Here is a 57671-nt window from a genome sequence, read left to right as displayed (position 1 = left end):
AGTGGGGTGTGCACAGAGATACGCATGGTCGGTCTCCTCCCTCCTACGGCAGGGTCCATTTCTGGTTGGCGTCGGTGTGGCAGGTCCACAGGTGGACGGCCGTTCCGTCGTTCCAGGTACCGCCCGACGCGTCGAGGCATTTGCCGGACTGCGGGTTGCGGACGGTGCCGTCGGGCTGGGCGGCCCAGGTCTGGGCGCCCGAACCGTTACAGGTCCACAGCTGGACCTTCGTGCCGTCGGCGGTGGCTCCGCCGGAGATGTCCAGACACTTGCCGAGCGCCTTCAGCGTGCTGTCGCTCCCGGTGGTCCACTTCTGGGCGGTGGATCCGTTGCAGGTCCAGATCTGGACCTTGGTGCCGTCGGCGGTCTGGGCGTTGTCGATGTCCAGGCACTTGCCGTTCACGCCCTTCACCTCACCCGTGCGGGTCGCGCCGCCGGAGGTGGTGAAGGAGAACTCGTCCACGTCGAAGAGCGCGCCGCTGCCGCCCTTGAAGACGAGGTGGAGGGAGGTGGAGCCGGTGGGCTGGTTGCTCAGTGCGGCCGTCACGTCCTGGAAGGTCTCCCAGCCGCCGGTCACCGGCACGGTCGCCGTGCCGAGCAGGGTGCCGGTCGTGGAACCGGCGCGGACCTCGATGGTGCCGCCCGCGCCCGCCGAGGAGACCCGGGCGGTGAACCGCGTCGCGTTGCCGAGGGCGTACGGCTCGAAGGAGATCCAGTCGTTGTTCTCGATGTTGCCGACGGTCTTCCCGCCGTGGGCCGGGCCGTGGGAGATGACGTCGACGCCCGCGGAGTCGCCGTAGTGCTCGCCCTGCCGGTGGCTGGGCTGGACGACGTGCTGGTCGTGCGCGGTCAGCGCGGGCTGGCCGCCGGCGCCCTTGTCGGTGTACTCGGCGTCCAGCACGCCGAAGATGTTGGCGTTGGGATCGTGCTCGCCGTCCGCCAGGGTCTGCAGCGTCCCGGTGCAACCGGTGGTCGAGGTCTGCGGATGGCCGTGGCTGTCGTGTCCGACGATGAAGGTGACCTTCACCTTGGAGCAGTCGATCGTGCCGTCCTCGGGGTCGGTCACCGTCACCTTGAACGGGATGGCGTCGCCGAAGTCATGGATGCCGCCGTCCAGGGGCAGGTCGAGCTTCACCGTGGGCGCGGTGTTCCCCACCGTGATCTGCACGGAGGCACTGCCGGACTTGCCGGTGCTGTCCGTGACCGTCAGCGTGGCCGTGTACTGGCCGTTGGTCGCGTAGGTGTGGGAGGGGTTGGCGGCGGTCGAGGTGGAGCCGTCGCCGAAGTTCCAGGCGTAGTCGAGGGTGTCGCCGTCCGGGTCGGTGCTGCCGGCCGAGGAGAACGTGACGGCCAGCGGCGCCTTGCCCGAGGTGACGTTCGCCTTCGCCTGCGCGGAGGGGGCGAGCCCGCCGGTGACATGGTCGATGCGGTACAGCGCGGAGTTCGCGTCGCCGTTGAAGTAACCGGTGCCGTAGTCGAGGACGTACAGGGCGCCGTCGGGGCCGAAGGCCATGTCCATCACCTGGGTGCCGGTCCAGGGGACGGAGTTGATCGACTGCACGGTGCCGTCGCCGCTGGACTCGATGCGCTTGATCCAGCGGCGGCCGAACTCACCGGCGAAGAAGTCGCCGTCGTACTCCTGCGGGAACTTCACCTCGGAGGTGGAGTCGGCGTCGTAACGGTAGACCGGGCCGCCCATCGGGGACTCGGAGCCGTTGCCGAACTCCGGGACGGACGCGCCGTCGTAGGGGATCCAGGCGGGCTGGACCGGAGGCAGACTGGTGAGGCCGGTGTTGTTCGGCGAATTGTTCGTGGGTGCCGCGCAGTTGAAGGCGGACCCGGAGGTGCCGGTGGCGAAGTTGTAGTCGATGTAGGCGTCGTTCTTGCCGGTGCAGTACGGCCAGCCGAAGTTGCCGGCTTTGGTGATCCGGTTGAACTCCACCTGCCCGCCGGGCCCGCGGGTGGGGCTGGCGGTGCCGGCGTCGGGGCCGTAGTCACCGAGGTAGACGATGCCGGTGGCCTTGTCGACGCTCATCCGGAAGGGGTTGCGGAAGCCCATCGCGTAGATCTCGGGACGGGTTTTCGCGGTGCCGGACGGGAAGAGGTTGCCGCTCGGTATCGCGTACGAACCGTCCGCGCTGACCTTGATCCGCAAAACCTTGCCGCGCAGGTCGTTGGTGTTGGCCGAGGAACGCTGGGCGTCGAAGGCGGGGTTGCGGGTGGCGCGCTCGTCGATGGGGGTGTAGCTGTCCGAGGCGAACGGGTTGGTGTCGTCGCCGGTGGACAGGTACAGGTTTCCGGCCGCGTCGAAGTCGATGTCGCCGCCCACGTGGCAGCAGAGACCGCGGGAGGCCGGTACGTCGAGGATCTTCTTCTCGCTGGCCGGATCGAGAGTGCCGTCGCTCTTCAGGACGAACCGGGACAGCCGGTTGACCCCGTCGAAGGGGGCGAAGTCGGCGGCGCTGCCGTCGGAGGGGGCGTCACCGGCCGGCGTGCTGAGCTTGGGCGCGTAGTACAGGAAGATCTGCCGGTTGGAAGCGAAGCCCGGGTCCACGGCGACGCCCTGCAGCCCTTCCTCGTCATGGCTGTAGACGTCCAGCTTGCCCGCGACGGAAGTGGTCCCCGCCGCGTTCGTCAGCCGGAGCGTGCCGTCCCGGGAGGTGTGCAGGACCGAGCGGTCCGGCAGCACCGCCAGGGTCATGGGCTCACCCGTCTCGGCCACGCCCTTGGCGAGCGTGACCTGCTGGAACTCGACGGCCGCCGCCTTCGGTTCGGCCACCTTGCGTTCGCCGGCGGGATCCGCGGGGTGCGCGGCGGCCGGGGAGATGGGCAGCAGACAGCCGACGGCACAGGCCACGGCGGTCAGCAGATGACGGACACGTCTGTGTCCGAGCGGTTTCGTGCGCACAGAGGTCTCCCAAAGTGGGGTGGGATGACGGCAGTCCTCACGGACTGCCAAGCGGTGCACAGGCGCGCGCCGTCGCGCCGTCGTGACCGGTCGCAGCTCTATGACCGGTTCATTTCAAGGAAGTTAGCGAGCTTTGTCGAACGCCGTAACCCATCGAGCAGAAGTTCCCGACACTTTTTCCCCACCGAGGACAAAGTGGCTCACGCCGGTCGGCGCTTCGGGTGGGGGCGCTTCGGGAGGGGCGTGGCCCCGACAACCCGGGCGACGGCCTCGCGGTCACACTCGAACTCATGCTCTATGAGGACGTGCTGGTCGTCCTGAACGGCGGCGACATCGTCTCACTGCTGCCGCAGAGCGGCGACTGACGGCAAAAGCCTCAAGCGCCGTGCGCAGTGGGAAGCCGGCCCGGCCCCACACCTGTGCGAGCGGTGCGGTCAGTTCGGCACTGGACCGCCCGGCCAGACCGATGACTTCGCCCCGCCCGTGGACGGCCGGCACCGCACCGCACCGCCTGCCGTACCCACCTCCCACTGCATGCTCGACAACTCAGGAACAAGTCTTCAGGCCTCAGGAAGAGGTTTTCAGGCGTTGCGCGAGCAGGGGCGTGGCCTCGGTGGGATCGATGTCGCAGATCAACAGGCCGGGCTTTCCGTAAGGCTGATGGCTGAGCAGCGTGCCGTCCGGCCGCACTACGGCGGATGTCGTGGGCGACCCCGGGCTCGCGCAGTTGACGGCCGCGATGTAGCAATTATTCTCGGCGGCGCGGCATAGGAATGCCTTCTCGTGGAAGGAGTTTTTCGGGTCGGCGAATTCAGTCGGCTGGAACGCGCCGGGTTCTGCTTCGCTGTAGTGCGGGTGGAACACCAGCTGGGCGCCGTTGTGAACAGCCCAGCGTACGGTCTCCGGATAGCGAAAGCCCTCGTGGCAAATCACGATGCCGAAGCGGAAGCCGTCGACTTCGAATATGCGGCGATCGCTGCCCGCCTCGTAGATGGCATCTTCTTCCGGGGCGAGCTGCACCTTGTCCTGATAACCCGCTCGACCGCCGTCGGGCCGAAGCACGAGCGTGGTCAGACGTGGCTTGTCGGAAACGTACCGCTCCGTACCGAGCACCACGTGGATGTGACTCTCCCGCGCGGCCTGGGCGATGCGCTCGTGCGCGGCTTCCAGGAAGGTGGCGCTCACGGCCTTACGCGATTGCGGCGGCCATGGGTAGCCCGGTATGTACGCTTCCGGAAAGCACACGATATGCGCGTCGGCAGCGGCGGCGGCTCTGACCGCGCGCTCGGCTCGCACCACGGAGTCTTCTGGATTCTCGGGAATTTCGAGGTTGGCGAGCGCGATACGAAGTTTTGTCATGCGACTCATTGTGCTGCACAGCTCGGACACCCGAGGGCGAGTCGGCTGCACTACCCAGCGGCCGAACCAACGCCTTCGGTAATGGTTCGTGCCGCGGCCGGCTGGGGTGCGGGGCTGTGAGTTCGTGCGGCCAGGGCCCGCGAGGGGCGCGGGGAACTGCGCGACCAGCCCTCACCGGCCCGCAGAGCCGCGACCACCGAATCGCACCCACCCCGGGCGGAGCCCTACCCCAGGTGGAGCCCTACCCCAGGTGGGGCCAAACCCCGGGCGGGGCCCTACCGGGGCGGCGCCCACACCGCCCCCACCGCGGCAGCGATCCGCGAAACCGCCTCCGGCCCCACCCGACAGCACCCCCCGATCAATCGCGCCCCGGCACGCTCCCAGCGGACCACCTGCTCCGGCGCGAAGGTGGAGTGCCCCCGCCAGGTACGCGCCCCCGCGTCCCAGGTCTCCCCGCTGTTCGGATAGACGACGACCGGCTTGCCCGTGACCCGCACGGCGGTCGCCACGGCGGTGTCCACGTCCTCGGGAGCGCAGCAGTTGACACCGACCGCGATCACCTCGTCGGCGTCGGCGGCCACCGCGAAAGCCTCCTCCAGCGGCTGCCCGGCCCGCGTCCGCTCACCGGCGACGCTGTACGACAGCCACGCCGGTACGCCGAGTCCGCGCACCGCCCGCAGCAGCGCCCGCGCCTCGTCGACGTCCGGCACGGTTTCCAGGGCCAGGACATCAGGGCGAGCATCGGCCAGTACCTCCACACGGGGCCGGTGGAAGCGCTCCAGCTCCGCCACGCTCAGCCCGTACCGCCCCCGGTACTCGGAGCCGTCCGCGAGCATCGCCCCGTACGGACCCACCGACGCCGCCACCCACAGCGGCCGGCGCGCGCCCTTCACCCCGGCCTGCCGAGCCGCCTCCCGGGCGAGTTCGACACTGAGCCCGAGGAAATCGGCCGCACGCTCACCGGAGATGCCGCGCCGGGCGAAGCCCTCGAAGGTCGCCTGGTAACTGGACGTGATCGCGACGTTCGCGCCGGCCTCGAAGTAGGCGAGGTGCGCCTCGGTGATCGCCTCCGGTCGCTCCACGAGCAGCCGCGCGGACCACAGCTCGTCGCTCAGATCGTGCCCGGCGGACCGGAGCTGATTGGACAGACCGCCGTCGAGAACGACGGTGCCGGCGCCGGTGGCGAGGACTTGGGCGAGGGGGTGGGCCGCCCCGGGAGAGCTGTCGCTGGTCATGCGTCGACGCTACGCGCACCTAGGCTCTGGGCTCGCCGCGCGGACCGCCGTCGTCGTCACCCCGGTAGGCGTGGAGCCCGGCGCGCAATAGTTCCCGGCACAGCGCATCGGCCACCTTGGTGCGCTCTGTGATCACATCCGGCTCCGCGTGGGGTGGAATGCGGAAGCCGTGCTCGTTCGGGGTCAACTCAGGTCCGGCCAGTTCAGGAGGTTCTCCAGGGTGGTGCGGTCGCCCTCGCTTCGCAGGGTGTCCAGGGGGAGGCGGCCGTGCAGGGTGAGCAACAGCCCGCTCGCGGTGCCGTGGAGGGCGGCGTCCGCGCCGCGTTGGCCGTCGGTGACGAGGTGTGACCCCGACTCCGATATGTCGAGCATCCATGACTCGCCCTCAGCCGCGTGCAGGCTGATCAGGGTCGGCTCGTGCGGCCAAGGACCGGCGGTGCCGTGGCTGACGCCGATGAACTCGGCGACGCCGTCGAGTGCCACAACCACCGGTACGGGCACGGGAGTTCCCGTCGCCAGCTGGGCGTCGAAGGCGTGGACAGCGGCCTCCTGCACCTGATGGCGCGCCACGGCACCGCTGTTCGTCGGGACGTCGGAGTCACCCCACCACGTCCAGCAGTCCACCGCGGCACCCGCGGCTCGCAGGGCGGCGATCAGTTCCTCGGTGGCCGCGGCCGAACGCGCCAGGAGGTCGGCCGACAGCGTGTCATCGCCCGACACAGCGGCCTGTGTCACGGCCTGTGTCATGACCGGCGCCACGGCCGGAGGCTTCTCGCTGGGGCCGGCCGCGACCGCCGCCGCCCAGAACCGGTGCACCTCGGTCACGTGCTCGACGAGTTCACGGAGCGACCAGTCGGGACAGCTGGGTACGCGGACATCAAGGTCGAAAGAACCGGCGACGCTGTCGCGCAGGGCGGCGGAGCGGTCCTCGATCAGGGCCAGCAGGTCTTCGAAGGAAGGTGTCTGGGTCATTCCTGCTTCCTATCACCCGCCACTGACAGTGGTGTTGCCGTCACCGGATCCGAGGCCGACTCCGGCAGAGGGTTTTCGGATCGCCGCCGGATCGCGCCGGATAGTGGCGGATCGCGCCCGATCCGTTGACCTCCTCGTAACACGCCCTTACCTTTTCGGCGTTCGGGATGACAGATGTTGTGCGAAATGCCGAACATTTCTGTTCGCTTTTGTGTCCCCCCACCCCGAGAGGCAGTCAGCATGAGCCGCGACGACGATCTGCCCGAGACTCCGGGCCGCAGACGGGCGCTGAAGGGCGCCCTGGCCGCAGGCGCCCTGCTCGCCGTGCCCGGCATGGCCGAAGCCCAGGCCGCGGACCCGACGGGCCGCCCCGCGGACCCGACGGGCACCCCCGCCGACGCAGTGGGCGCCCGGTACCGCAACCCCCTCGTCCGCAACCGCGCCGACCCGCACATCCACCGCCACACCGACGGCTTCTACTACTTCACGGCCACCGCGCCGGAGTACGACCGGATCATCCTGCGCCGCTCGCGCACCCTCCGCGGGCTCGCGACCGCCACCGAGACCGTGCTGTGGACGAAGCACCCGAGCGGTGCCATGGGCGCTCACATCTGGGCGCCCGAGATCCACCACATCGACGGCAAGTGGTACATCTACTTCGCCTCGGCGCCCGCCGAGGACATCTGGGCGATCCGCATCTGGGTCCTGGAGAACTCCGGCCCCGACCCCTTCAAGGGGACCTGGGTCGAACGAGGTCAGCTGAGGACTGCCTGGGAGACCTTCTCCCTCGACGCCACGACCTTCACCCACCGTGGCAGCCGCTATCTCGCCTGGGCGCAGCACGAGCCCGGCATGGACAACAACACCGCGGTCTGGCTCTCGAAGATGTCCGACCCGATCACACTGACGGGCCCTCAGGTGCGGCTCACCACACCTGAGTTCGGCTGGGAACGCGTCGGTTACCGGGTCAACGAGGGCCCGTCGGTGATCAAGCGCAACGGCCGTCTCTTCATGACGTACTCGGCGAGCGCCACCGACTTCAACTACTGCATGGGCCTGCTCACGGCGGACGCCCGCAGCGACCTGATGGACCCCGCGAACTGGGCCAAGTCGCCGACCCCGGTCTTCACCAGCAACGACACGACCGAGCAGTACGGCCCCGGCCACAACTGCTTCACGGTTGCCGAGGACGGCCGCACCGACGTGCTCGTGTACCACGCCCGCCAGTACAAGGAGATCGTCGGCGATCCGCTGAACGACCCCAACCGGCACACCCGCGTACAGCGGCTCGGCTGGAAGCGCGACGGCACCCCCGACTTCGGCATCCCCGTGGCCGACGACCGCCCCGTGCCCGACGCCCGGTCCGCCACCGACGCCCGGTCCGCGACCGACGGCCACCCCGCGACCGCCATCCCCCCGAAGGAGCGTGCCTGAGATGAGACGCCTGTACGCCGTACTCCTCGCCCTCTGCCTGGCCCTCGCCGGCGCCCTCGTCACCGCGGGCCCGGCCCAGGCCGCCGCCCAGACCGTCGTGAACGGCACGCAGTTCACCGACACCAACGGCAGCCCGGTGCACGCCCACGGCGGCGGAGTCGTCAAGGTCGGCTCGTACTACTACTGGTTCGGGGAGAACCGGAACTCCGACAACACCTTCCGGTACGTGGACGCCTACCGCTCCACGGACCTGAAGAACTGGGAGTTCCGCAACCACGTCCTGACCGAGGCGAGCGACCCGGAGCTGGCGACCGCGAACATCGAGCGGCCCAAGGTCATGTACAACGCGTCCACCGGCAAGTTCGTGATGTGGATGCACAAGGAGAACGGCGTCGACTACGGCGAGGCCCGCGCGGCGGTCGCCGTGTCGGACACGGTCGACGGCAACTACACCTGGCAGGGCAGCTTCCGCCCGCTCGGCACGCACATGTCCCGTGACATCACGGTGTTCGTCGACACGGACGGCGCGGGGTACATGGTCTCGGCAGCCCGCGAGAACTACGACCTGCAGATCTACCGGCTGACCGCCGACTACACCGGAATAGCCAGTCTGGTCGCCGACCCCTGGCACGGCGGTCACCGCGAGGCGCCCGCGCTCTTCAAGCGCAACGGCGTCTACTTCATGCTGACTTCGGGGGCGACGGGCTGGAGCGCCAACCAGCAGCAGTACGCCACGGCGACCTCGATCGCGGGCCCCTGGACCGCGATGGCGAACGTCGGCGACTCGACGACGTACAACTCGCAGACCGCCTTCGTCCTGCCGGTGCAGGGGAGTTCGGGTACTTCCTACCTCTACATGGGCGACCGCTGGGGCAACTCCTTCGGCGGTACGGTCAACGACTCCCGTTACGTCTGGCTGCCGTTGGGCTTCCCCAGCTCGACCACGATGTCCATGTCCTGGTCGCCCGAGGTCACCGTCGACACGGCCGCCGGGACCGTCACCGGGACGAGTGCCACGTACAACTCACTGATCGCCCGCCACTCCTCCAGGTGCGCCGACGTCACCAGCCAGTCGCTGTGGGCCGGCGCCCAGATCAAGCAGTACGCCTGCAACGGCGGCGCCAACCAGAAGTACTGGTTCAAGTCGGTCGGCAGCGGCTACTACCAGCTGGCCGTGCGGGGCAGTTCCCTGTGCGTGCAGGAGAACGCGAACACTGTCACACAGGAGAACTGCAGCGGTTCGGCGACCGCCCAGCAGTGGTCGCTCACCACCACCGGCTCCTATGTGAACATCAAGTCCCGCGCCACCGGTGAGTGCCTGGACGTGAACGGCGCGTCCACCGCGGACTCCGCCGCGCTCATCACGTACACCTGCAACGGAGCGACCAACCAGCAGTGGACCAGGGGAACGTGAAACCCGCTCCCGCCCTCTAGAAAGCGCTTGCCATTCGGGGTACGGTCCAGCCGTCGCCAGGGCCCGTCCGGTGCACGACATGCCGGACGGGCCCGCCACGAACCACCCCACGCACCACTCCGCGAACCGCACCCTCGCCGCAAGCGCTGGACCCGATGGACCTGTTGGAGGAGTCGCGTTGAGACGCACGACGATCACCCTGCTGGCCGGGCTGACCCTCGCCTCGGCCCTGTCCGCCACCCCGGCCCTGGCGCAGAGCCCTGGCGCCGGTGACGGCTCGGGGCCAAGGTTGGGGCTGGGGTTGGGGCTGGGGTCGGATCCGGGGCTGGAGCCGGGGATGGGGCTGGAGAACTGCACCGCCGGCGCCTGCCACTTCGATGTGCCGCCCGGCACCTACGACGTACGGGTGCGGCTCGGCGGTGAGGCCGCGGCGAGCACCGGTATCAGCGGTGAGACCCGGCGCACCCTGCTGGCCGAGACGCCCACCGTGGCGGGTGAGCCCGTGACCCGCGGCTTCACCGTGAACGTCCGTACTCCCGAGGGTGAGCCCACCGGCCCCGACGGCACCGCCGGACTGGACCTGGCCGTCGGTGGCTCGGCGCCCGCGCTCGCCGACATCCGCGTCACCCCGGCCGGCGGACGGCACACCCGGCAGATCTTCCTCGTCGGCGACTCCACGGCCTGCGACCAGCCCGGCGAGCCCTACTCCGGCTGGGGCCAGCAGCTTCCCCAGTACCTCCGCAAGGGCGCCTCCGTCGCCAACTACGCGGATTCCGGGGAGAGTACGGTCACCTACCTCGCCAATCCGCGGCTCTTCGCGACCGTCCAGCCGCTCATCCGCAAGGGCGACCTGGTCCTCATCCAGCTGGCCCACAACGACAAGCAGACGGACGAGCCGACGTACCGCGCGAATCTCGAAACGCTCGTGGCAGGCGTACGGGAAGAGGGGGGACGTCCGGTTCTGGTCACTCCCATCGTCCGTCGCTGGTTCAACAGCGACGGCACACTGAACAACGGCACAGCCCTGCTGGTCAACGGCCTCGGGGTGGACCACCCGGCCGTCACCCGCTCGGTCGCCGCGGCCCACGAGGTCCCCCTCATCGACCTCACAACCAGGACGAAGACCCTGGTGGAGTCGCTGGGCGTCGAGGGCTCCAAGGCGTTGTACCTCTACGACGAGAAGCGCGACAACACCCACACATCGACGCGGGGCGCGACGGCGTACGCGAAACTCGTCCGCGACGAACTCCTTGCTCAAGGCCTGGTGCCCGAGCGCCTTGTGAGGTGAGCTGGACGCCTGGGGCGTCCCGACCGGAACCGGGGCGTCTCAGGTGTACATCCGTGGGGCGCCCCACGGATGTACACGCCCGGCCCCGACAGGGGTGCGGTTGTTGTGACGACGTGCGGCAGGTACCCCGTCAGGGGGTGAGGTTGCGACTGGGCGGGGCCGGGTTCCGTCAGGGGCGCGGGCGTTGTGACCTCGTGCGGCCAGGGCTCCGTCAGGGGCGCGGGGAACTGCGCGACCAGCCCTCACCGGCCCGCAGAGCCGCGACCACTGATCGCACCCACCCCCCGGGCGGGGCCCTACCCCAGATAGGGCCAACCCCGGGCAGGGCCCCACCTGGGCGGCGCCTGCATCGCCCCCAGCGCGACGACCCCGATCCGCGAAACCGCCGCCCCACCCGACGGCCGCGGGACCGCCTCCGCCGGACGGCGTGGCATCTCGGCGTGGCATCTCGCGGGGCAGCCGGAAGAACCGCCGCGCGCTCCGGACGAAACCGTGTTCCCGTGTTCTCTCCTGGCCTGTCATCCCACAGCCGACCGGAGCCCGTCGGCCGGCCCCGTCCGACGGGGCCCCGCGCGAAGGCCGGAACGCTTCGGCCGGGGCCGAAGCGTTCCGGCCCTAGCGTTGCGCCATGGATCCCACCTGCGCCGCCTTCGCCGCGCTCCATCACTCCGACGCCGACGCCCCGCTGCTCCTTCCCAACGCCTGGGACCACGCCTCGGCGGCGGCCCTGGCCGCGCAGGGCTTCGCGGCGATCGGGACGACCAGCCTGGGCGTCGCCGCTGCCGCCGGCCTGCGTGACGGCTCGGCGGCGACCCGAGACGCGTCACTCGCGCTGGCCCTGGCGCTGGGACAGGGCCCCTTCCTCCTTTCGGTGGACGCCGAGGGCGGGTTCAGCGACGACCCGGCCGAGGTCGCCGAGGTGGCCCGCGAGCTCGCCGCCGTCGGGGCGGTCGGCATCAACCTGGAGGACGGTCGCGCCGACGGCACCCTGGCCCCCGTCGAACTCCACGCGGCAAAGATCACCGCGGTGAAGGCCGCCGTGCCGGGGCTGTTCGTCAACGCCCGCACGGACACCCTCTGGCTGGGCGACGGCGACGGCGACGGCGACGGCGGAGGACGCGGACGCGGACGCGAGACGATCCGTCGCCTCGACGCCTATCAACTGGCGGGTGCCGACGGCGTGTTCGTCCCCGGGCTCGGCGACCCGGCCCGGATCGCCGGCCTGGTCAAAGCCCTCGATGTGCCCCTCAATATTCTCTACTCACCCAAGGGACCGCCCCTTCCGGACCTCGCCGAGCTGGGCGTTCGCCGCGTCAGTCTCGGGTCTCTTCTCTACCGGCGTGCCCTGGGAGCGGCCCTGGAGGCTGCCGCCCTGATCAGGGCGGGGCTGCCCGTCGAGGGGGCCGCCCCGGCGTACGGGGAGGTGCAGGCGCTGGTTCGGCCGGGCGGCCCCGGTCTGCGCGGCCCCGGCCCCGGTCTGCCCGGCCTCGGTCTGCCCGGACCCGCCCCGTCCGAGGGGGCTTCCTGGTAGCGTTGATGCTTTCGTGGGTATGAAGCTCTGTGGACTCCGACCGGCGAGGGACCCAGGAATCATGGACATCCCCGGTAGTACGGGCAACACGGGTGGGAAGCGACTGGCCGCGGCCGTCGTGATGCGCGAGGGCCTCGTCCTGCTGGTGCGCCGCAGTGAGACCGAGCGGTTCCTGCCCCGGGTGTGGGGCGTGCCCTGCGGGAAGCTGGAGCCCGGCGAAAGCTCCGAGGACGGTGTGCTGCGGGAGCTCAAGGAGGAGACCGGGCTGCTCGGCGAGGTCGTCCAAAAGGTCGGCGAATCGTCCTTCGTGAGCGAGTACCGCGGGCAGGAGATCAAGAACTGGCAGGAGAACTTCCTGGTCAGGCCGCTCTCCCGGCAGATCACCCTTCCTGAGCCGGACCAGGACCACCGCTGGCTGAGTCCGGACGAGCTGCACACCGTCGACATCGACGACTACAACGTCGACATCGTGCGTCAGGCCCTCACGAACTCACGAACCTACGAACTTACGAACTTCTGAGCAGCTCCGCCAGTGCGTCGAGCTCGCCCAGGTAGTCGTCCACGTCCAACGGCACCTTCGGTACGGTCCCCGGGTGGGGCCCCGCCGCCGTGAACACGTCGGTGTGCCGCCGCCGTCCGTTCCCCGTCTCCAGGAAGAGCGTCACCGTCGGCTCGGCCGAGTCGCACCACGCCCGGTGCAGGGTGTGCGCGGGCAGGGCGTAGGTGCTGCCCGCCGCGTACTCCGCGACCTGGGTCAGCCGCAGCCGGGCCGGGCCCGTGGGCTCCAGCAGCCAGTCCGCCGAACCGTCCGCCAGGGACTCCTGGTAGCGGTCCGCCTCGATCCCGCCGTCGATCGTGCCGGCGCTGCGGGCGTCACCGCGAGCGTCGATGCGGGCGTCGATGCGGGCGTCACCGCGGGGCGCGTACAGCTCCATCGCCAGACGCCCCCGTACGACGGCAGAGGCAAGCGGGGAACGGTGGTTGTGGATGTCCTCCTTGCCGATCGCGCCGCGGCCCGGATGCCACAGATGGGCGCGCAGCATGTGACGGGGGCCGTCGTCGATGAGCAGGAGCTTGTCGAAGCCGAGGACGTGGCGGTACGAGAGCCGGGCACAGCCGTGCGGATCGCCCTCACCGGAGGCGAGTTCGGCGGTCAGTTCCAACAGGCGCTCCGGGGTGCCCAGTTCGGCTACCACCGAGCGGGCCGCCGACAGCCGTGCGTGTTCCGGCAGTTCGCCGTCCAGCGTCTCGGTCAGCAGTTGCCGTGCCACCAGGATCTGTCGGCCACCCATGCACGTTCCTCCCGGCTCAGCCATTCGGTTGGTGGATCAACGGTTGATACATCCATACGGCATGCGCCCGCAGTGCCGAAAGGCCTTGATAGGTCATCCACATGGGGCGGCGCAGCTCATTGGTGTCGTCGCGCACCCAGGTCCATATGCCGTCGCTCTGCCCGGCGTACACGGCGCTCGCCGCGCCGTTCAGCCGCTCGCGCCACTCCTCCTCCATGCCGTCCTCGCGTGCGACGTCGCGGGCGCCGGGGGTGAGCAGGGCGCGGACGATCCAGGAGGCCGTGAAGTGCCGTACGTTCAGGACCTCGTGGCGGGTCGGGTCGTCGGTGCGCGGCCTGCGTACGTCCTCGCGGAGGTTGGACAGGTCGAGGCAGGCGTCGTGCGGGGCGTCCGGGCAGGCGAGTAACCAGCGCACGCCGTCCTCGCGGGCAGCGCACGCGTTGACGCTCTCACTGCCCAGGACGCGGGCGGCGCGGTCCAGGGCGACCACCGCCTGAGCCGTGTGCAGCGGGGACGGCGGCCCGTGGAGGGGCGCGAGCCGGTAGCCCCAGCAGCGGTGGTGCCGACGGCGCGGATCGGTGACCGCGCCCTCGACGAGGGCTTCGCGCAGCAGGGGCAGCACCGGGGAGTCGGGCGCAGCGCGCAGCAGACCGCGCATCACGGTCGTCAGGACGTGCGTCAACTCGCGGCCGGCAAGATCGAGTTCGTGGGTGAAGCGCGTCTCGCAGTGCGCCACCTCCTCGGCGAGTCGCTCCTGTGAGGCTCCGGCTCTGGCCAGCGCGCCCAGCACCAGGGCGGTCACCTCCGGGCGGGCCTGGGAGCCCTGCGTACGCGCCGACCAGCCGCCGTCCGGCAGGCGCAGCCGCCAGAGCGTGTCGATCAGATCGCCCGCGCCGACCCGCCCCTCGGGCATTCCGAGGTCGAGCATGATGTGCAGTCCGTACGCGGTGCCCATGGAGGTGGGCCGGCCGGGACCGCTCTCACCGAGGGAGTGCGGCCAGCCGGTGAGACGTCCGCGTACGGGGTCGTCGACCACGCAGATCTGTCCGGCGAGCGTGCCGTACGCGGCGGAGAAGAGGTCTGGCAGCGGTCCGGGGCCCGAGAGTGCCGACTCGGACGCGTGTAACTGGCCTAGGGCTACGGGCGTGTTGCCTTCGCTCCTGGACCGGAGCAGCGCCGCCGAGAGCCAGGCCGCCAGGGCCGTGCCGAGCCCGCTGACCGCGGCGATGGTGTAACGCGCCGTCTGTCCACCGATGTTGTCCGGCAGGACACCCACCAGGGACTGGAACACGGCGTAGCCGGCGGCGGCGGCGCCGAGTCCGCCCAGCCATCGGACGAGGCGGGCGGGGCGTGGCCCGTGCGGTATGTGCGGCTCGGGGTCCGGTCTCAACGAGCCGCCACGGGCATGTGGTTGGGACATGGTCCGCTTCCTCCCCCCGAGGCGGCACGTGGCATCTGCGAAGCTTTCAGTCTAAGTGGTTGGCGGGACGTGTGGGGTCGCTCTGCCGGGCGCCGAGAAGACGGTCAGGGTGTGGGACTGCCTGGTCGGGAAGCTGTCCGTCCGATCGCCAGGCGGTCCCGGGCTACGGCGCCTGGGGCGATGTGGGCTCTTCGCCGGGCGGCTCTTCGCTCGGTGACTCCTCGTGTGGCCAGTGCTCCAGCGTGACGTGGAGGGCGTCGACGGCACGGTTCCATGACGTCCGTACGTCTCTGGAAGCGCCGAAGGCGCCGGTGGCCTCCAGGGCGCAGTAGCCGTGGAAGGTGCTGCGCAGCAGGCGTACCGCGTCGGTGAGGTCGGGCTCTTCGAGGCCGTACGCGCGCAGCATTCCGTGGGTGACCTCGGCGGTGCGGGCGAAGGCGGGGGAGGTGGCCGCGAGGCTCTGGTCGATACGGATCTGGGTGGCCGCGTACCGACCGGGGTGCTCCAGGGCGTACTCGCGGTAGGCGCCGGCGAAGGCGGCCAGGGCGTCCTTGCCGGCGCGTCCGGCCACCGCGTCGGCGATCCGGTCGATCATCTCGCCGCCCGCGAGGAACGCCAGCCGGGTCCGCAGGTCGTGCAGGTTCTTGACGTGCGAGTACAGGCTCGCGTCCTTGACTCCGAACTTTCTGGCCAGTGCGGAGAGCGAGACGTGCTCGTACCCGGCCTCGTCGGCGAGGTCGGCGGCCGCTGCGACGACCCGCTCGGTGGTGAGTCCGGCACGGGCCATTCTCGGCAACCCCTTCCAGGGGTGTCTGGGGATGTCCGGCCAAGAATAGCGATCACGGCCTCTGCCCGTCCCGCCACCGCATGGGGGCTCCGCCCCCGAACCCCCGTCGCGCAGTTCCCCGCGCCCCCAGGTACCCGGGGGCGCGGGGAACTGCGCAATCCATTAGTGCCTGACGCTGACGCTGTCGGGGATCTCGGTCACGACCAGGGATCCGGGTGGTATCCGCCTATGTTGCCGCCCACAGGAAACAATGACGCGGTCCAGATGTGTGAGGCGGGTCAGGCTGAACGGGGTCAGCACGCGGTGCACGTGGAGGGCGCCAGCCGCACCAGGTGCGCGATGCGGGCCGGTTCACAGCGGTGCAGGACACGAACCCTGATGATGCGGTGCTCGGTGAGGGTCGGGGTCCGGCCCGGACTGGTGTGCAGGCGGGAGGAACGGTCGCGATCCCGCCCCGGCCGAACTGCTGGTAGCGGCTCGCCCAGCGCTGGGCGGTGGTCGGCGAGACCTGGAAGTTCCGCGGCCCGGCGCAGCGGCCAGCCGTCCGTGACCACGCAGCGGGCCAGGCGCAGGCGTCCGGTCTCGGTCAGGGGTGCATGACGGTGGGGCACGAGGGCCCCTCTGTTGCTGTTGCTGGTGCAGAGATCGCAGTCCACACCAGGCAGAAGGCCCTCACCCATTGCAAGATCGATCAGCCGTGCGACCTGTCACCGTCCGCAACATCCCGGAACAGAACAATTAGACGTTGGCCTGGCAGGCGGCTTGGGCCAGCTTGGTGCGGAGGGTCCTGCTCCGCTCCGCGGGCTTGAGCGCGGTGCTCCGCGGAAGGCCCTTCGGGGTGATGTCGTAGCGAGCGAGGTCACCCTTGGAGATCTCGTCGGGCAGGTTGTTTCCGATGCAGGGGATCGCCATGAGGACGATGTGCGCCGACCCTTCGTGGCCGGGCAGCAGACGGGCGCGCAACGCCTCGCTGTAGGCCCAGGTGATCGTTTTACGATTGCCGCTCTTCGGCGAGACACGGCCCGGGTTCTGCGGAGCGGCCAGGGACTCGTCGTACAGGGGGAAGACCATCCCCTTTTCGCGGAACCCCTCACCGGGCGGCAGGTACACGGAGAAGCCGATGTTGACGGCGTGGTCCGAGGTGGCGGCCAGTTCGGTGCTGGGCTCTTCGACCCCCGGGTAGCGCTTCCGCGTAAATGTTCCCAATTTAGCGCGCTCGGCCGGGAATTGCGGGCCGCACACCTCCTCACTCGCCAATTCCAGGCCCTCGTAATTGGTCGCCGGAATAACGAAGGCGTCGGCGATGAACTGATTGCCGCTTTTCTCGTCGGAGAGCAGGCCGGCCACGTCCCGCCGCCAGTCGGGCGGCTGCTTGATCATGCGCAGCCAGCGGCCGGTCACCCACTCCTGATGCTCGGTGGAGCCGGTGTCGTCGAGGATCGGATCGCCGAGGCAGTAGTCGGTGAAACCCACTGAGCAGTCAGCCGGGAAGCGACCATTGGCGGGAAAGGCACGCCCGGGTCCGCTTCGACTGTTGTTGCCCAGCTTCCCTGACGTCATGCCGACGTACGGGGCGCCCTGGGTACGGGCGTTGGGGCACGCCGCCTTGGGCAGACCAGGTCTGTCGACGGGGGAGAAGAGACTCACCACAGAGACGATCAGGACCAGCAGGCCGAGTGCGCCGGTGACGATGTTCCATCGCTCGGGCGCGGCCACACTCTCTGTTCTCGGCGCACTTCCGGCGGGCCGGTGCGCCAGACCGAAGGCGAGCGCGATAACCGCGACGGCAGCGATCATGCCGTCAACCCTCAGAACCTGCATACGGCCGTATAGAACACCTTGATCGACGAGGAAACCCCGGGCGATCAGTGCGGCGAGCGCTAAACAGGTCAGCACTGCAACCGGCCACCACCTGCGTAAAATCCGATCCATGGCCCACCCCCGAGTCCAAGGCTCACGCTCAGCGCAAGCAAGGGGCAGAGGCTAGCAGTGAAAACCCTTTCTATGTGCCGAACGTATGGCAGTAATTCAATTACGGGCCACGCCGTCCGGATTGACGACTCCGGAAAGCACCGCCGCCCGCCGTGTAATCACCGCGGGAAACCCATGATCGGCTGACGCGGTTTCGGACATGACGGTGCAGGATGCGGGCTGCGACCCAAGCGCCAGCGTCCCCCCGGCTTGCCGTCCCGCGGGATACCACTCCTCGAAGTCCTAGTCGCTCCACAGGCCGTTGTGATGGTCGCGGATGGCCATGGCGCCATGGCCGTGGTGCCCCTGGGGTTGCTCGCCCGGGCGACCCGCACGGTCAACTCGGGGATTACGCGGCCGGTACGAGGGCGAGCACACATCTCGGGGCCTCCGGAGTCCCGGGGCGCCAACCGTCCCATCCGTACAGATCGCCGAGCCCGCGATTCCCGGTACCGCAGCTACGAACGAGTGAACGCCACCGCCACGTCAGCCACTCCAGTCCCATGGGTAGCGCCAGTCACGAACGAACCCTTCGCCCAATGGTCACCGACTCATCGGGGCCACGATCAGCGGGCTGACTGACTCGCCAGTGATGCTCTGAACAGGGACAACGCCATACTTCAGCAGCACATCGCCCATGCTGGACAAGTCTCATTCTCAAGTTTTCCGACAGCGTCAGGCACTTTGGCCCGCCCTCACCGGACCCGCAGACGAGACAGTGCCCCGTCCCCGCCCCTGGGGCGGCGTCAGCCGATTGGCGCGTACAGCACACCCAGTTTGTCGATCTCCGTGCCCGCCCGGCCGCTGAAGCCGGCGATCTGCCAACCGGTCGGGGCCGTGTACGTCACCGCGTCCGCCGTGGCCGAACCGGCCGACATCGTACGGGACTTGTCGGTGGTGAACGCCGCCGAGAAGATCCGCGTCCGACCGTCCTTCTGCCCCTGTGTGAGCTTCACCGAGGTGAGGTGTTCGCCGGCGGCAAGGGTGAGGGAGGCGGCCGTACCGCTCGTGCCGCCGTGGGTCAGCGACGTACCGCCGTCGAGCGTGAGCGACACCGCGTCCAGGCGCGAGCCGCCTCGGAGGGTCAGCGTGCGGGGCGAGGGCGTGGCCGGGAGGTCGTCCGCGTCGTTGAAGGCCGTGCCGTGCGGGCCGCCGAAGAAGTCGCTCGCCCGGAGCTTCGCGGGCAGGGCCCAGGAGAAGTCGACGGTGTGCGGGAAGTGGTCGGACAGGTTGCCGCCGGCTGAGTCCAGGAACTTCGCCCACTCGTTGTTGTAGCGGGTGGCCGAGAGGTTCACCAGGCCGCTGCCGCGGTAGAGGACCTTGTCCACCACCTCACAGGTGTTGGTCGGCGCGGTCGTGGGGCAGACGATCGCGTCGCTGCCCTGCGTGGGCGCGCTGCCGCCGCGGGCCAGCTGGACCCACGCGTCGGTCAGACCGTTCTCGCTCGCGAGGGTACGGATGTTGTCGCCCGAGCGGGTGTAACGGGTGTTGGTGTCACCCATGACGACGACCGCGTTGCCCGCGGAGTTGGCCTGCACGAATTCCGAGAGCTGCTCGATGTTGGCGCGCCGGGCGGCGAGGGCGTCGTCCGTGTCGTCGGCGTTCGTGTGTACGTTGTAGAGGTCGACGAAGACACCCTCCGCGAGCCGCACCCGGGCCAGCGAGAAGCCCTTGGGCGTAAGGCAGTTGGTGCCGGTGCAGTCGTTCCACCGCACCCGCTCGAAGTCCTCGAAGGTGTAGTCCGAGAGGGTGTTCAGACCGTCGCCGAAGGGCACACCGCCGCTGGTCGCCGTGCGGTACGGGTGGTTGTCGCCCGCGTACAGCGCCGCGTGGTAGTTGAAGTCCTCCTGGACGTTGACGATGTCGTACGCGCCCAGCCGAGGGGCGAGCAGCGGGGTGTTCACCTCCGGATTGCCGGAGCTGAGCCCTTCGGGGAGGCCCGCGACGTTGTACGTGAGGACGTTGAAGGTGCCGGAGGAGGGGGCGGCGGCAGCCGCTTGAGCGGGGGTGGCCGTAGCGGTGGTGGTGAGCCCGGTGACGGCCAGCGCGGCGGCCATCAGGGTGCCGATGAGTCTTCTCATGGTGGGGGTGCCTCCAGTCGGAGGGTGCGTGGGAGGAGTGTGGGGACCGGTGCGACGTGGGGGAGCCTCAAGACCAACTAGTGTGACGTACAAGGGTAGTTGTGGAAACTGTGGGAGCAGAGGCGAGCCGCCGTGCCGGAGTCGCCCGGACATCACTCCCATGTCGTCCGGTGTTCATGTTTCACATCGAGTCTCCATAGCGCGCGACCGCACCGGCGGCGCTGGACACAGGAGGCCGACATGGGGCACGGACACAGTCACGGGCACGGGCATCACCACCACGGTCACGACCACCAGGGTCACGACCACGGCCACGAGAGTGCCCCTCTCCCCGCGGCCTTCGACACCTCCGTACCCGACGAGGCCCTGACCCCCGAGCAGCAGTCACGCCGTTCCATGCTCCGCCGCGCGGGCCTGCTCGGTGCGGGTCTGGCGACAGTGGGCGCGTTCGGCGCGGCGGCGAGCGGGACGGCCGCCGCACAGACGTCGGCAGGGGCCCGGACGTCGGCCGGCGCGCGCACCTCTTCCGGTGGCCGCAAGGGCAACGGCTTCCTCTGGCTGGCCGGTGACCACCACATCCACACCCAGTACAGCAGCGACGGCAAGTACCGCGTCGTCGACCAGGTCCGGCAGGGCGCACGGCACGGCATGGACTGGCTGGTCATCACGGACCACGGCAGCGTGGCGCACGCCAAGATCGGCGTGGACAAGGTCAACCCGGACATCAAGGCCGCCCGCGAGGCGTACGAGGACACCCTCGTCTTCCAGGGCCTCGAATGGAACATCCCCGGCGCCGAGCACGGCACGGTCTTCGTGCACCCCGGCAAGAACGAGGTCTCCGTCCTCAAGCAGTTCGAGACCGACTACGACGGCAGCGTGAAGAACGCCTCCGACTCGACGCCCGCCAACGAGGCGCTCGCCGTCGCGGGGCTGGCGTTCCTCGGTGAGCAGGTCCAGCGCCGCAAGGTCAAGGACGCGCTGATGCTCGCCAACCACCCGGCGCGTCGTGGTGTCGACTCCCCGCACGAGATCCGCGCCTGGCGCGACGCGACCTCCCCGAGCCACCAGATAGCCGTCGGCTTCGAGGGCGCCCCCGGCCACCAGGCCGCCGGCCTCCCCGCCCCCCTCGGCATGGGCCGGGCGCGCGGCATCTACGACAACAACCCGAGCGCCAACTCGTTCGCCGGCTACCCGCTGGAGAGCTACCGCACCTGGGGCGGCTTCGACTGGATGACCGCCACGGTCGGCGGCCTCTGGGACAGCCTGCTCGCCGAGGGCAAGGCCTGGTGGATCAGCGCCAACTCGGACTCCCACCAGGTCTACGCGGACACCGCCGCGCGCGGTGGCGGCGACTTCAACACCGACGGCCGCTACGGCGACCCGGTGTACAGCGGCCAGATCGACACCACCCAGGGTGACTACTGGCCCGGCCAGTACAGCAGGACCCACGTCGGCGCCGAGGACTTCTCGTACGCCGCCGTGATGGACGGCATCCGCGCCGGACGCGTGTGGGTCGACCACGGCCAGCTCATCAGCGGCCTCGACGTCCGGGTCTCCGGCGGCAGCCGCTGGGCGACCCTCGGCGGCGCGCTGCACGTCAAGAAGGGCACGAACGTCACACTGACCGTGGACATCGCGCTCGCCCAGGACGCGAACTGGGCCGGTTTCATCCCGAAGCTGGCCCGCGTCGACGTCATCCAGGGCGATGTCACCGGCCCGGCCGCCGACAAGGACACTCTCGTCGCGCCGACCACGAAGGTCGTCAAGTCGTACGAGGTCGACAAGACCACCGGCACGGTCCGGATCACGTACGCCCTCGGCCGCGTCGACCGCCCGCTCTACCTGCGCCTGCGCGGCTCCGACGGCAAGCGGTCGGCCGTCGGTTCGCGGGGTGCGGCCGTCGACCCGGCGGGCCCCGCGATCGACGTCGTCGGCGACGCGGACCCGTGGAAGGACCTGTGGTTCTACTCGAACCCGGTCTGGGTCCTGCCCGCGTGAACCGTCCGGCTCACATCAGCACGATCGACGCCGATGTACGTGAGCTGCGCGCGGCCGACCACCTGCTGCTGGAGCTGGCAGCCGAATTCGCCCTCCTTGAGAGCGCGTTCGGCTGCACCCACCTGGTACGCGGGGAGCGACCGAGGGTGATCCTGTCGTTCACGACATCGACCGAGGACACCGCGCGACGCCTCACGGCGAAGGGGTACGAGGTGACGGCCGGCGCTCCCGACGAGGTGGGCCGCGCCGTCGTCTACCCGGGCTCACCCGAGCTGACCGGCACCCTGACGATCGCGGAGCTGTTGGCTCGCTCCGCGATCAGCAGGGTGGTGGTGCTGGGCGCCCCCGGCGAGCCGCCGCCTTCGCAGCCGGTGGTGACCCGGGACCACGTACGGCCGCAGTGGCAGGACGGCGAGCTGGTCCTGACCCTGCAGTCGGCCGTGGGTGGCGTACTGGTCCCGTTCGAGGTACCGGACCCTACGCCGTGCTGCGCGGACCACTGAGGTCGAGAACGAAGTCCGCCCACGCGGTGGGGGAGAGGGTGAGCTGCGGGCCGCGGGTGTTCTTGGAGTCACGGACGTGAATGGTGGCGGGGCAGGCGGCGACTTCGACGCAGTCGCCCTGGCTGCCGCTGCTGTACGTCGACTTGTGCCAGGCGAGGGCTACCTCTACGCAGTCGTCGCCGTCGCTGCCGCTGTAACTGCTTTTGAACCAGGCGCGTTTCGTGGTCGTGCTCATAGCGCTCCTCGCATCTCCCGGAGCAGGCTCACGGAGTCGTCGGGTGTGAGAGCCTGTGAGCGCATCTTGGCATACCGCTGCTGGATCAAGCTGATCTCTTTCCGGTCGGCGATCAGCACACCGGTCTGCTGCCCTTCCGAGTACGCGAACCACTCGTTCTCCGAGGTCTCCAGCAGCTGCACAGGCCCGTCCAGGCCCGAGTGTGTGGTCTGCCGGAGCGGCATGAGCTGCAACTCGATGTTCCAGTGCCGGTCGTTCACCTGCAGCAGATGGTCGATCAGTTCTCGCGTGACGTCCTCGCCGCCGGTGTGCCGCTCCAGTACAGCCTGTTCGATGATGAAGCTGAACGCTGCGGGGGGCTCTCGCCGCGTGCCGAGCAACTCCTGGCGAGCGAGACGCGCGGCCAGACGCTGCTCGACCTGTTCTTCGGTCGGCAGCGGCGGCACGCTCCAGATCACCGCACGAGCGTAGGCGTCGGTCTGCAACAGCCCAGGCACTACCCGGCACTCGTACGTATGCAGGGTGATCGCCTGCTCCTCCAGGTCCGCCCATCTGCGGAACCAGGACGCCAACCCCGGCTGCCGCGTGGCGTACTTCGCCGCCGCCCGGAGCACGCCGAACGCATCCAACACCTCCTCCGCGCGCTCGACGTACACCCTCGGCGGCAGCCGCCGCCCCTGCTCGATCGACGCCACCGTCCCCGGCTGGTACCGCACCAGCGGTGCGAACTCCTCCTGCGTGAGCCCCGCCCGCTTGCGGAAAGCCTTGTGGACCAGACCGAACGTCTTCAAACTGTCCGACGGTTCGGGCTCGTTCGCCGTGCTGTTGGTCATGAAGCAATCGTCACGGAAAGTCACTCCGACTGTCCACAGAGTGAACTCGTACGGGGTGCACCGTACGAGTGTCGGTGCTGGTGGACGGCCCCGCCGACCGGGACCTTTGGCCCATGCAAGGACACATCGGGCTCCAAGTCCCCGTCACCGTACGTACGTTCACCCAGCTCTTCAGCTGCACGCCCCGAGGGGCCCGGCTAGCGCGCCGACTGGTCGCGAACCGGATGGACGTGTGGGGTCACGCGTACGACAGCGAGGCGAGCGAATCCGTCACCCTGGTCGTCGCCGAGCTGGCGGCCAACGCGGTGACGCACGGGCGGGTCAAGGGCCGTGACTTCCGCGTACGGATGGTGATGCGGGCAGGCGAGGACGTCGTACGGGTGGAGGTGGCCGACGGGCTGACCGAACGACTCCCCGTGCTGCGGGAGTCGCCCTGCCCCGGTGAGGAGGACGAGGGCGGACGCGGGCTGCTGCTGGTGGACGCGCTGGCCGAGCGGTGGGGGACAGCCCTCTGTACGGGAGGGGCGTACAAAACGGTGTGGGCGGAGGTCCGGGTTCCGGCCCGTTAGGGAGTGGTCGGCTGGAGTCGCCGACCCATGACTGAGCCCGGATCCACCGGCTTGCTTCCCGGTTGATCGTTTCGGGTTGGGCTATCCGTTGTGTGCTTCGAGCTCGGTCGCCAGCGTCTGCTGGCCGGCCGCCCACGACGCCAGGAGCGCCAATTTGTCAGCGGTCGGTGTACCCGCGGGCGCGGTGTAGACGTTGAGGTGCAGGCCGGGTTCGGCGGGCAGTTCCAGGGACTCGACGTCCAAGTCGAGCTGACCCACGATCGGATGGCGCAGACGCTTGCGGCCGGACCGGCGCAGCCGCACGTCCTGCGATTCCCACCGCTGCCGAAACGGCTCACTGCACGTTGACAGTTCGCCGACCAGGGCGATCAGCTCCTCGTCGTGCGGATTGCGACCGGCTTCCATGCGTAGCTTCGCGGCCACGTCACCGACAATCCGGTCGTAGTCGACAAAGAGATCTCTGGCCGCCTCGGGGTCCAGGTAGACGAACCGCGCTGTGTTCGCGGGCCGTCGTGGGTCGGCCAGCACCGGTGAATACAGCGCGCGAGCGAGTTGATTCATGGCGAGCACGTCATAGCGGCCGTTACCGATCCAGGCCGGCGCATCGGAGATCGCGTCGAGCACCTGCTGCAGCGTCGAGCGCACCGTCACGGCGGGCCTACGCCGGCGTGGGCCGCCGGGCGCCCTGGATCGGTGTGCGAGGTGGAGCAGGTGGTCGCGCTCGGCCTCGTCGAGTTGCAAGGCAGAGGCCAGCGCGTCCAGCACGCCATCGGAGGCACCGGCGAGGCTGCCGCGCTCCATGCGCACGTAGTAGTCGACCGATACCCCCGCCAGGAGTGCTACCTCCTCGCGGCGCAGACCTTTGACCCGACGGTTGCCGCCGTAAGCGGGCAGGCCCGCCTGCTCGGGTGCGATGCGGGCGCGACGCGAGCTGAGAAACTCCCGGATCTCGGTCCGTGGATCCATTGTGGCCATCCCTTCACCGTAATCCCGTCCCGCAGTCTGTCCCGCGGTCTAAGGAGTACCCGTCGCGGTCGTCGCGATGCCGCCGTCCACCGGGATGATGGCGCCCGTGAGGTAGGACCCGGCCCGGCCGGCGAGAAACACGGCGATACCCGCCATGTCGTCGTCGCGGCCGAGTCGGCGCAGAGGGGCGGCCGCCGCGATCGTGTCGCCGATGGCATCGAGAGTGGTCGCCATCATCCGCGAAGGGAACACTCCCGGTGCTACCGCGTTCACCGTGACGTGCTGTGGGCCCAGCTCTCTGGCAAGTACCCTGGTGAGCTGATGAAGTGCCGCTTTGCTGCTGGCGTACGAGTAGTTGGGCGACTGGGCGACGTGGATGGCGGCGATACTGCCGATGTTGATGATCCGCGCGGGATCATCGGCGGTGCCCGCCTTACGAAGTGCCGGAAGCAGCGCCTGTACCAGCCAGAACGGCGACTTGAGGTTGAGGTCGATCACTGTGTCCCAGGCCTCGTCCGGGAACGTCTCCAGCGGCTCGCGCCACATCGCTCCCGCGTTGTTGACAAGGATGTCCAGGCATTCCGAGTCGACCGCGACAAGATCAGCGAGGCGCTGGCACTCGTCGTGCCTGGACAGGTCGGCGGGGATTGCTCGAACGTCGCCGAATTCGGACAGTAGATGCTGTGCCTCCGCGCATGTGTCTGCGTTGCGTGAGCTGATGACCACGCGGGCGCCCGCCTGGAGAAGGCCGCGCGCTATCATCATCCCAATGCCCTTGGTGCCGCCAGTGACAAGGGCGTACTTCCCACTCAGATCGAAAAGTTCTGCGTGAGTGGTGAATTGGTTGTCCGTCATTGGTCTCCGTCCCTTCTGTCGTGGAAGAATGCGCCGACACGGTCACGCATTTGTGGCAGCTGAATGGAAATGATGGGGTTAAAGCTGCACTGCGTGTCCCATGAGTGTTGTCGGCGCTTTCGACTCGACCAGATTGACAGGCGTTTTGGATGACTGGGAGACCCTGGTGATACAGGTACTGTGAGAGCCCCCTTGCCTGGCGCGCCGGGCCAGGCGGGCGGGCATGTCGATTTTTGAGGCGGGCAGCCGGACGTGCTCCCCGTACGCGATCGGGTTCGGATCATCGAACGCGGATGAGACCGTCGCCGCGAGTTGTGAAGCGGCCAGGACCGTCCTCGGTCAGTCAGCCGCGGTCCACGAGCTGTTTCAACTTCGCCCGCAGCCCCTCGACCTTCGACTTGTCGGTGCTCAACCCGGCCGCCGCAGCCACCTGGGATTACTCTTCGGCCGCGCGCCCTGGGAAGCCGCAGGGCGGCCGGTATGTGATACCGGGGAAGTAGCGGCTCCATTGGGAACGGGTGATCGCGGCAGGGCTTTGGGCACAGATGTGCGCGATGGCCTGCACGGGATCCGTCTGCCATATGCGGGCGCTGGGGTTATCACTGCCGGTGAGCAGAGTCCGTCCGTCGGGAGCAAAGGTCACGGCATTGATTGCTCCGCCGTAGCCGGTGATGACGGCGTTTAGTTCGACGTGACGCAAATTTGCGGTATTCCAGAGACGGACACTTCCGTCGTAACTGCCGGACGCCAGCTGACGGCCGTCCACACTGAGGGCTACTGATATGACAACGTCGGAGTGGCCGTCAAGGACAGACAGGATGGCTGGGTGGCCAAGGCGGGTGATGTCCCAAAGCCGTATAGTTTGGTCGTCACTTCCGGAGACGAGCGTGTAGCCGTCTTGGCTGAACATCAGAGAGGTGACGAAGTTGGTGTGGCCCGTAAGGACGGAGAGGCGGACGGGTCGGTCGGGCCGCCGCACATCCCACAGCTGTACGGTGCGGTCGTCGCCGCCCGTCGCCAGCATCTTCCCGTCTCTGCTGTAGGCCACAGCTTTGACGTTGAGACGGTGGCCCCTCAGTACAGCCTGTGAGGTAGGGCGGTGACGGTGGCTGACGTCCCAGAGCCGGACCGTGTGATCATAGCTTCCGGTGGCGAGCGTCTTCCCGTCCGGGCTGAAGGCCACCGAGAACACCGTGTCGGTGTGGCCCGCAAGCGTGGCGGTCAGCACGGGGCGACTGATGTCGGACACGTTCCACAAACGCGTGCTGCGATCGTAGCTACCCACCGCCAGGGTCCGGCCGTCGGGCGAGATCGCTATGGACGCCACTCGGCCGGCGCGGCCGGTCACCCCCGTTCTTACCGGCCGACCGCTGACGGAGGTGTCCCAAAGCTGTACGGTGCCGTCGTCGCCGCCTACAGCTGATCTGTGCCCAGCGCTGTCGAACGCCACTGCTGAGACGCTGGCACGGCTGCCGCGCAGTGGAATGTCGACAGCGCTGAGCAGACCGTTGCGGGCTTCGGGAGTAGGGGAGAGCTGGTAAGCGGCCATCATGAGTTGAGTGCGGAGCCCCGGTTGGCGCACCCGCAGGGTGAGCGCTTCAGCCGCAACCGTGCGGGACAGAATGTTGTTTCGCTGCTGGGTGATGCGCTCCTGTGCATGCAGGGCATAGCCTGCAGCGCACGTGGCCAGAAGAGCCGATACCGCTAAGAGAGCGACGATGCGACGCAGCCTCTGCGTGCGGCGCCGGTCGCGCAGTCCCCGCTCGTGCTCCGCAGCCAGGCTCGCCTTGACGAAGGTCCGCTCAGGTTCCGTGAGCATGTCGTGGTACCACATGTCGTCGGTGAACTCACTGGCCATGGCCAGCCGCCTCCCTCGGTAGAGGGCGTCCGGGTCCCGACCGAGGGATTCCCATTGAAGAACGGCCTCGGCGAGCTGCCGATGGCGACGCAAGCTGTCGCGGTCCTCCGCCAGCCACTGGTGCAGTCGCGGCCAGCACCGGATCAGAGCCTCATGGGCGATGTCGACATGGGCGTCGTCAAGGGTGAGAATGCGGGCCCGGACCGCGCGCTCAAGGACGACGGCGACGTCGGCAGCCTGCGTGTCCAGCTCACCACGCGGCAGTCGGCGTTTGGTGTCCTCCGTGCCTTCGCCCAGGGCGGTCAGGCGCAGGAAGAGCTTCCGGGCAACGCGTTGCTGTGGCGGAGTGAGGGAGCCATGAAACTCTTCCGCAGTCCGGGTGAGCGCGCCCTCCATACCACCCGTGGCTTGATATCCGTTCAGCGTGAGAGCGTTGCCACGACGTCGGCGCCAGGTCTCCAGCAGGGCGTGCGCGAGCAGTGGCATCACGCCGGGTCGACCGTGAGATTCGGCAACCAGTGCCGCGACGAGTGAGCCCTCGACACTGAGCCCCGCGCGAAGCGCGGGCTGGACCACAGTTTGGCGTAGTTCCTCCGCTGTCATGGGCCCGATGGTGATGTGTCCGCGTGCCAACGCGGTGATGAGGTCCGCGTGGTGGGTGCAGTGGACGTAGAAGTCGGCGCGGACCCCGAGCACGACGCGGCAGCGGCTGTTCGGTGCCTGGGTCGCCGTGAGGAGCGCGGAAATGAAAGAGGCCCGTTCCTCCACACTCCGGCACAGCGTGAAGACTTCCTCGAACTGGTCGATGACAAGAATGATTTCGGCGCCAGACGGCTGCCCGGCCAGAATCTGCCGCGTGACCCGGTGCAAGTTGGCGGGTTCGGCGCCGAGTTCGGAAGTCATCTGGCCGGCAGTGGTCTGCGCCGGCGTGGCCAACTGGACGGCGCACTCCTCCAGCGGATGCGGCCCGGGAGTGAAAAGCACCACGGTCTTCTGAGACTCTTCGGCGCGCAGCCGGGGCAGTAATCCGGCCCGCAGAAGCGACGACTTGCCCGAACCCGAAGCGCCGAAGACCGCCACGAGCCGCTCCTCCGACAGACGGTCCAGCAGGTTCTGAGTCAGGCGGTCCCGGCCAAAGAAACGCTCTCCGTCCTCTGGCTGGAACGCTGCCAGCCCTGGATACGGCGGAGCCGGTTCGTCCATAGCGACGTCCCGGCCGCCGGTCTGTCCCGTGTCTACGTCTACTGCGAGCTCCGCCGCCGCACCTTTCCACAACAGCTCCCACTCCCGTTCGTCGCCATCGCACGCACGAACGTACGCGAGGGTGACCGCCATCGAGGGCAACGCGCGTCCTGCGGCGGCGTTGGCCAACGTGGTGACCGAGTAGTGCGTGCGCCCGGACAACACTCGGTAGGTAGGACTGCCTGCCCTCTGTCTCAACTGGCGCAGGGCCGCGGCGAACCGCAGCACCGCTCCGTCTCCGCTGTCCAGCGGGCGTTCACTGCGCGCCACTGTCACCCCTCCCCCGTGCGACTGATCATGTCCGGGGCATTGTCTCCCATCTGTTCTTCCGGCGAAGGACTTCCGATTCCGGACAACCCGAGTCAGCTAATTTCACTGGGGAACGGGGCGCCGGAACTGCTGTGAGCACGGTGCAGGTGACGATGCCCGCCGGCCACTCCAGGCGGCAGCAAGCCAACAGCGGACCGCGTCACAGGGCGTCGGCCATAGCTGTCGCCCAACGTGTGGGGCCAGGAACTCAAATGGGGGCTGACGATGAAAATCAAGCCGGGTGCGGTCGCCGTACTGCTGACAGTCCTCGCCGTAGCGGGGTGCGGAGGCCAGAGTCCACCTCCCGCACCGGGGAGCGGCGACTCCGCCCATGAACCGGCGTCCGGAGACATGAACTCACTGGACTATGCGGAGCAATTGCTCATTGGCCGGTGCATGAGCCGCCACGGTATCCCCTACGTAGTTCCGGCACCGCGAGATCTCTTAGCTCAGCGCTCGTTCCCCTACGTCGTCGACGACATCGCATGGGCCCGTGCACAGGGCTATGGGGGAAAGGAGCAGCGCCGGATCGGGGTGCTGAGGGAAAGAGATCCGAATGAGCGCTACTTCCGGTCCCTGTCCGCGCACGGCCGGACCGAGGCACTGACCGTGCTGATGGGGGCACAGTCGAAAGGGGTGTCTGCCAAAGCCCCGACCGGTATGACGTTGACCACCAGTAATCACGGCTGCATCGCCGAAGCACAGCGCGCCCTGTACGGCGATCTCAACACGTGGTTTCGGGTGCAGGTCGTGACGACCAATCTCCAGCCCCTATACGTTCCGAAAGTCCGAGCGGACAGCCGATACAAGAAGGCCCTAGGGCAGTGGGCCAGCTGCATGAAGGCCGCCGGTCAGCCCTACGACACTCCGGGCCAAGCGCGGGAAACCGCAGCGAAGCGCGCGGCGGCTCAGTCTCCGGAGGAGGCCGACAAGTCCTCGTCCCATATCGCCGTCGCTGAAGCGACCTGCGCCCGTAGCACCCCCCTCAGCAAAGTTGTCGCCGACCTTGACCGGTATTACGGCGACCGGGTCCGTGCCCGGTACAGGAAGGACGTCACCGACAAACGGCGGTTGCAGAACGCCGCGCTGCCACGCGCGCGGGACGTCATCGCCCGCGAGCACGGATGACGACAAACACCACGCACGAACAGGCGTGTCCGAGCACATTCTCGAATCTCAGGAGAAGCAGCCCATGAAGAACGTCCGCGCGTCGCTGATCACCACACTGGTTTCAGCCCTCGCTCTTACTGCTTTCGCCCTCGTTCCCACCGCGCACGCTGACAGCCATGACGTCCCCGCAGCGCCGCATGTCGCGATGGACATCGACGGCAAATACCAGGTCTGGGGAGACACCAACTACACCGGTATGAGCTGTGCCTGGATCAACGACGACATGGACTGGCGGACCTGCCCCAACGGAACGAACTTCAACGACCTGGCATCCGCATGGCAGAACCGCGGCTTCGCAGGAAGTTATGGCTCCGTCCGCGTCTTCGAAAACATCGGCTACGGCGGTGCCTCGACATGCGCACCCAACGCTTCACAGGGAAATATCCCGTGGGAGTGGAACGACCGTATCTCCTCGCACTACTGGACGAACTGCTGACGTCCACAGGGGTATGGCACAGGGCAGCATCGTCAGGTAGAGCAAATCCTGCCGTGGCGCGAACGACCGGTCACCTGAACGGCGACGCCAACAGAAAACGCTGACAGGCGGCTCACCAACCTCTCGCGCCAAGGGCGCGGCCCCCGATCGGGGGCCGCGCCTGTCGTCATGCCAAACCCCGCGTACGCCGGCCTCGGTGAGGCAGAGGCGGATCATGGGGAGGCCCTTTCGGCCACGGTCGGGGTGTTGACGGTGGTGCCGTGGCGGCGGGGAATCGCGGTGGCCGGGTTGAGCACCGACGAGTCGAAGGTCGAGGGCTGCGGGCGAAGTTGATACGGCTCGTGGACCGCGGCTGACTGACCGAGGACGGTCCGGGCCGCTTCACAACGACCGGCCGGCAGGACGGAGTACAAGCGTCAAGACAGCTACGGGAGCAGGGCCCTTCTCCCTGGATTCGGGCCCGGCGGGAGGAGGAAGCCGCCCGGAGGTGTCCGCACCCGCCCAGCGGCCCGGACGGTGCGGTACGCACGCGCCTGGAGTACGGGCACGGGCGGCTGCCGGCGACACTGTTCGGCACGGTCGTCGTGCGCCGGTGCGCGTGGCGGGCACCTGGCATCAGCAACCTCCACCTCGCCGACGTGGCGTTGTCCCTGCCCCGGTGGCGGGCAGTCGGCTGGAACTGTGGTGAGGGTTCCAGCCGACGCCGCTCCCCCAAGTAGAAGGTAGGGGGGCGGGGGCGTGAGAAGTCTCCACTTCCCGCCGCGGTCGTCGCCTCTTCGCGCCCCGTGTACCAAGTGACTTCCGGATACACCGATCGATATAACGTTATATGCCCGGCGAACAGGGAGCAGCCCCATGAACGGTGGCGCTTTACACGTACACCAGGCCAGTGTCGGCGAGTTGCAGACCGCCGCGTCGACGGTCCTCGCTCCGCTGGCCGTGACAGCCGTGACAGCCGTGACAGCCGTGACGGCTTCGGATGCCGAGGGGCATGGGAGGGCGTTCCGGGCCGACATCGACGCGGCGGCGGTCGGGCGCGTGGCGGTGGCGCGGATCCGGGGCTCGGCTCATCTGGTCCGGCGGTCGACCCGGGCGATCTCGTCCACGGACCCCGAGCTGCTGAAGATCACCCTGCACGGGTCGTCGGAGCCCGCCGCGGTGGATCAGGGCGACACCCGGACCCGGGCGTATCGGGGTGACTTCGTGGTCCTCGACATGACCCGCCCGTACCGCATGGCCGTCGCCGACGGCTGTGACGTGATGGCCGTCGGTATCTCCCGTACCGAACTGGGGCCGCACGCGATGACGGTGGCCGATCGGGCAGCCCGCCGCCTGCCCGCCGACACCGGTGCGCAGGCGGTGTTCTCCGGGTTCCTGCGCGGACTCGGTACCCACCTCGACGAACTGGCCGGTCCCGCACAGGCGCACGTCGGCGATGCCCTGGTGTCACTCCTGATCGCGGCCTTCACCGAGACGGCGCCGGGCCGGACGGACACGGCCACCGAACTGGTCGACCGCATCCGTGTCTATGCCCTGGCGAACATCTCCGACCCGTCCCTGTCCGTCGAGTCGGTCGCGGCGGCCCACGGCATCTCCGCCCGCCAGCTCCACCGCCTGTTCGGCCGCTCCGGTACCCCGTTCGCGACCTGGCTGCGCGCCGAACGCCTCGGCCGCGTGCGGCGCGACCTCCTCGACCCCGCCCACGACAGCCGTACGACGGCCGCGGTGGCCGCCCGCTGGGGCATCCACGACCCCCGCCACTTGGCCCGCGGTCTCAGGACCCACTACGGCCGAACGGCCCGCGAACTGCGCCTCGACAGGTGACGGCGGGACCGGCGGGGAACAACGCGGAGCGGTCCGGGCTTCCCCCGTGGAGGCCCGGACCGGTGGTTCACGCGTGACGCGGCATCCGTCTACGGCGCGGGTCCTACGACACGGTTCCTACGGCTGGAGCGTGATCGAGTTGATCGGCGTCATGTCCTTGTCGATGAACCAGCCGCTCGGCAGGTTCCCCTCACAGCCGTTGCCGTCGTAACCGGTGCAGGTGCTCATGGTCGCGCCGCCGGTCTGGTTGTTCATGATGCGGTACGTGCCGAACATGCCGCTCAGGTTGTAGGTCCCGTAGTCGTAGTAGACGTGCGACGGCTGATCGTTGTTCCAGCCCGCGCCCGGGTAAATACAGACGTAACCATCCTGGCAGCCGTGGTAACTGGCGGCTGAGGTGGCGGCGTTGGCGGCGGTCGAGCCGACGGTGGTCAGTACACCGAGTGCGAGTGACACGGCTGCCGCGGCCCTGGCGATCCTGCGCATGGAAAGTCCCCTCGTAAGTGGTCGGGTTCGTCACTCAACGTATGGGGGACCCGTCCGGCGCGTACCTGACAGATGTCAGGAGCGGACCGCCGCGGTGACGCCGGACGCGGCTCAGCCCGCGTCGATCCTGTCGACGGCGAAACGCGCTCCCGTCTGCACGCTGCCGTTGACGTGGTACCTGAGATGCGCCGCCGTGCTGCGCCCGTTGCCGCACACCGGGTCGCCGGTGTTGCAGAACTCCTTCGCCTTCGCGCCGTAGAGCCCGCTCGCCGTGTTGATCGTCCTGTCCGACAGCTGAAGCGGGTTGCCGAAGACCACGACGGCCTTCACCCGGGGCGCGAGATCGGTGGGGATGGTCCGGCCGGTGCCCAGCGTCGTACGGATGCCGAGGGCGATGTCGGTGACGCTGGCGCCCTGCGAGTAGCCGCCGAGAACGAACGAGGTGTCGGGGCAGTTCGCCGCGGTGGACCTGACGTGGTCCGTCATGTCGGAGGCGCCGGGCCCCGCGCTGGTCTGCGAGAAGTTCGCCGCGTAGTCGACGGCGTGCGAGGTGACCGACTTGCCCGGCAGTCCGCTCTTGACGTTCCTCACCAGCGGCGCTCCCACGATGCCGAGCCCGGGGGCCTCGCCGCTGCCGCGGGCGAAGACCACCTCGACGTCGGAACACGGGGCGGCGGAGGCCATCGAGGGCAGCAGCGTGAGTCCGGCGGCACCGAGAGCGCCGGCGACGCCGACGGACACGATCGTCAGCTTGCGACGTGATGCGCGATGAGACATGGCGGTACCTCTTTCCTGAGCGGTGGCACGAGCGCTCTCCACGGATCCGTTCGTCGAGCGCAACAGCAACGTAGGAAGCCCCGCGCCCTGTACGCATCGGTGGAATCACCGGTCGCCCACCGGTGGGGCCCTACTGGATGGCCGGTCGGCAATAGGGGGAATCGCGCCCGAGCACGTCCGTCGCTCGTTACGCTCGACACAGTGGGGCCACAGGGAACCGGTGGGGCCACAGGGAACGGTGGTGCACGTGAGTGGTGAAACCATGCGGGCGGACTCCGACCACCGGGCCGGTCACCCCGCTGTCGGCGACGAACCGCCGCAAGAGCGCACCGAGTTGACGCAAGGCCTCCTGCTGTTGCACGACGGTCCGGTCACCGACGCCTACAACCTGCTCCTCCTCGCCGCCACCGCCTCGCGCACGACCGACCCGGCCCGATCACGTACGGCTTGCGTACACGCCACACTCGCGGCCTGGGCGGGCGGTGACCGCGACGGGTACCGCAGAGCCCTCGACGCGCTGTGCGCCCCCGCCGGTTCCCAGAGCGCCGCACAGCACGAAGCGGCCGGACGTGACCCGGCCGACGCCCTCTGGCGCGACTACCGCGACGGCATGCGCTGCGTGGTGGATGGCGACTTCCGCCGTGCCAACGCGCTGCTCCGTCCCGTGCTCGGCGTCCTGACAGCCCGGACCGACGCACCCGGCCTGATGTCGGCCGGCACGATCGCCCTCATGCTGGGCGACCTCGCGACGGCACGCCAGGTGCTCGGCATCGCGCTGGCCACCGCCCGCGCCGCGGGATCGACGGCACTCGTACCCCGCGTCCTTGAGCACCTCGCCTACGCCGAACTGCGTGAAGGCAGCTACCACCAGGCCCGCGTGCACGCCGAGGCCGGTCTGGAAGCGGCCGGCGAAGGCGGGCAACACAACGTGGTGGCCGGCCTGTCGGCCGTGCTCGCGCTGGCCGCCTCGATCGCGGGCGGGCCGGCCACCGTCGCCACCCACGCCCAGGCGGCGCTGCGCACCGCTCACGCGCACGGACTCAGCCAGACGAGCACACTCGCCGAATGGGCGCAGGCCCGCGCCGACCTCGGGCACGGCGACGCCGAACATGCCGCCGCCCGCCTGGCCCCCCTCGTCCAAGGCGGCCCACGACAGGGGCATTTCGGCCTCTGGGCGATGGTGATCCCCTGCTATGTCGAGTCCGCCGTGCTCGCGGGCCACGACGTCGACGCGGCGGGCCTGATCGACCAGTACGCCGTGTGGGCGGCCATGGGGGCGGATCCGCAGGCACCGGCGTTGCTGGCGCGTTGCCGGGCACTCGTGTCGAGCGACGGGCGGACCGGGGAACTGTTCACCGCGGCACTGGCGGAACACGAGAAGGCCAACGGTCCCTACGAGCACGCCCGGACCCAGCTCGCCTACGGGATGTGGCTGCGTCGCAGGCGCCGCCCCGTGGAAGCGAGGCCCCAACTGCGCGCCGCGGTACTGGGGTTCGAGCAGTGCGGCGCGGACGTGTGGGCCGAGCACGCCCGCGCGGAACTGCGTGCGGCGGGGGACACGCTCACCACCGCACCCGAAACCGGCTCCCTCGGTCTGCTCACCCCCCAGCAACTGCGCATAGCCCGCTCCGTGGCGGAGGGCGCGACCAATCGCGAAGTGGCTCAGCAGCTCTCGATCAGCACCCGCACGGTCGAGTACCACCTGCGGAACGTCTTCACCCAGCTCGGAGTCCGCTCCCGGAGCGCCCTGACCCGGCTTCTCGGGGCGGAACAACCAGGACACTTCTGACACTTCTGAGGGAGCGTGAGGCACGGGTGTCTTGAGTGCCATAGGTGTCCGCAGTGCCATGGGTGCCATGGGTGCCATGGGTGCGGTCCTGCAGCGTCTGTTCCACGGCGTCCCGCACCCGGGCGTCCGCGCGCCGCTTGTGGCGGTCGCGATCGCGGCGGCGGGCGAGGGGCTCGGCATGTCCTCGCCCCACGACCCCGGGTCGTTCACCGCGGCCCGCTGCGCGGCGGCGGTCCGCGCTGGCACGGCCGCGGTCCTCTCGGGCTGGACGGGGATCGTGGTGCGGGTGGACGACTTCTAGGACTCGCCTCCTGTTTCCAGCCCGGCCCCTGCCTCCGGCGCCGTGAACACGAACGAGAACTCGCTTGGCCGCGCACGTAGTTGATACTGCGGCAGCGTTCCCGGCCCGCAGGACTGTGAGCCGATGCCCTGCTGGCCGTGGTCGAGGTTGACCCACACCGTGTCGCCGGGTGCCAGGTCCGTGAGATGGTCCGCCGCGTCCAACTGCTCGCTCGTCCAGCGGCGGGCCGTGAACCAGAACGCCGCCCCGCCCTCGACGCGCAGGGCCGGGAAGTCCGGCCCCCGGTCGATCTCCGCCCAGCGGACGTCGGCGCGCGCGCCGTTCTCCTGCGGGCGGACGTACGGCGTCTGCAGGTCGTCCACCGTGGACTCCCAGCGGCCCAGCATCGCGGCCGTACCGGTGTCCGGGTACGCCTCGCCGGGGCCGCCGCCGTGCCACCTCACCCGGTCACCGGCGGACAGCCCGAGGCGGACGCCGAGCCGCGGCAGCGGCACCTGCCAGTCACCCTCCGGCGTCACCGACACGGCCAGCTTCAGCCTCGTCCCGTCGGAGGTCCACCGGTAGACCGTGCGCAGGGCCAGGTCCGCGGCGGCCGGCGCCACCCGGGTGCGCACCGTCAGGGCGTCCTCGGACAACTCCACCGCGTCCAGGCGGTGTTGCATCCGGTGCAGGCCGAGCTTGCGCCACAGTACGCCGTAGCGGATGTCCGGCTGCCAGGGCGCGCCCTCGTCGTTGTCGGTCGGGGCCCGCCACACGTCCAGCTTCAGGTCTAGGACGTCGATCCCCCCGACGGCCGCCAACTCGCCCGTGCGGGCGGCGAACACGGCCGGTCCGAGCGTGATGCCTCCCCGGCCGTCGAGGACGGGGCGACTGCGGGCCGCGACACCGGTCGGCTGCGGTGGCGTACACCGCAGTTGCACCCACGCCACCACATGCCCCTTCGGTCCCCAGGCCGTGTCCCCGGCGAGCACCGCCCGGACCGTCCACCTGGTCTCGGTCCCGCGCGCCTCCACCGGAGGCTCGGGCAGCTTCACGTCGGCGGAGTCGCCCGGCCCGAGCGCGGGCACGGTCAGGGTGCCCGTCCCCACCGCCTCGCCGTCGACGTCGTACGACCACTCGAAGGCCAGCGCCGACAGGTCGGCGAAGTCGTACCTGTTGGCGATCCGGACCACGCCGTCGACGCCGTCCCCCTCCATGCGGACCGGCTCGACGACCTTCTTGTACTCCAGGAGTCCCGGCGAGGGCGTGCGGTCCGGGAAGACCAGCCCGTCGCAGACGAAGTTCCCGTCGTGCAGCTCCTCGCCGAAGTCACCGCCGTACGCGAAGCCGTACCGCTCGTCCTTGATGCCGTGGTCGATCCACTCCCAGACGAAGCCGCCCTGGATCCGGTCGTGCGTCTCGAAGAGCCGCTGGTAGTCGGCCAGTCCACCCGGTCCGTTGCCCATGGCGTGCGCGTACTCGCACTGGATGAAGGGGAGTCGGCGGCGCTTGGCGGGACCGCCGTCCAAGCCCCTGCCGATCCGGTCGACCTCCGCGTGGTCCGCGTACATCCGTGAGTACACGTCCGTGTCACGGCAGTTCCAGTCGCCCTCGTAGTGGATGAGCCGCGATCCGTCCCGGCCGCGGATCCACTCGGCCATGGCGGTGAGGCCGCGGCCGGTGCCGGCCTCGTTGCCCAGCGACCAGATGACGACCGAGGGGTGGTTCTTGTCGCGCTCGACCATGCGGGCCGCCCGGTCCAGGAGCGCCGGGGTCCAGCGGTCGTCGTCCACCGGGTTGTCGCGCCAGGCCTGCTCGGTGAAACCGTGGGTCTCCAGGTCGCACTCGTCGACGACCCACAGTCCGTACTCGTCGCACAGGTCGAGGAAGGCCGGGTGGGGCGGGTAGTGCGAGGTGCGTACGGCGTTCAGGTTGTGCCGCTTCATCAGCAGCACGTCCTCGCGCATGGTGTCCAGGTCCAGGGCGCGGCCGTGCTCGGGGTGCCACTCGTGCCGGTTGACACCCCGGAAGAGGACGGCCCGGCCGTTGACCTTGATCAGGCCGTCCTCCAGCGCGACCGTACGGAAACCGATCCGCAGCGGGACCCGCTCACCGGGCGTGACCAGCGTGGCGTCGTACAAGTGCGGTGTCTCTGCCGTCCACGGCCGTACCGGTACGGTGATGGCCTGTCCGGTCTCGACATCGATGTCCAGGCCCGGCACGACGATCCGGCCGTCGACGTCGGAGTCCACGCACAGGGTTCCGGTGCCCTCACGATGGTCGTACGAGGAGTGCACGAAGAAGTCGAGCGCGCTGTCCGCCGGCCGGTGCAGCAGGGTGACGTCCCGGAAGATGCCGGGCAGCCACCACTGGTCCTGGTCCTCCAGGTACGAGCCGGCCGACCACTGGTGGACCCGGACGGCCAGCACGTTCCCCGCGGGCTCCAGCAGGTGCCCGACCGCGAACTCGTGCGGCAGCCGGGACCCCTTGAACTCCCCGATGTCCGTGCCGTTCAACCACACCCGGGCGCAGGACTCGACCCCGTCGAAACGCAGGACCGCGCCCCCGGTCCCCGCATCCGAGACATCGGGCCAGTCGTCCGGCAGGTCGAAGAACCGCAGGTGGTCGCCGGTCGGGTTCCGGGTCGGCACCCGCGGCGGGTCCACCGGGAAGGGGTAGAGGTGGTTGGTGTAGATCGGCGCACCGAACTCCCTGTCGTCCCCGCCCTGGAGGACCCAGTGCCCGGGTACCGTCACCTCCGCCCAGTCCCCGGAGTCGTACCCCCGCCCGGCGAAGGAGTCGTCCTCGGCGTCGGCTGTCGCGGACAGGCGGAAGCGCCACCTGCCGTTCAGTGACAGGGAGGCGGCGTCGGAGGCCGCGTACCACGCCCGGGGCGGCAGCGCGCCCCTCCCGGGCGAGACGTCCTCGACGTACAGGAACTCGGGGGACGTGGACGAGGTGGTGCGGACAGACATCGTTCTCCTAGGTCAGCCCTTGATGCCGGTCTGCGCGACCCCCTGCACCAGCCAGCGCTGGAGGAACAGGAACACGAGCACCAGGGGCAGGATGGACACTGCGGTGGCCATGAAGATCAGATGGAAGTTGACGGTCTGATTCGTCATGTACGAGGAGAGCGCGACCTGCACGGTCCACGCCTCCTGGTCCTGGCCGATGACCAGTGGCCACAGGAAGGCGTTCCAGCCGCTGATGAAGGTGATGGTCGCGATCGCGGCGAAGAAGTTCAGCGAGTTGGGCACGACGACGCGCCAGTACGCACCCCAGTACCCGAGCCCGTCCACGCGCGCCGCCTCCTCCAGTTCTTTGGGGAACCCCAGGAAGTACTGCCGGAACAGGAAGCAGGTGAAACCACTGAAGAGCCCCGGAACGATGAGACCTTGCATACTCGACACCCAGCCGAGCGACGAGACGAGCACGAAGCTCGGTACGAAGGTGACGGCGGCCGGCACCATCAGGGTCACCAGGACCGCGTAGAAGATCTTGTTCGCGTGCCGGTACGGGATCCGGGCGAGGCCGTAGCCCGCGAGCGAGCAGACCAGCAGGGTGCCGACGGTGTGCAGGACGCCGACCACCGTCGAGTTCCACAGGGACCGGCCGAACGGGACCGTCGGGTCGTCGAACAGCTCGGTGACATTGCCCCACTGGACGGTGGTGGGGAACCACTGCCAGTTCTCGCCGGTGATCTCGGCGTCCGTGGACAGGGCGTTGCGGACGATGAGGTAGAAGGGGACGAGGAAGAGCAGGGCGCAGACGGCGGTGGCGAAGTAGAGGCCGGCGGAACCCAGTACGCCTCGTCGGTCGCGCCTGCGCCCGGGCCGCTCGGAGCGCTTGGACAGCTCGGGCCCATCGGGTGGCTCGGCATCGGCCCTACGGGCCGGAACGACGGTCGTCACCTGGAGTCCTCCCCCTTTCCGAAGCCCAGGAATCTGCCCTGGAGCAGGGTCACCCCGCAGATCAGCAGGGTCAGGATGACCGCGCCCGCGCTGCCCGCGCCGTAGTCCTGGTCGTCGCCCAGGGCCGTGTAGTACAGCTCGACGAGTGGCGGGCGGCCCCACGTCGTCTTGGAGAGCAGATTGAAGAATTCGTCGAACGCCTGGTACGCGGCCACGAGCAGCAGCAGGATCACGGCCGTCGAGGTGGCCCGCAGCTGGGGCAGGGTGATGTGGCGGAAGGTCTGCCAGCCGGGCTTGGCGCCGTCGATCGCGGCGGCCTCGTACAGCTCCGGCGGGATGTTCTGCAGGGCCGCCAGGAAAAGGATCATGTAGAAGCCGGCCTGGAGCCACAGGCGGACACTCACGATGACCAGCCAGTACCAGGGCGGGTCGGGGTCGGCCAGCCAGGCGATGTTCTCGACCCCGAACCAGCCGAGGACCGTGTTCATCATGCCGAAGCGGACCCCGCTGAAGAGGGACATCTTCCAGACCAGCGAGGCGGCGACGAAACTGCACGCCGTCGGCAGGAAGAAGACCGACCGGAAGAACGCCTTCATGAAACGCAGCCGGTGCACCATCAGCGCCAGACCCAGCGACAGGGCCCAGGTGACCGGCACGATGATCGCGGCGAAGACGGTGAAGGTGACGAGCGAACCGGTGAAGTCGCCGTTCGTCAGCATCAGTTCGTAGTTGTCGAAGCCGATGAACTTGTCGGGGGTGACCGTGTAGCGCGCCTCGAAGAAGCTGAGCCAGGCGCTCCACCCGATGGGGATGTAGACGAAGATCACCAGGCCGATGAGGAACGGGCCCGTGAAGATCCAGAAGCTGAGCGTGCTGCCCCGCACGCCCCTTCGCCGCCGCCCGGCCCCGGAGGTCTCCGCCGGGACGGGGCGGGTGGTGTCGTCATGCTTCGTGGTGGTCGGCATGCCGCTGCCTGTCCGTCGCCCGTTGTCCTTGTCCGTTGTCCGCCGGCCTAGCCGAACAGCTTCTTGAGTTCGCGGTCGACCTTCACGTCCGCCGCGTCGAGGGCCTTCTCCGGGTCCATGCCCTTACGGACCGAGTTGGCGATCACTTCCTCCAGCGCCGTGATCATCGCCTGGGTCCAGGAGATGTTGTCGAAGCGGCCGTAGTCGGTGAAGAGCTTGACGCCCTCGGCGGGCAGCCCCGACTTGAGCTTGGTGGCGGACGCGGCGAGCGAGGTGCGCGGCGGTATGTGGAAGCCGTAGCTGAGCGCCCAGTCCTCCTGGTACTTCTTCTGGTCGATCCAGAGCCACTTCACGTACTCCTTGGCCAGATCGACGTGTCTGCCCTTGGCGTTGACGAACATCGACCAACCGCCGTTGTAGACAGCGGGCTCGGCGCCGGAAGCCGCCGACGGGAAGGGGAAGATGCCGAGGTCGTCGCCGAGGGCCTTCTGCATCACGGGCATGGCCCACATGCCGCACCACTGGATCGCGGTGAGTCCCTGGACCAGGGCCGAGGGGTCCCAGTAGTCGGCGGGGGCGTCCAGGAGCAGATGGCCGCTGGTGAACATCTTGCGGTACACCCTCAGCGCCGCGGCCACGTCGTCGGTGTGGTACGCGATCTCGTTCCGGTCGTTCAGCTGGTCGGCGCCGGCCGCCCAGACCAGGGCGTAGTTCGTCGACACCATGTTGTTGCCGATGAACAGGCCCTTCACCTTGTCGGTGGTGAGCTTGTCGGCCGCCTCGGCCAGCTCTTCGAGGGTCTGCGGCACCCCGAGGCCCGCCTTCTCCAGCAACGACTTGCGGTAGAAGAAGAACTGCGGGTCGTCGATCATGCGGACGCCGTAGACCTTGCCGTCGACCGTGTGCGACTTGATGTCCGCCGGATTGAAGTCGTCCTTGACCGGGCCGAGGATGTCGTCCAGCGGCGCCACCTGACCGCTCTTGATCAGCTGGAGCTGGGGGTGGAACTCGAAGACGTCCGGGGCGTTGTCGGTGAGCAGCGACGAGAACAGCTTGCTCTCGAAGTTGGTGCCGGTGATCCACTGGGTGGTCACCCGGGCCTCGTCGTAGGCCTTGGCGTACCGCTTGATGGCCTCCTGCGTACCGGCCTCGCCGTACGCGTGGAAGTACTGCACGAGGCTCTTGCCCGAACTGCCGCCGCCCTCACGGCCGTTGCTGCCGCCACAGGCGGCCAGTGGGCCGAGGGCGGCGAGGCCCGCGGCGGCCCGCAGTACGGAACGACGATCCCAGTTGCTGCTGCTCGGTGCCGACATCGCGACGTCCTTGTCTCTTGTACGGCTGCGGCTCGAAATCGCTGTGCGGTGCGGGACGTTAACCTTCGGCTAATGCTTCGGCAAGGGGTTGGACGAAGCCTGTTCGAAGCGTTGCGGGGCGTCCGGAATGCCGGACGCAAAGGTGTGCGGGCCATGCATCGATGACTCCGGCCCCGTTGTCCCCAGTGTCCGGGCCGGACCGGTTTCGTGCTGACTTTGCAGATGTACACGGTCGCTGCGAAGGTGCTCGGCGCGGGGGGAGACCGTCACGAAGGTGCTCGGCGACTGGCGTCGTGCCCAAGCTGCTCGGCGCACAGGTGCTCGTCGCGACGGCAGGTGTCACGCGAGGGCCGTCGCGAAGGTGATCGTCACGCGGGCGGCGCGGTACGGCTCCTCGTGGGGGCGGTTCGACGCACGGCGGCGACCTGGCCGTCCGTGGCCTTCGGAGTCTTCGCGGCCTTCGGAGGCTTCAAGCCCGCCGAGTTGAGGGCTCCTTCGAGTGCGAACGTCGCCGCGCCCAGGCAGACCGGGTCCGTGGGAATGGGGGAGAGGACGATCTCGGTGCCGGCCAGCGGCCGTTTCAGCGCGCGCCGGGCCACGGCCTCGCGCACCTCCCGCAGCAGCGGCTCGCCGAGCGTGGCCGCCACCCAGCTGCTCAGTACGACCACTTCGGGGTTGAGGAGGTTCACCAGATCGGCGATGGCGGCGCCGAGATGGCGCGCGGTGTCCCGAAGCACCTCGACGGCCACCGGGTCCCGCTCGGCGACCGCGCGGGCGAGCGCGTCGATCGTGGCCGTCTGGTCCTCGGGGTGCAGCAGCGCGCTGTCGGGGCACGCCTCCCGCAGGTTCAGCATGATTCCCGGCGCCCCGACATACGTCTCCACGCATCCGTGGTTGCCGCAGTGGCACAGCCGCCCGTCCAGCACGAGGGTGGTGTGGCCCCACTCGCCCGCGCTGTTGCTGACACCGCGGTGCAGCCCGCCGCCCAGGACGAGTCCGGCGCCGACGCCCGTACCGAGGTTCACCACCACGGCGTCCCCGCGCCCGCGCGCGGCCCCGAACCACAGCTCGGCGACCGCGCAGGCGCGCAGCGGATTGTCCAGATGGAGGGGGTACGCGATGTGTTCCGCGAGCAGGTCGAGCAGCGGCACGTCGTGCCAGTCCCAGTTCGGGGCGTACTCCGAGACACCGGCCTCGCGGTCCACCTGCCCCGGCACGCTGACGCCGACCCCGAGGACGCGCGCGCCCTCGACACCGGCCTGCGCGACCACCGAGCCGACGGCCGAGGCGACATGTCCGACGACCTCCTCCGGGCGGATCTCGCCGGGGCGCATGTCCTCGTCGGCGCGGGCCAGCACGTCCAGCGCGAGGTCGAACAGCTCGACACGGACGTACGTCTCCGCGATGTCGACGCCGATCAGCGCACCCCCGGACGCGTTGACGGCGACGAGGCCCCGCGGGCGGCCACCCGCGGAGTCCTCGAAGCCGACCTCGGTGAGCATCCCGAGATCGAGCAGCTCACCGACGAGCGTGGCGACCGTGGCGATACTCAGTCCGGTCGCGGCGGCCAGCTCCTGCCGGGACGTGGGCGAGTGGGCGATGATCTGGCGCAGCACCCCGTAGCGGTTCGCGGTGCGGATGTCGCGTGATGTGCGCTTCACCAGAACGTGCCCCCTCGATCCCTCCACTCCACGGCCGGCCGAAGATCGGCCCGCGCCAGGCCGTTGGCGCTACCCGACGGCCCCGGCGCCGCGCAAGGCTATGACCGCCGCGCCCTTTCGACAACCCCTTAGGAAAGGGGCTTTACAAAGTCCCTCGCGGCCTCACGGCTGCGCGGCCTCGCGGCCTCACGGCCTCGTGAAGGGGCGGTGTCGATCGGCGCGCGGGAATTCCTACGAGTTCAGGTCACGCGCGATCCAGCCCGGTGAATCGAGCCGGATCGTATTGTCCCCGACCAGTACGCGAAGAGTCTCCTCGACCGCCGTGAGCGAGGCGGCCCCCGGCACGCCGCTCACCTGCTCCTCCCACTGCTCGCGCATCTCGTCGAAGATCGCCTCACCCTGCCGCAGCAGGGAGAGCCCGTGCTCGGTGACGCGAAGTCGCATCAGCCGACGGTCGGTCGCGTCGGGTTCGCGCACCACGTACTCGCGCTCCTCCAGGACCGCGATCGTCTTGGCCGCGGCCTGTTTCGTGACCGACATCCTGCGGGCGAGTTCGGAGGCGTTGTCCGCGCCGGACAGGATCGAGTGGAGGGCGAAGTCGTGCACCGGCCGGACGTCCTCGTACCCGCGTCGGGCGAGTTCGGCGGTGGCCTGATCCGCCAGGGTACGGAAACCGGCGAGCAGGAGCAGCGCGAGGTCGGCGCCTGATCTGGGCATGTCGCCAGCATACGGCCACCCTTGACTTCGACAACTTGGTTGTCTACCGTACTGGACAACCAGGTTGTCCATCTAGGAGTTCCCCGTGACCACGACCATGCCCTCGGGCGCGACGCTGCCCGGCGTCACGCACCACCTCGCCGACGTCAACGACACGCGACTGCACTATGTCTGCGCGGGCGCCACCGGCTCGCCGATCCTCCTGGTGCACGGCTGGCCGGAGACCTGGTGGGCGTTCCGCAAACTGATACCGCTCCTCGCGCGGTCCCACCGGGTCCTCGCCCTCGACCTCCGCGGATTCGGGGACTCCGGCAACGCCGCGGACGCCGCGTACGGTGAGGCGGTCGCCGCCGAGGACCTGCACCAGCTCGTCGAGCACATCGGCGCGGGCCCCGTTCACCTCGTGTGCCAGGACATCAGCGGCGGCACCGGCTTCCGCTTCGCGGCGACACACCCCGAGGACGTCCTCAGCTTCACCGGAATCGAGACGACCCTGGCGGGGTACGGACTCGAAGCCCTCGCAGACGTGAACAACTCCGGTTCCTGGCACGTCGGGTTCCTCGGCGCTCCGGGTGTCCCCGCGATGCTCCTGCCGGGCCACGAGCGCGAGTTCCTGGCCGACTGGGCCTTCCCGCTGATGAACGGGACGGAGGGCGCCCTCACCGCGAGCGATGTGGACGAATTCGTACGCACCTACGCGCGCCCGAATGCCTGGCTGGGCACGGAGGGCCTGTACCGGTCCCTCTTCACGGACGGCGGCGCGACCAGGGCCCTGGCCGAGTCGCGTCCGCTCGCTGTCCCGGTGCTCACCGTCGAGAGGGCCGGCCATCCCTTCACCGAGAACACCTTCCGTCAGGTGACCGCCGGTGAGATCACCGCGGTACACCTTGAGGGAGTCGGCCACCTTGTCGCGCAGGAGGCTCCGGAAGCGCTCGCGGCGACGATCCTGCAGTTCACCGCACGCGTGGACGAGGGGCGCGACTAGAGGGCTTCTGATGGATCTCCGCGGCGTCGCGGCGCCCGCCACGCTCCCCCAGCCTCCGGCCGGGGGGACCCCCACTCGCCGCACCGGGCACAGACCCAAGTACGTCCAGTACGCGGGACTGCGCCCGGCACTCCCCCAGCCTCCGGCCGGGGGGACCCCCAGAGCGCGCACCGAACGCCGCTCCTTCCCCACGGAGATCCATCAGAAGCCCTCTAGACGTGCCGCAGAGGGCCGGGACCGCGGCCCGGCTGATCAAGGGCGCGCGGCCCACCGTGGCCGGTGACGCCGCTCACGGCCCGAGGAGCGAACCCACGAACGCGTTCCGGAACGTCCCCGTCGGGTCGAGGTCCGCGACCAGGGCCGTGAAGTCACCCATCCGCGGATAGCGCCCACGCAGCTCCGAAGCCTCCGCCGTGAACACCTTCCCCCAGTGCGGACGCGCGTCGAAGGGCGCGAGTGCCTCCTCCAGCCGCCGCACCACGGGCAGCACCGCCGCCGTGTCCTCGACCCAGGTGAAGTGGAACGCCACGGTGTCCCGCCCGTACGCCGGACTCAGCCACTGGCTGTCGGCGGCGACCGTCCGCACCTCGCAGATCTGCAGCACGGGCGCGACCGTCCCGCGGATCGCGTCGACGGCGTGCAGGGCGTCGACGGCGTACGAACGCGGCAGCAGGTACTCCGACTGGAGCTCGGCCCCGCTGCTCGGGGTGAACTCGGGCCGGAAGTGCGGCAGCCGCTCGTGCCAGGGCCCTGGCACGCCGAACTGCTGCGTGCAGTTCACGGCGGGCATCCCCGGCACCGGATGCATCGCCTCGGCGGCGGGCTCGGCCCACGGGAAGCCGTCCCACGGCACGTCGGTACGCCGCTTCACCCACGCCTGCACGAACCCCGACTGCCGCCAGTCGGTGAACAGACTCACGCTGTACGCCGACGCCGACACCGTCTCGAAGTCCAGCCCGGCGAGAGGCAGCCGGCCGAACACATGCTGGGCGACCTCGAAGTCCGGCTCCAGGGCGAGGGTCAGCGCGGTGACGACACCGAGTGCGCCCAGCGAGGTCACGGCGCCGTCGAAACGGGCGTCGTCGCGGTCGATGGTCAGGGTCGATCCGTCCGCGAGGACCAGCTCGACCTCCCGTACGGGGGAGGCCAGCGAGCCGTTCGCGTTGCCCGAACCGTGTGTGCCGGTGGCCACCGAGCCCGCCACGGAGATGTGCGGCAGCGAGGCCATGTTGGGCAGGGCGAGCCCGTGTCGCTGCACCGTCCGCGCCAGCTCCGCGTACCGGACTCCGCCGGCCACCCGGACCGTACGGGTCGCCGTGTCCACCTCGACCGACGGCGGGAGCGCGGTCAGGGAGAGCAGGACGCCCTCGCTGCCCGGGTCGGCGATCAGGTTGAAGGAGTGCCCGCTGCCGAGCACTCGCGCGTGGGCGCTGCGGGCCACCAGTGATCGGAGCGCGTCCAGTGAGTGTGGGCGCTGCAGCTCCTTGGCGGAGTATGTGATGTTCCCCGCCCAGTTCCTCAGGGCCTCGGTCATCCCTCGTCCTCCCGCCAGAAGTCCTGCCTGGAACCTACCTCGCCGTGATCGGGGTGTCGTCCGCGGGCCGGTGGAGGTCGATCGCGCAGTTCCCCGCGCCCCTGCAGAGCGGGGCTGCGCCCCGGCCCTGTTCTCCGGCTGCGGCCCGGTGGGGGCGAGCCGCGCGGCCAGCCGCAGCGCACCCGCACCGACTCAACCACCCCCAGCCGGCGGCGCCCCCGTCCATTGACCCCCTCGCGCCACGGGACCTACCGTAGAGACCGGTTGCTACAGAGGCGTCACCGACCGGGAAGGTCACCACCCTTGCGCCCACCCCCCACCGCCCTTTTCGCCATGACCGCCCAGAACGTGCCCCAGATCTTCCCTCCAGAGGTGCTCGCCCGTCTGCGCGCCGCGGTAGAAATCGATCCCACTCTGACGGTCGAGAGCTTCGCCGACCCGTGTGCCGGGGGTGCACTCGCCGACACCGAGATCCTGATCACCGGCTGGGGCTGCCCCCGTATCGACGAAGCCGTCCTCGACACGGCCCCCGCGCTCCGCGCGATCCTGCACGCGGCCGGCTCGGTCAAGGACCTCCTCTCGCCCGCCGTCTGGGAGCGAGGCATCGTCGTCTCCTCGGCAGCCGACGCCAACGCGCTGCCCGTGGCCGAGTACACGCTGGCCATGGTCCTCCTCGCAGGCAAGGACCTCCTCGCCCAGCGCGACCGCTTCCGCACCCGACGGGCCTTCCCGCAGGGGGAGATCGTGCCGGGCATCGGCAACTTCGGCCGCCGCGTGGGCATCGTCGGAGCCTCCCGCATCGGCCGGCGGCTCATCGAACTGCTGAAACCCTTCGACCTGTCGGTGAGCCTCGCCGACCCGTACGTCGACGCGACGGAGGCCGCCGCCCTCGGCGTCCGGCTGCTGCCGCTCGACGACCTGCTGCGCACCAGCGACATCGTCACCGTCCACGCCCCGCAGACCCCCGAGACCCATCAGCTGATCGGCCGCCGCGAACTCGCCCTGATGCCGACGGGATCCGTGCTGATCAACACCGCGCGCGGCGGCCTCCTCGACCACGACGCCCTCGTCGACGAACTGCGCGCGGACCGGCTCGGGGCGATCCTCGACGTCACCGACCCGGAGCCGCTGCCCGTGGACTCGCCGCTCTTCGACCTGCCGAACGCGTTCATCACCCCGCATCTCGCGGGCTCCCAGGGCAACGAGGTGGCCCGGCTCGGCCTCGCGGTTACCCAGGAGGCCGAACGGCTGGCGCACGGAGGGGAGTTGGCCCACGCCGTCGACCACGCCGTACTGGAACGCACGGCCTGAATCCGGGGCGGCGGCGACCCCGGGCCGCCCCCACAGGGCGACCGGTGCACACCGGAGGGCCGACGCACATCAGAGGACCGGTACACACCAGCGCACCGGTACACACCAGAGGAGGAGAGCCACCGGTGGCCGAGAAGGCGGCACCCCTGCGGATCAAGGACGCCTCCACGGTCCGGGACGTGGCCGCGCGAGCCGGTGTCTCCGCCTCGACCGTCTCCCGGGTGCTGGGCGGTACCTACCCGGTCGCCGCGACCACCCGTACCAGGGTCCTCAAGGCGATGCGCGACCTCGACTACGTGGTCAACGCCCACGCCCGCGCGCTCGGCGGCTCCACCAACAAGACGGTGGCGTTCGTCGTGGACGACGTCACCGGCCCCTTCTACGCGCACATCGCACGCGGCGTCGAGGAGCAGGCATCGGCCGAGGGCAGGCTCTGCATGCTCTGCACGACGCACGGCGACCCGCAGCGCGTCCTCGCCGTGGTCGAGACCATGCGCGAACAGCGCGCCGACGCCGTGATCGTCGTCGGCGGTGCCTGGGAGGACAAGGCCTACCAGGACCGTATGACGCACTTCGCGCACGCGCTCGACCGGGCGGGCTCGCGGCTCGTACTGGTCGGCAGGCCACCGCTGGGGCCGGGGGTGCCCGCCACGGTCGTCGAGTACGACAACGAGGGCGGTGCCTTCGCGATGACCACCCACCTGCTCACCTCGGGCCACCAGCGCATCGCCTACCTGGGCAGGGTCCCCGGCCTGTCCACCAGCTCCCAGCGCATCGACGGCTTCCGGCGCGCCCACGAACTGCTCGGGCTCGCCCCGGACCCGGACCTGATCCTCGACGGCGCGTTCAACCGCTCGCACGGCTACCGGGGCGCCCGTGAACTCCTGGCGTCCGGAGCCGAGTTCACGGCGTTGTTCGCGGCCACCGACATGGTCGCGGCGGGCGCGCTGCAGGCGCTGCGCGAGGCGCGCGTGCGGGTGCCCGACGACGTGTCCGTGGTCGGCTACGACGACGTGCCGCTCGCCCTCGACCTCTTCCCGGCCCTGACCACCGTCAACGTCCCGCACGAGGAACTGGGCCGCGCCGCCGTCCGGCTGGCCCTGCACCGCGCCGAACTCCCCGAAAGCGGGCACCTGGTGCTCGGCACCCACATCGTGCTGCGGGACTCGACGCGGCGACCGGGACACTGACTGCCCAGACCCGCTCCCCGCTCCCCGTGCCCGCTCCCCGCGCACGGTTCCCGCTCCCCGCTCCCCGTGCGCGGTCCATTTTTCGCCGTGCAAGACAACCGGTCTCTATGAGATCCGCCGTCCGATAGACGCCTATTTCGCACTCGCCGGTTCGAAATCCCGTGCAAACACGGCCAGTTGGCCCGGATTCCCAGTTTTCTCTGCCCGAAGTCTTGCCGACCCCCGGCACCGGTCCTAGCTTCCATAGAGACCGGTTTCTAAGACGCCTTCGGACGGTACGACCCGAGCGGCGGCCGGTCCTCCCTGCCTCCGCCATGTCCTGATCGTGCCCTTTTACCCAGCCCTCGTCCCTCAGGAGCCGCCATGCCCCACTCCCGTGTCCCGCGCCGCGCGGCAGCGCCGGCCGCCGCCCTCGTCACCGTGCTCGCTCTCACCGCGACGGCCTGCGGCGGCTCCGGCGATTCCTCGGACCAGTCGAAGGGGCCGGTCACGATCGAGTACTGGAGCTGGACGGAGACCAAGAACGTCGACCCGGTCGTGGCGAGGTTCAACGCCACCCATACCGACATCAAGCTCAAGTTCGTCAAGCAGGCCGACAACCCGGGCACGGCCCAGAACCTGCGCAACGCGGTCGCCGCCCAGAAGGACGTGCCCTGCCTGGTGCAGAACTTCGGCGAGGTGCCCAGCCTGGTCGGTGAGGGCCTGCTGAGCAGCGTCGACAAGGAACTGGAGCCGTACCTCGACCGCTTCAACCCGGCCGCGCTCCCGAACGTCCGGGCGGGCGGCGCCTATTACGCCGTACCGACCGGCTTCAACCCGACGTTCATGATGATCAACCGCTCGGTGTACGACAAGTACGGCATCGATGTGCCCAGGACCTGGGACGACGTGATCGCCGCGGGCAAGAAGCTCAAGAAGCACGACGTGTACGTCATGAACCTGGCCGGTGAGGACCCCTCCACCCTGGTCAACCTCGTCCAGCAGGCGGGCGGCACCTGGTACGAGCAGAAGGGTGACAGCTGGCGGATCGACTTCCTGTCACCGGAGTCCCGCGAGGCCGCCGACATCGTCCAGCGACTCGTGGACGGCGGTCTGGTCGCCAACCGGACCTACCAGGACCGGCCCGCCCTGATCAGCTACTTCGACTCCGGCAGGATGGTCTCGCTGCCCACGCAGACCTGGCAGCTGCAGAACTACGAGCTGAACTACAAGAAGTCCCTCGGCGACTGGCAGCCCATCGACCTGCCCCAGTTCTCCGACGCCAAGGAGTTCACCACCTCCTCGTACAGCGCCAACAACGGCGTGCTCGTCCCCAAGGGCTGCGAGCACGTCGAGGAAGCCGTCGAGGCGGCCGTGTGGATGAAGACCACCAAGGCCGGTATCGACGCCACCTACCAGAAGGACACCAAGCAGTACGAGTGGCCGGGCGCCCTCAAGGACGTCACACCCTGGGTCGACTCGGTGGTCACCGACAAGCTGTTCGGCACCCACAGGTCCGAGGCCCGCGGTGTGATCCTCAAGTCCGTCGACCACGCGAGGAGCAACTGGACGGTGGGGCCCAACTACACGGGTGTCTTCGCCGAGTTGCAGGACCAGTGGGCGAAGATCGTGACAAGGAGGATCACGGTCGAGCAGGCTCTGGAGCACTTGCAGGAGTTCACGGTCGACGACCTGAAGTCCAAGAACATCAACGTCGAGGGCTGATCGGCGTGGCAGCCGTCACCGGGTCGCCGTCCCGGGCCACGCGTCTCGGATGGCGACGGATCATGGCCCTGAAGGGCGCCTCGTTCACGGTCCCCTTCTTCCTCGGGTTCGCCCTGTTCACCCTCACACCCCTCGTCATGGCACTCAAGGAGAGCCTCTACCGGGAGAAGGGCTCGGGGCTCGGATTCGGCGCGAAGACCGTCGAGTTCGTCGGTCTGGACAACTTCGTCGAGGGCTTCGCCGACGAGCGCTTCTGGGCCTCGATGCTGCGCGTCGGCCTCTTCGCGGTGATCAGCATCCCGCTCATCCAGGCCGCCGGTGTCGGACTCGCGCTGCTGCTCGACGCGGCCTCGCAACGCGTCGCCGACCGCTTCCGCATCCCGCTGCTGATCCCGTACATGATCCCCGGCATCGTCGCCACGCTGATCTGGATCTATCTGTACAGCCCGGTGGTCGGACCGCTCACCCCGTTCTTCGAGCTGTTCGGCATCGACGCGAACTTCTACGGCGGCGATCTCATCTGGGTGTCCATCGGCAACCTGATGGCGTGGAGCGGGATCGGCTTCAACATGCTGATCGTCTACTCGGCGCTGCGCTCGGTCGACGCCAACGTCTACGACGCGGCCCGCATCGACGGCGCCTCCGAGTGGCGGATCGCCTGGTCGGTCAAGGTGCCGCTGGTCCGCCGCTCCCTGGTGCTCACCACCGTGCTCAGCATCATCGGCACCCTGCAGATCTTCAGTGACACGATGCTCTTCAAGTCCATGGCACCGGAGACCGTCACCCGGGACTTCACCCCGATCATGGCGATCTACGACTGGGCTTTCCAGCAGGGCGACTTCCACTACGCCTCCGCACTCTCGGTCATCCTCGCCCTGGTGGTCGGCGCCACGTCCGCACTGTTCTACCGCCTCACGAACAAGGCCCCCACCTCATGACCGTGACTGTCGGCCCCTCACCCTCACCCTCACCCTCACCCTCACCCTCACCCTCCACGTCCGCAGCCCGGCGGGTGAAGCGGGGCACCGCTCCCCGCGGGGGAACCGGCCCCGTCCGGCACTCCCGCCGGACCAGGGCCCTGGTCCTCGGCGGCGTGGTGTTCTTCACGCTCTACTCGCTGGCCCCCGTGTGGTGGCTGATCGTCTCGGCGACCAAGAACCAGTCCGACCTCTACACCACCAACGGCCTGTGGTTCGCCGACCTGCACTTCACGGACAACCTCAAGGCGCTGTTCACGTACCAGGACGGCATCTTCCTCAAGTGGCTCTGGAACACCCTCTACTACGGGGTGCTCGGCACCGCGGGCATGACCCTGGTCTGCGTCGCCTGCGGCTACGGGCTGGCGATGTACCGGTTCCGCGGCCGGGGCCTGCTGATGGGCTGCGTCATCGGGTCCTTCCTCGTCCCGCACGCACTGCTCACCATTCCGTCCTTCCTGCTCTACACGGACCTCGGGATCGTCGACAGCCCGTTGGCGATCATCGTGCCGAGCCTGTTCAACGCCTTCTCCGTCTACCTCGCCAAGGTGTACGCGGAGGGCGCCATCCCGCCGGAACTCCTGGAGGCGGCCCGGATCGACGGGGCCGGTGAGTACCGGATCTTCTTCATGGTCGGCGCACGCCTCATGTCCACGGGCGCGGCCACGATCTTCCTGCTGGGTTTCGTCGGTTCCTGGAACTCGTTCTTCGGGCCGCTGGTGTTCCTGCGTACGCCGGAGAAGTGGACCGTGATGGTCGGCCTCTACTCCTGGCTGAAGGTCAAGGTCGACACCTCCACCGACCTGACCGGCATGGTGGTCGTGGGCTCGCTGCTCTCCCTCGTCCCGATGGTGCTCCTGATGATCTCGATGCAGCGCTTCTGGCGCTCGGGCGTGACGCTCGGCTCCCTGAAGTAGTCAACCCCCCTTCCGCCGCTGGTTGTTGTGAGGATTCCGTATGCCCGTCACCAGAAGATCCGTCATGGCCGGAGCCGCCACCGGCACCGGTTCCCTCGCGCTGACCGGGTGGTCCTGGACGGCCGCCGGGCAGGCATCCGCAGCCGGGGACGACCAGGAGCCCGCCGAGGGCACCGGGCGCCTCGACCTCCTCGACTTCGGCGACCCGGACTCCGAGTCCGCGCACCACCTCGACGCCCCCGGCTCCGCCGTCGTCAACGGCAACGCGGGCGACCGGGCCCGCGTCGCGAAACCCCTGGCCACCCCGGGGATCAGGACCGGCGACCTCCGCTTCACGGTGCGGGTCGACCCCCTCCACCAGAACTACCTCACGGTCAAGTTCTGGGGCGGCGACAGCTCCCCGTACAAGACGATCGCGTACATCGGCGGCCGGCAGATCGGCTATCGGCGTTCCGGGGACTACGAGGCACTGAACACCGGCACGGTCCGTCCGCTGCCCGGCCGGTTCTTCTACGCCACGGTGATGCTGCCGCTGGAGCACACCAAGGGCAGGGAGCGGGCCGAGATCACCCTGCGTACCTATGACGCGGCCTTCAGCGCCATAGTCACCGGCGACTCGCGCGGCTATTTCCGGGCGTACACCCACACCGGCGCGTACCTCGACGTGAGCGACGAGCCGCAGGCCGACTTCACACCGCCCACGGACACGGTCGCGGACGTGTCCGAGACGCAGAAGCAGGCACTGGTCGACGGCTATGTGACCGGGCAGGTGAAGCTCTTCGGCACGTACTCGGCGAAGGTCGACGCCTCGGCGACCGCGCGGCTCAGCATCGTTCGCTACCAGGACGAACTCCGCTTCTACGCCACCGCGCTGACGCGGTCGAGCTGGTGCCCGGCGAAGTCCGCCGCCGAGCGCAAGGCGGCCCTGCTCCGGGTCTTCAAGTGCGTCGACAACCACACCGGGGACTACTACGCCGACACCAGGCTGCTGGCCCGCGGCGGTCACCAGGGTGACTGGGGCGGCTACTACGGGGCGCTCGGCGAGGCGCTGTACGTCGTGGAGAACCTCATCGCCGACGACGACGTCCTCGGCCGCCAAGCCTTCGAGGCGTTCCTCGACGAGCCCTTCACCACCGGGACGAGCGAGGGGGAGACCTCGATCGAGGACGTCGACCTCGACGGCTCACCGCTGACCCGCCGGGCCGCCTGGGGCCGCGTCCTGAAGGCCAACTTCGATTACGCCCGCTCCCGGCTCTCGTACATCTACAACCAGGTGATGTACACGTACGAGGGCGCCTGGGAGGCCCACGAGGGGCTGCGGGTCATCGGTTCGCAGTTCTACGAGGGCAGGGCGCGCGCCCATCGCATCGCGGGCGAGGCGCTCGGCTGGCTGCCGTTCCTCGGCGAGGAGGTGCTCGTCGGCCCGGACGGCCAGGACCTGGACCTCTTCCACTCGCTGTTCCAGCACGACACCACGGCCCGCTGGACGGACGACTACATCAAGTACGTGATCAAAGGGCTGGCCAGGTCCAAGCTCGACAAGAACGGTGACGTGGTGCGCCGACTGCCCCTCGGCAGGCACTACACGACGATGACGGAGGCGGGCCACACCCGCGAGAACGGCTATGTCGCCAACTACGGCGAGGCCACGAACTACCTGCCCGAGTGGTTCCACCGCACCTGGGGGCACGAGGGCGACGAGGACCTGAACGACCGCATCCTGGAGACGGCACTGCGCAACCTGCACGCCCGCTCGCTGGCCCGGATGACGGACCTCGACGACAACCTCAAGCGCACGATGCGCATGGAGATGGTGATCGACGAGCGGAACACCAACTACCCGGGCTTTCCCGGCTATGTGCTGCGCATCTCCGAGGGCCGCATCCTCAACTACGTCTCGCTGTCGCGGCACATGGCCGAGCACGCCGACCGGTACACCGCGAGCCGCTGGGCGAGCACGCGCGCGTACGCCCGCGAGGCCGTCGGCTTCGCCCAGCAACAGCTCGCCGACCACCAGTACTTCAGCTCCTTCGCGGCCGTCACCGGCAAGAACAAGTACGACCTCACGCTCGGCGAGACCTACGCCTACCTGAAGTCCCACGAGCCGACCGGAATCGTCCACCCGCACACGGACTTCGCCCACTACACGGCCGCGGAGCTGGACGCCCTGGCCGTGGACGAGCGCGACCACGAGCGCTTCGCGTGGGTCGACGTCGACTGCATGTTCGTGACGCTCAGGGACGGAGACCTCCACCTGTGGGGCCAGCTCAACGAGCGGCAGCGGGGTTTCGCACGCAATGGACGCCTCCACGTCCGGCGGGCGAACCATGACCACATCGTCCAGATCAACACCAATGCCCGCTTCCGGTACGAGGACTACTGGGCCCGCATGGACAACATCGACGTCGACTTCATGGAGGACCAGCAGACGGCTGACTCCTCGGCACCCCAGGCGCTGGCGGGCGAACTCGCGCCGATCACCTTCCAGCCGGGCGTCGGCACGGTGCACCGCGAGAACTTCGAGGCCGACCACGCGTACTCGGGCTACCCGGACCTGCTGACCGCCCGCTACGGCCGCTATCTCTTCGTCTTCAACACGACACGGAAGGCGTACGGGAACGAGCGGGCGTACGAGGTGGAGGTGCCGTCCGTCCTTGAGCGGACAGTTCTCGACCTGGTCACCGGCGAGGACCTGCCGGTGCGCGGCGGCACAGTGCGGGTGCCGCCCAGGACCGGCCTGGTACTGCGGCTCCCGACCGACCGGGTAGCCGAACTCCCGCCCGCGCACGTCGACTTCGTACACACCCTGCCCGGCGACGGCTCGGTCACGGTGACCTGGCAGACGACCGCGGGCGCGGCGCACTACGAGGTACGGCGGGCGACGCGCCGCAGGGGCCCGTACGAGGTCCTGTCGGCGAACGAGAGCGGGCGGCACTTCACGGACACCTCCGCGCGCCCCGGCGAGACGTACTTCTACACGGTCACGGCGGTCAACGACGGCGCTCGCGGCTGGACGTCGCACAGCATCCGGACCGAGCTGCCGAAGCCCGCCTCGCCCGGACTGCGGAACTCGGGCTGGCGGGACGACGCCCTGCACACCGCACGGCCGGGCAGCACGGCGGTGCGCGGCTCGACCGTCCGGGTGCTCGGCGCGCGGGGCGACGGACTCGGCGAGGGCGACGACTACCGGGTGTCCTCGCGTGACATCGAGGACCAGCTGCACTACGTGAGCCGTCCGCTGGCCGGGAGCTTCACCCTCACGGCCCGCGTCACCGGAGCGCACGGGCCGCTCACCGGACTGATGCTCCGCGACCGCGTCACCGCCGACACCCGGCACCTGTTCTTCGGCGCGGACGACGACGGGCAGCTCGTCCTCCACCACCGCACCCGCGACAGCCGCCACGACTGGCAGGACGACCCGCGCTCACCGGTCACCCGCCGGCTCGCCGGGCAGAGCCTGACCGCGACGCCGTACCTCCGCGTCGTCCGCGACGCCGACACCCACCTCGTACACGGCCAGGTGTCACCGGACGGCACGACCTGGATGACCGCCGCCACCCTCTTCACGCCCTTCCCCCACGCGGTCCACGCGGGCTTCGCGGCGACGGGCGACGCGGTGTTCGCGCAGGTGGCGGTGGGTGTGCCCGGGGAGACGGGGTGACGCTGCCCGGGTCTCTCCCGGGGTGCCCCACCGGCCCGGGAGGGCCCCGGCACAGGCCGCTCCGGAGGCGGGGCATACCGTGAGGAGTCGAACACGGCCGTCGGGAGCACGCCGCAGGGAGCGAGGAGGACGGGATGGGCAGCCGAACCGCGCTGGTCGAGGACCTGATGGAAAGGTTCCCGCACGTACCGCGAGAGGCGGTCTTCAAAGAAGACCTGCTCCGCGGGGGTGTGGCCTTCGACGACTCCGCGCTCAGCGACAACGAGGGCGGCGACGTCAAACCGAAGTCCTACTTCATCTTCTCCTTCGACCACAGCACCCTGCCCGAGCTGGGCGAGGCCGCCCTGCGCCGGCCGCCCGAGGAGATCATCCTCACCGGTGGCCCGTACGACCTGCGGAGGACCGTCGTGTCCGTCCGCGTGAACCCCTCCTCGCCCTACCGGGTCGCCGCGAGCCCCGACGGCATGCTCGGGCTGTACCTCGACGGGAAGCGGATCTCGGACGTCGGGGTGCCGCCGATGCCGGAGTACTACCGGCACAAGCTCTCCAACGGGAAGTCCGTCATGGAGGTGGCCCCCACGATCCAGTGGGGCTACCTGATCTACCTGACGGTCTTCCGCGTCTGCCAGTACTTCGGCGCCAAGGAGGAGTGCCAGTACTGCGACATCAACCACAACTGGCGCCAGCAGAAGGCGGCGGGCCGCCCGTACACCGGGGTGAAGGACGTCGACGAGGTCCTTGAGGCGCTGGAGATCATCGACCGGTACGACACGGCGAAGGTGTCCACCGCGTACACGCTGACCGGCGGCGCGATCACCTCCAAGCTGCAGGGCCGCGACGAGGCCGACTTCTACGGCATGTACGCCAAGGCCATCGAGGAGCACTTCCCGGGGCGGTGGATCGGCAAGGTCGTCGCCCAGGCGCTGCCCCGCGACGACGTGCAGCGCTTCAAGGACTACGGAGTGCAGATCTACCACCCCAACTACGAGGTGTGGGACGAGTA

At 69.3% G+C, this 57671-nt stretch carries 46 protein-coding genes and 1 pseudogene (2 of these 47 running past the window's edge); 22 read left to right on the top strand and 25 right to left on the bottom strand.

The window, feature by feature from the left end; all coding sequences use genetic code 11:
* Both ACIOKD_RS01640 and ACIOKD_RS01635 read right to left on the bottom strand, forming a co-directional pair.
* On the bottom strand, positions 1-26 hold the beginning of the coding sequence (locus ACIOKD_RS01640; protein WP_402076677.1) for a ThuA domain-containing protein. It extends 1759 nt beyond the left edge of the window; the window shows 26 of its 1785 coding nt (coding positions 1-26); its start codon is at positions 24-26; the stop codon falls past the left edge of the window.
* A gap of 17 nt (positions 27-43) precedes the next feature.
* Entirely contained in the window at positions 44-2908 is a 2865-nt protein-coding gene (locus ACIOKD_RS01635) for a PQQ-dependent sugar dehydrogenase (RefSeq protein ID WP_402076676.1), read from the bottom strand.
* 221 nt (positions 2909-3129) lie between these two features.
* Here ACIOKD_RS01635 and ACIOKD_RS01630 point away from each other — a divergent pair, with 221 nt between their 5' ends.
* A complete protein-coding gene (locus tag ACIOKD_RS01630) occupies positions 3130-3273 on the top strand; it encodes a hypothetical protein (RefSeq protein WP_402076675.1) in 144 nt (47 codons plus the stop codon).
* 202 nt (positions 3274-3475) lie between these two features.
* Here the strand turns inward: ACIOKD_RS01630 and ACIOKD_RS01625 are convergent, their stop codons facing one another.
* From ACIOKD_RS01625 to ACIOKD_RS01615, 3 genes are all read right to left on the bottom strand, one after another.
* The gene (locus ACIOKD_RS01625) at positions 3476-4267 is read right to left on the bottom strand and encodes a carbon-nitrogen hydrolase family protein (RefSeq protein ID WP_402076674.1); all 792 of its coding nucleotides are present in this window, start codon (positions 4265-4267) and stop codon (positions 3476-3478) included.
* Positions 4268-4542: 275 nt separating this feature from the next.
* Complete coding sequence (gene mmuM / locus ACIOKD_RS01620) at positions 4543-5502, bottom strand: homocysteine S-methyltransferase (protein WP_402076673.1); 960 nt, start codon at positions 5500-5502, stop codon at positions 4543-4545.
* Between the two features lie 183 nt (positions 5503-5685).
* Positions 5686-6474 (bottom strand): maleylpyruvate isomerase family mycothiol-dependent enzyme, encoded by a 789-nt coding sequence (locus tag ACIOKD_RS01615; RefSeq protein ID WP_402076672.1) that lies wholly within the window; start codon positions 6472-6474, stop codon positions 5686-5688.
* A 240-nt stretch (positions 6475-6714) separates the two neighbouring features.
* On the opposite strand from ACIOKD_RS01615, the gene ACIOKD_RS01610 reads away from it, so the two are divergent.
* From ACIOKD_RS01610 to ACIOKD_RS01590, 5 genes are all read left to right on the top strand, one after another.
* Positions 6715-7908 (top strand): family 43 glycosylhydrolase, encoded by a 1194-nt coding sequence (locus tag ACIOKD_RS01610; RefSeq protein ID WP_402076671.1) that lies wholly within the window; start codon positions 6715-6717, stop codon positions 7906-7908.
* 1 nt (position 7909) lies between these two features.
* Positions 7910-9322: an RICIN domain-containing protein gene (locus tag ACIOKD_RS01605; protein WP_402076670.1), complete on the top strand. Its 1413-nt coding sequence runs from the start codon at positions 7910-7912 to the stop codon at positions 9320-9322.
* Positions 9323-9500: 178 nt separating this feature from the next.
* Positions 9501-10610, top strand: coding sequence for a rhamnogalacturonan acetylesterase (locus ACIOKD_RS01600; protein ID WP_402076669.1), 1110 nt, complete (start codon positions 9501-9503; stop codon positions 10608-10610).
* 628 nt (positions 10611-11238) lie between these two features.
* Positions 11239-12141, top strand: coding sequence for an isocitrate lyase/phosphoenolpyruvate mutase family protein (locus ACIOKD_RS01595; protein ID WP_402076668.1), 903 nt, complete (start codon positions 11239-11241; stop codon positions 12139-12141).
* A gap of 61 nt (positions 12142-12202) precedes the next feature.
* Positions 12203-12661, top strand: coding sequence for an NUDIX hydrolase (locus ACIOKD_RS01590; protein WP_402076667.1), 459 nt, complete (start codon positions 12203-12205; stop codon positions 12659-12661).
* Here ACIOKD_RS01590 and ACIOKD_RS01585 read toward each other — a convergent pair.
* From ACIOKD_RS01585 to ACIOKD_RS01560, 6 genes and pseudogenes are all read right to left on the bottom strand, one after another.
* Positions 12648-13433, bottom strand: coding sequence for a hypothetical protein (locus ACIOKD_RS01585; protein ID WP_402076666.1), 786 nt, complete (start codon positions 13431-13433; stop codon positions 12648-12650). The genes ACIOKD_RS01590 and ACIOKD_RS01585 overlap by 14 nt on opposite strands.
* Positions 13434-13449: 16 nt before the next feature.
* Positions 13450-14853, bottom strand: coding sequence for a hypothetical protein (locus ACIOKD_RS01580; RefSeq protein ID WP_402076665.1), 1404 nt, complete (start codon positions 14851-14853; stop codon positions 13450-13452).
* A gap of 163 nt (positions 14854-15016) precedes the next feature.
* Positions 15017-15640, bottom strand: coding sequence for a TetR/AcrR family transcriptional regulator (locus tag ACIOKD_RS01575; RefSeq protein ID WP_402076664.1), 624 nt, complete (start codon positions 15638-15640; stop codon positions 15017-15019).
* Between the two features lie 219 nt (positions 15641-15859).
* Positions 15860-16251 (bottom strand): annotated as a pseudogene (locus ACIOKD_RS01570) (leucine zipper domain-containing protein); the annotation flags it as partial.
* 127 nt (positions 16252-16378) lie between these two features.
* Positions 16379-17572 (bottom strand): hypothetical protein, encoded by a 1194-nt coding sequence (locus ACIOKD_RS01565; protein WP_402076663.1) that lies wholly within the window; start codon positions 17570-17572, stop codon positions 16379-16381.
* Positions 17573-18357: 785 nt separating this feature from the next.
* Positions 18358-19692 carry a jacalin-like lectin gene (locus ACIOKD_RS01560; RefSeq protein WP_402076662.1) on the bottom strand — a complete coding sequence of 445 codons (1335 nt, stop codon included), beginning with the start codon at positions 19690-19692 and terminating at the stop codon, positions 18358-18360.
* A gap of 240 nt (positions 19693-19932) precedes the next feature.
* Between ACIOKD_RS01560 and ACIOKD_RS01555 the strand changes: the two genes are divergently transcribed.
* Together ACIOKD_RS01555 and ACIOKD_RS01550 are read left to right on the top strand one after the other, a co-directional pair.
* Positions 19933-21690, top strand: a complete 1758-nt coding sequence (locus ACIOKD_RS01555; protein ID WP_402076661.1) for a PHP domain-containing protein — start codon at positions 19933-19935, stop codon at positions 21688-21690.
* Positions 21687-22193: a hypothetical protein gene (locus ACIOKD_RS01550; protein ID WP_402076660.1), complete on the top strand. Its 507-nt coding sequence runs from the start codon at positions 21687-21689 to the stop codon at positions 22191-22193. Before ACIOKD_RS01555 ends, ACIOKD_RS01550 begins: the two co-directional genes overlap by 4 nt.
* On the opposite strand, the gene ACIOKD_RS01545 is transcribed toward ACIOKD_RS01550, so the two are convergent.
* Both ACIOKD_RS01545 and ACIOKD_RS01540 read right to left on the bottom strand, forming a co-directional pair.
* Complete coding sequence (locus ACIOKD_RS01545; RefSeq protein WP_402076659.1) at positions 22168-22428, bottom strand: DUF397 domain-containing protein; 261 nt, start codon at positions 22426-22428, stop codon at positions 22168-22170. The genes ACIOKD_RS01550 and ACIOKD_RS01545 overlap by 26 nt on opposite strands.
* On the bottom strand, positions 22425-23261 hold the full coding sequence (locus ACIOKD_RS01540; RefSeq protein ID WP_402076658.1) for a Scr1 family TA system antitoxin-like transcriptional regulator: 837 nt from the start codon (positions 23259-23261) through the stop codon (positions 22425-22427). The genes ACIOKD_RS01545 and ACIOKD_RS01540 overlap by 4 nt, the downstream gene beginning before the upstream one ends.
* A 113-nt stretch (positions 23262-23374) precedes the next feature.
* Between ACIOKD_RS01540 and ACIOKD_RS01535 the strand changes: the two genes are divergently transcribed.
* Positions 23375-23830 (top strand): ATP-binding protein, encoded by a 456-nt coding sequence (locus ACIOKD_RS01535; protein WP_402076657.1) that lies wholly within the window; start codon positions 23375-23377, stop codon positions 23828-23830.
* Positions 23831-23911: 81 nt separating this feature from the next.
* Here the strand turns inward: ACIOKD_RS01535 and ACIOKD_RS01530 are convergent, their stop codons facing one another.
* From ACIOKD_RS01530 to ACIOKD_RS01520, 3 genes are all read right to left on the bottom strand, one after another.
* Positions 23912-24796 carry a helix-turn-helix transcriptional regulator gene (locus ACIOKD_RS01530; RefSeq protein ID WP_402077670.1) on the bottom strand — a complete coding sequence of 295 codons (885 nt, stop codon included), beginning with the start codon at positions 24794-24796 and terminating at the stop codon, positions 23912-23914.
* A 48-nt stretch (positions 24797-24844) separates the two neighbouring features.
* A complete protein-coding gene (locus ACIOKD_RS01525; protein ID WP_402076656.1) occupies positions 24845-25651 on the bottom strand; it encodes an SDR family oxidoreductase in 807 nt (268 codons plus the stop codon).
* Positions 25652-26087: 436 nt separating this feature from the next.
* Positions 26088-29021 carry a helix-turn-helix domain-containing protein gene (locus ACIOKD_RS01520; RefSeq protein ID WP_402076655.1) on the bottom strand — a complete coding sequence of 978 codons (2934 nt, stop codon included), beginning with the start codon at positions 29019-29021 and terminating at the stop codon, positions 26088-26090.
* 390 nt (positions 29022-29411) lie between these two features.
* Between ACIOKD_RS01520 and ACIOKD_RS01515 the strand changes: the two genes are divergently transcribed.
* The 3 genes from ACIOKD_RS01515 to ACIOKD_RS01505 all read left to right on the top strand — a co-directional run bounded on the left by ACIOKD_RS01515 (position 29412) and on the right by ACIOKD_RS01505 (position 32490).
* A complete protein-coding gene (locus ACIOKD_RS01515) occupies positions 29412-30188 on the top strand; it encodes a hypothetical protein (protein ID WP_402076654.1) in 777 nt (258 codons plus the stop codon).
* Positions 30189-30213: 25 nt separating this feature from the next.
* Positions 30214-30666: a hypothetical protein gene (locus tag ACIOKD_RS01510; protein WP_402076653.1), complete on the top strand. Its 453-nt coding sequence runs from the start codon at positions 30214-30216 to the stop codon at positions 30664-30666.
* 855 nt (positions 30667-31521) lie between these two features.
* Positions 31522-32490: a helix-turn-helix domain-containing protein gene (locus ACIOKD_RS01505; RefSeq protein WP_402076652.1), complete on the top strand. Its 969-nt coding sequence runs from the start codon at positions 31522-31524 to the stop codon at positions 32488-32490.
* Positions 32491-32607: 117 nt separating this feature from the next.
* On the opposite strand, the gene ACIOKD_RS01500 is transcribed toward ACIOKD_RS01505, so the two are convergent.
* Both ACIOKD_RS01500 and ACIOKD_RS01495 read right to left on the bottom strand, forming a co-directional pair.
* Positions 32608-32976, bottom strand: a complete 369-nt coding sequence (locus ACIOKD_RS01500) for a hypothetical protein (RefSeq protein ID WP_402076651.1) — start codon at positions 32974-32976, stop codon at positions 32608-32610.
* A 111-nt stretch (positions 32977-33087) separates the two neighbouring features.
* A complete protein-coding gene (locus ACIOKD_RS01495; RefSeq protein WP_402076650.1) occupies positions 33088-33753 on the bottom strand; it encodes a cutinase family protein in 666 nt (221 codons plus the stop codon).
* Positions 33754-34000: 247 nt separating this feature from the next.
* Between ACIOKD_RS01495 and ACIOKD_RS01490 the strand changes: the two genes are divergently transcribed.
* Positions 34001-35542 carry a LuxR C-terminal-related transcriptional regulator gene (locus ACIOKD_RS01490; RefSeq protein WP_402076649.1) on the top strand — a complete coding sequence of 514 codons (1542 nt, stop codon included), beginning with the start codon at positions 34001-34003 and terminating at the stop codon, positions 35540-35542.
* A 58-nt stretch (positions 35543-35600) separates the two neighbouring features.
* Positions 35601-35843: a hypothetical protein gene (locus ACIOKD_RS01485; protein ID WP_402076648.1), complete on the top strand. Its 243-nt coding sequence runs from the start codon at positions 35601-35603 to the stop codon at positions 35841-35843.
* Here the strand turns inward: ACIOKD_RS01485 and ACIOKD_RS01480 are convergent.
* The 6 genes from ACIOKD_RS01480 to ACIOKD_RS01455 form a co-directional block, all read right to left on the bottom strand.
* Positions 35840-38797, bottom strand: coding sequence for a glycoside hydrolase family 2 TIM barrel-domain containing protein (locus ACIOKD_RS01480; RefSeq protein ID WP_402076647.1), 2958 nt, complete (start codon positions 38795-38797; stop codon positions 35840-35842). The two genes, ACIOKD_RS01485 and ACIOKD_RS01480, sit on opposite strands and share 4 nt — an antisense overlap.
* 12 nt (positions 38798-38809) lie before the next feature.
* On the bottom strand, positions 38810-39676 hold the full coding sequence (locus tag ACIOKD_RS01475; protein WP_402077668.1) for a carbohydrate ABC transporter permease: 867 nt from the start codon (positions 39674-39676) through the stop codon (positions 38810-38812).
* A 53-nt stretch (positions 39677-39729) separates the two neighbouring features.
* Entirely contained in the window at positions 39730-40698 is a 969-nt protein-coding gene (locus ACIOKD_RS01470) for a carbohydrate ABC transporter permease (RefSeq protein ID WP_402076646.1), read from the bottom strand.
* 47 nt (positions 40699-40745) lie between these two features.
* Complete coding sequence (locus ACIOKD_RS01465; RefSeq protein WP_402076645.1) at positions 40746-42011, bottom strand: ABC transporter substrate-binding protein; 1266 nt, start codon at positions 42009-42011, stop codon at positions 40746-40748.
* 368 nt (positions 42012-42379) lie between these two features.
* Complete coding sequence (locus ACIOKD_RS01460; protein ID WP_402076644.1) at positions 42380-43672, bottom strand: ROK family transcriptional regulator; 1293 nt, start codon at positions 43670-43672, stop codon at positions 42380-42382.
* A gap of 231 nt (positions 43673-43903) precedes the next feature.
* A complete protein-coding gene (locus ACIOKD_RS01455) occupies positions 43904-44389 on the bottom strand; it encodes a MarR family winged helix-turn-helix transcriptional regulator (RefSeq protein ID WP_402076643.1) in 486 nt (161 codons plus the stop codon).
* Between the two features lie 85 nt (positions 44390-44474).
* Here ACIOKD_RS01455 and ACIOKD_RS01450 point away from each other — a divergent pair, with 85 nt between their 5' ends.
* Positions 44475-45374, top strand: coding sequence for an alpha/beta fold hydrolase (locus ACIOKD_RS01450; protein ID WP_402076642.1), 900 nt, complete (start codon positions 44475-44477; stop codon positions 45372-45374).
* A 289-nt stretch (positions 45375-45663) separates the two neighbouring features.
* Here ACIOKD_RS01450 and ACIOKD_RS01445 read toward each other — a convergent pair whose 3' ends face one another.
* On the bottom strand, positions 45664-46908 hold the full coding sequence (locus tag ACIOKD_RS01445; RefSeq protein WP_402076641.1) for an FAD-binding protein: 1245 nt from the start codon (positions 46906-46908) through the stop codon (positions 45664-45666).
* Positions 46909-47241: 333 nt separating this feature from the next.
* Here ACIOKD_RS01445 and ACIOKD_RS01440 point away from each other — a divergent pair, with 333 nt between their 5' ends.
* From ACIOKD_RS01440 to ACIOKD_RS01410, 7 genes are all read left to right on the top strand, one after another.
* Entirely contained in the window at positions 47242-48219 is a 978-nt protein-coding gene (locus tag ACIOKD_RS01440; protein ID WP_402076640.1) for a hydroxyacid dehydrogenase, read from the top strand.
* Positions 48220-48344: 125 nt separating this feature from the next.
* Positions 48345-49409 (top strand): LacI family DNA-binding transcriptional regulator, encoded by a 1065-nt coding sequence (locus tag ACIOKD_RS01435; RefSeq protein ID WP_402076639.1) that lies wholly within the window; start codon positions 48345-48347, stop codon positions 49407-49409.
* Positions 49410-49772: 363 nt separating this feature from the next.
* Complete coding sequence (locus tag ACIOKD_RS01430) at positions 49773-51113, top strand: ABC transporter substrate-binding protein (protein ID WP_402076638.1); 1341 nt, start codon at positions 49773-49775, stop codon at positions 51111-51113.
* A gap of 5 nt (positions 51114-51118) precedes the next feature.
* The gene (locus ACIOKD_RS01425) at positions 51119-52051 is read left to right on the top strand and encodes a carbohydrate ABC transporter permease (protein ID WP_402076637.1); all 933 of its coding nucleotides are present in this window, start codon (positions 51119-51121) and stop codon (positions 52049-52051) included.
* Positions 52052-52125: 74 nt separating this feature from the next.
* Entirely contained in the window at positions 52126-53007 is an 882-nt protein-coding gene (locus ACIOKD_RS01420) for a carbohydrate ABC transporter permease (protein ID WP_402076636.1), read from the top strand.
* Positions 53008-53047: 40 nt separating this feature from the next.
* The gene (locus ACIOKD_RS01415; RefSeq protein WP_402076635.1) at positions 53048-56668 is read left to right on the top strand and encodes a Tat pathway signal protein; all 3621 of its coding nucleotides are present in this window, start codon (positions 53048-53050) and stop codon (positions 56666-56668) included.
* 134 nt (positions 56669-56802) lie between these two features.
* Positions 56803-57671, top strand: the 5' portion of a protein-coding gene (locus ACIOKD_RS01410) for a radical SAM protein (protein ID WP_402076634.1). It continues 487 nt past the right edge of the window; the window shows 869 of its 1356 coding nt (coding positions 1-869); the start codon lies at positions 56803-56805; its stop codon lies beyond the right edge, outside the window.

The sequence above is a fragment of the Streptomyces sp. NPDC087844 genome, from assembly GCF_044742785.1.
In the GTDB taxonomy this organism is placed as follows: Bacteria; Actinomycetota; Actinomycetes; order Streptomycetales; family Streptomycetaceae; genus Streptomyces.
Note: the sequence above shows the minus strand (reverse complement) of the source record. Positions and strands in the feature narration are given on the sequence as shown.

What these genes read in the sequence shown, in the direction of transcription:
- ACIOKD_RS01625 (WP_402076674.1), bottom strand. Translation starts at nt 4,267, where the DNA reads ATGACAAAACTTCGTATCGCGCTCGCCAACCTCGAAATTCCCGAGAAT.
- mmuM (WP_402076673.1), bottom strand. Translation starts at nt 5,502, where the DNA reads ATGACCAGCGACAGCTCTCCCGGGGCGGCCCACCCCCTCGCCCAAGTC.
- ACIOKD_RS01615 (WP_402076672.1), bottom strand. Translation starts at nt 6,474, where the DNA reads ATGACCCAGACACCTTCCTTCGAAGACCTGCTGGCCCTGATCGAGGAC.
- ACIOKD_RS01610 (WP_402076671.1), top strand. Translation starts at nt 6,715, where the DNA reads ATGAGCCGCGACGACGATCTGCCCGAGACTCCGGGCCGCAGACGGGCG.
- ACIOKD_RS01605 (WP_402076670.1), top strand. Translation starts at nt 7,910, where the DNA reads ATGAGACGCCTGTACGCCGTACTCCTCGCCCTCTGCCTGGCCCTCGCC.
- ACIOKD_RS01595 (WP_402076668.1), top strand. Translation starts at nt 11,239, where the DNA reads ATGGATCCCACCTGCGCCGCCTTCGCCGCGCTCCATCACTCCGACGCC.
- ACIOKD_RS01590 (WP_402076667.1), top strand. Translation starts at nt 12,203, where the DNA reads ATGGACATCCCCGGTAGTACGGGCAACACGGGTGGGAAGCGACTGGCC.
- ACIOKD_RS01585 (WP_402076666.1), bottom strand. Translation starts at nt 13,433, where the DNA reads ATGGGTGGCCGACAGATCCTGGTGGCACGGCAACTGCTGACCGAGACG.
- ACIOKD_RS01580 (WP_402076665.1), bottom strand. Translation starts at nt 14,853, where the DNA reads ATGTCCCAACCACATGCCCGTGGCGGCTCGTTGAGACCGGACCCCGAG.
- ACIOKD_RS01575 (WP_402076664.1), bottom strand. Translation starts at nt 15,640, where the DNA reads ATGGCCCGTGCCGGACTCACCACCGAGCGGGTCGTCGCAGCGGCCGCC.
- ACIOKD_RS01565 (WP_402076663.1), bottom strand. Translation starts at nt 17,572, where the DNA reads ATGGATCGGATTTTACGCAGGTGGTGGCCGGTTGCAGTGCTGACCTGT.
- ACIOKD_RS01560 (WP_402076662.1), bottom strand. Translation starts at nt 19,692, where the DNA reads ATGAGAAGACTCATCGGCACCCTGATGGCCGCCGCGCTGGCCGTCACC.
- ACIOKD_RS01555 (WP_402076661.1), top strand. Translation starts at nt 19,933, where the DNA reads ATGGGGCACGGACACAGTCACGGGCACGGGCATCACCACCACGGTCAC.
- ACIOKD_RS01545 (WP_402076659.1), bottom strand. Translation starts at nt 22,428, where the DNA reads ATGAGCACGACCACGAAACGCGCCTGGTTCAAAAGCAGTTACAGCGGC.
- ACIOKD_RS01540 (WP_402076658.1), bottom strand. Translation starts at nt 23,261, where the DNA reads ATGACCAACAGCACGGCGAACGAGCCCGAACCGTCGGACAGTTTGAAG.
- ACIOKD_RS01535 (WP_402076657.1), top strand. Translation starts at nt 23,375, where the DNA reads ATGCAAGGACACATCGGGCTCCAAGTCCCCGTCACCGTACGTACGTTC.
- ACIOKD_RS01530 (WP_402077670.1), bottom strand. Translation starts at nt 24,796, where the DNA reads ATGGATCCACGGACCGAGATCCGGGAGTTTCTCAGCTCGCGTCGCGCC.
- ACIOKD_RS01525 (WP_402076656.1), bottom strand. Translation starts at nt 25,651, where the DNA reads ATGACGGACAACCAATTCACCACTCACGCAGAACTTTTCGATCTGAGT.
- ACIOKD_RS01515 (WP_402076654.1), top strand. Translation starts at nt 29,412, where the DNA reads ATGAACTCACTGGACTATGCGGAGCAATTGCTCATTGGCCGGTGCATG.
- ACIOKD_RS01505 (WP_402076652.1), top strand. Translation starts at nt 31,522, where the DNA reads ATGAACGGTGGCGCTTTACACGTACACCAGGCCAGTGTCGGCGAGTTG.
- ACIOKD_RS01500 (WP_402076651.1), bottom strand. Translation starts at nt 32,976, where the DNA reads ATGCGCAGGATCGCCAGGGCCGCGGCAGCCGTGTCACTCGCACTCGGT.
- ACIOKD_RS01495 (WP_402076650.1), bottom strand. Translation starts at nt 33,753, where the DNA reads ATGTCTCATCGCGCATCACGTCGCAAGCTGACGATCGTGTCCGTCGGC.
- ACIOKD_RS01485 (WP_402076648.1), top strand. Translation starts at nt 35,601, where the DNA reads ATGGGTGCCATGGGTGCCATGGGTGCGGTCCTGCAGCGTCTGTTCCAC.
- ACIOKD_RS01480 (WP_402076647.1), bottom strand. Translation starts at nt 38,797, where the DNA reads ATGTCTGTCCGCACCACCTCGTCCACGTCCCCCGAGTTCCTGTACGTC.
- ACIOKD_RS01470 (WP_402076646.1), bottom strand. Translation starts at nt 40,698, where the DNA reads ATGCCGACCACCACGAAGCATGACGACACCACCCGCCCCGTCCCGGCG.
- ACIOKD_RS01465 (WP_402076645.1), bottom strand. Translation starts at nt 42,011, where the DNA reads ATGTCGGCACCGAGCAGCAGCAACTGGGATCGTCGTTCCGTACTGCGG.
- ACIOKD_RS01455 (WP_402076643.1), bottom strand. Translation starts at nt 44,389, where the DNA reads ATGCCCAGATCAGGCGCCGACCTCGCGCTGCTCCTGCTCGCCGGTTTC.
- ACIOKD_RS01445 (WP_402076641.1), bottom strand. Translation starts at nt 46,908, where the DNA reads ATGACCGAGGCCCTGAGGAACTGGGCGGGGAACATCACATACTCCGCC.
- ACIOKD_RS01440 (WP_402076640.1), top strand. Translation starts at nt 47,242, where the DNA reads ATGACCGCCCAGAACGTGCCCCAGATCTTCCCTCCAGAGGTGCTCGCC.
- ACIOKD_RS01430 (WP_402076638.1), top strand. Translation starts at nt 49,773, where the DNA reads ATGCCCCACTCCCGTGTCCCGCGCCGCGCGGCAGCGCCGGCCGCCGCC.
- ACIOKD_RS01415 (WP_402076635.1), top strand. Translation starts at nt 53,048, where the DNA reads ATGCCCGTCACCAGAAGATCCGTCATGGCCGGAGCCGCCACCGGCACC.